This window comes from Ruegeria sp. BHSC029 (assembly GCF_059613085.1).
Genome location: NZ_JBXWRU010000002.1, coordinates 276,776 through 332,421, shown reverse-complemented (window position 1 = coordinate 332,421; position 55,646 = coordinate 276,776). Strand labels below are relative to the sequence as shown.

The window sequence follows — 55,646 nt, the reverse complement described above, 5'->3', positions numbered from 1 at the left end:
TTCTCTTTCAGATTTCTAGGTTTTGTGGATCAGTCGGCCTGTGGGATCAGCGGCGCGTTGTCGCCCTGCGCCGGCGGCAGCAGGTCCTCGGCCGAGGGAACAGCAGGTGTGCTCTCTTCGGTCGCGTCCTGAGCCGGAACGCCAAGTCGGTCGATGACCGAGCTTCCAGCTGATTTTTCCGCGGCAAGAATCGTCAGCGTGATCGAGGTGACGATGAAGCAGGCCGCAAGGATCCAGGTCACCTTTGCCAGTGCCGTCGTTGCCGAACGTCCTGCAATGGCGCCACCACCGCCGCCACCCATGCCCAGGCCACCGCCTTCGGACCGCTGCAGCAGAACAACGGCGATCAGGCCCAAAGCCAAAAGAAGGTGGATGATGAGAACGACGTTTTCCATGGTGTTCCTGTGCGGCGTGGCGTGTATCGCCGGGTACTTAAGCAAGTTTGTGGCCGGGGGCAAGCCACGAGTTGCCATCACCGCCGGGGATTGTGCCGAACTGGCCAAATGGGGCTGGACACCCGGCGGTGCCTGGCTCAGGCTGCGGCCATGCCACATGACGACCACGACCACCCGCACGCGTTGCTGCCCCCGGACCCCGCTTTGCGCGTCAAAGCGCTCGAGACGATCCTGACCCGCAAGGGTTTGATCGATCCGGCCGCTTTGGACGAGATCATCGACACCTATCAGAACCGGATCGGTCCGCAAAACGGTGCGAAGGTTGTCGCCAAAGCTTGGTCGGACCCGGAGTTCAAACGCGCCCTGCTGGACGACGCTACAGCTGTGCTCTCTGAGATGGGGTTTTATGGCCGGCAGGGCGAACATATGGTCGTGGTCGAGAATACTCCCCGGACGCACAACATGGTCGTCTGCACCTTGTGCAGTTGTTACCCATGGCCGCTGTTGGGCATACCCCCGGGCTGGTACAAATCTGACGCATACCGTGCCCGAGCTGTGCGCGAGCCGCGCCGCGTCCTGGCTGAGTTCGGAGTTGAACTGCCCAAGGGTACCGCAGTTCGTGTCTGGGATTCGACCGCCGAAATACGGTATCTGGTCTTGCCCATGCGCCCAGAAGGCACCGATGGTCTGAGCGAAGAGGACCTGGCCGCGCTGGTCACGCGCGACAGCATGATCGGCACGGGTTTGCCGAAGGTGCCGGCATGACCCGTGCCCACGACATGGGCGGGCGGTTCGGCGACGGGCCGGTGCGCCCCGAGCCTGAAGACGTGCCGGTGTTTGCCGAAGACTGGCACGCGCGGGCCCTTGCCGTGACACTGGCTGCGGGCGCGTTGGGCCAATGGAACATCGACACGTCGCGCCATGCGCGGGAAAGGTTGTCCCCCAAGGACTATGCCCGGTTCAGCTATTACGAGAAATGGATTTCGGCCCTGGCCGACCTGTTGGTCGAGACCGGGGTTCTGCAGATCGAGGATCTGCGCGGGCAGGGCGTTGACGGGCCACATCCGCTTGCTCCGCGAAAACTGCCGGCAGATGCGGTGGTCAGAGTTCTGGCCAAAGGTGGACCGGCCGATCGCCCGTCGAACATCCCTGCCGCTTTTGAGGTCGGCCAGACCGTTCGCACGCTGCGCCCTTCTGCCAATCGTCTTTTTGAAGGGGGGCACACGCGGCTGCCCGCATACGGAGCGGGCGCGACCGGACGCATTTTGCGGTTTCACGGCACACATGTCTTGCCGGACTCCAGCGCGCATGGTCTGGGTGAAGCGCCCGAGCCGCTTTATGCCGTTGCTTTTCCCGCGTCGGAACTGTGGGCCAATCCCGAACACCCGGATGACGAGGTGATTCTGGATCTCTGGCAAAGCTATCTGGAACCCGCATGAGCATCTGTCCCGATCACAACGCCCCAAGACCGGTTTTTGAGAACCCCTGGCACGCTCAGGTGTTTGCGGTGACGGTGGCGTTGAACGAGGCCGGCCGGATTTCCTGGACCGATTGGGCCGCCCGGTTCTCCGAGACTTTGCGGCGCCACGGGCTGAACCGCGAGCTGGACGGGGGCGACGACTATTTCATGGCCTGGCTCGAAACGCTCGAGTCGGTTTTGGCCGAGCAGGAAACGGCATTGCCCGAAGAAATCCACGAAATGCGCGCAGCTTGGGAGGAGGCGTATCTGAAGACGCCTCACGGAATGCCGGTGCGCCTGTAGCGCAAGTTGGCTTTCAAGGTGTTGCCCGTTCAGGGCCTTTTCCACGTGTGTTCCCGGCCAGATGAACAACGGCGCGGACTCCGTCCGGTGGCCATGATCCCCGACAAGAGCATTGCGCGTCGGCGCGATTGGTGGCTGCGGCGAATTATCGGTTTCCCTGTTGCCTGCGCCCCGCTATATGGGCCGGGTTTGGTAATTCAGCGCAAAAAGGACCGGATATGGCCAATGTGGTTGTTGTCGGCGCCCAATGGGGTGACGAAGGAAAAGGCAAGATCGTCGACTGGCTCAGCGAGCGGGCAGACGTGATCGCGCGTTTTCAGGGCGGGCACAACGCCGGGCATACGCTGGTCATCGATGGTGAGGTCTACAAGCTGCATGCACTGCCGTCTGGTGTGGTGCGTGGTGGCAAGCTGAGCGTCATCGGCAACGGGGTTGTCCTGGATCCCTGGCATCTGCTGAAAGAGATCGAAACGATCCGCGCGCAAGGCGTCGAGATCACACCTGAAACGCTGATGATTGCGGAAAACACACCCTTGATCCTGCCGATCCACGGCGAGCTGGATCGCGCGCGCGAGGAAGCAGCGAGCAAGGGCACCAAGATTGGCACGACTGGACGCGGGATCGGCCCGGCCTATGAAGACAAGGTTGGTCGCCGCTCGGTGCGTGTGGCCGATCTTGCGGATGAGGCGACTCTCGAGGCTCGGGTCGATAGGGCGTTGCAACACCACGACCCGCTGCGCAAGGGTTTGGGTATCGACGCCGTGGATCGTGACGCGCTGATCGCCCAATTGAAGGAAATCGCGCCGCAGATCCTGCCTTTTGCGGCCCCCGTCTGGAAAGTGCTGAATGAAAAGCGCAAAGCGGGCAAGCGCATCCTGTTCGAAGGCGCTCAGGGTGCACTGCTGGATATCGATTTCGGTACGTATCCGTTTGTGACCTCGTCGAACGTGATTGCAGGGCAAGCGGCGACGGGCGTGGGGATTGGTCCGGGGTCGATCGACTTCGTTCTGGGTATCGTGAAGGCCTACACTACCCGTGTTGGCGAAGGACCGTTCCCGACCGAACTGCACGACGCCGACGGGCAGCGACTGGGGGAGCGCGGACATGAATTCGGCACCACGACAGGCCGCAAGCGGCGCTGCGGCTGGTTTGACGCCTGCCTCGTGCGGCAAACCTGCGCCACAAGCGGCGTCAACGGAATTTCATTGACCAAGCTCGATGTTCTGGACGGGTTCGAGACACTGAAAATCTGTGTCGCTTACGAACTGGACGGCAAGCGTTTGGACTATTTGCCGACGGCTGCGGATCAGCAGGCGCGGTGCACACCGATCTATGAAGAAATGCCGGGCTGGAGCGAGTCCACCGAAGGCGCGCGCAGCTGGGCAGACTTGCCGGCAAACGCCATCAAATATGTCCGCCGGGTGGAAGAACTGATCGAATGCCCGGTGGCGCTGCTGTCTACCAGCCCGGAGCGGGACGACACCATCCTGGTGACCGACCCGTTTGCCGACTGATGGCGGGCGCGGACAAACCCGGCCTCAGCTACAAGGCCCGCAGACGGTGGTCGCTGGTTCTGTTGCTGGTGGGGCTGCCGCTGTATATTGTGGCGGTGGTCACCATCGTGAACTGGCTGGACCGACCATCGATCCTGGTCGAACTGCTGGTCTATGTGGTTTTGGGTGTTCTGTGGGCGCTGCCATTCAAATTTGTGTTTCGTGGCGTTGGCAAAGAAGACCCGGATCAAGATCAGCAATAGACCAGACCATTGTAAGAAACCTGCCGACGTGACAGGCTTGTCCGAAAAACAGTTTCGAAAAGCACACGTCGGCAGGTGGATCCTTGATGAAAAATGCTGTTTTGGTCACATTGACCAGCCTCTCAACCTTGAGTTCGGGTGCCGTTTGGGCTGATGATTGGGAATTCGTCATTGCCCCTTACCTCTGGGGGCCGGATTTCAGAACCTCTCTGGACATTGGGCCGAACCCTCCGGTTGATGGCAGCAAATCCATCTTCGACATTCTAAACAGCGCATTCCTGATCGCCGGCGAGGCCCGGAAAGGGCGTTGGTCGATCGGAGGCGAGTTCAACTATCTGAATTTGGGCGACACCGTTTCCATCGGACCATTCAGCAACGCCGCGAGCTGGGAGCTGGACGGGATCATGACCTCGCTCGCGGGCAGCTACGCGGTGGCAGAGGACAGCCAGTCCCGAATTGAGGTGCTGGGCGGGCTGCGCCATTGGGATCTTGATCTGTCGACAACCGTGGCCGGTTTCCCGGCAAGCACTGACCAAAGCTGGACAGATCCAATCATCGGGGCGCGATACTCTCGTGCGCTGAATGAGCGGTGGAAACTTGCGGCCATGGGCAACATCGGTGGTTTTGGCTATGGGTCGAAATTCCAGTGGGAAGCCCTCGTTCAAGCCAATTGGAGCTGGACCGAGACCATCGATGTTGCAGCCGGCTACCGTCATCTGAGCGTTGATTTTGAGGACGGCCGCAACGTTGTCGATCTTATACTGACCGGCCCGTACGTGGCGTTGGCGTTCAAGTTCTGAGCTTTCACGCAAAATGCAAAAAAGGCCGGAGAGGATCTCCGGCCTGTCTTGGGCAGTTGGGGGGTCTTGTCAGCCCGCGGCGCGCTTGTCGTCGGGGCGGAAGCCGATCTGGTTCGAGGCGGCAAAGCGCCCTCCGCCGGCTTTTTCGATCTTTCCATCGCGCAGAAGCTGGCCGAACGAACGCAAGCTTTCTTCGCGGTTGAACTCATCCTGCTTGAGTGACCGCACCTTGTTCATCAGCTGCGGACGCGAGAACTGCTCCTGACCTTCGATGAAAGACAGGTAGGCCGCCGCCGCCTCCAGCAGGTCGGGCAGGGATTGTGCGCCCTGCTCCTGAGCGAAATGGGCAAAGCCGCCTTCTTCGGATGCGTCGTCGTCTTGTGCTGCGGTCACGCGGCGCGGGGTGACCGGACCGGCGTCCGCGTCCTGCGTATCGATGCGCTGCTCGGCAACCAGCTTGAGCGGCGCGGCCGTATCCGACTCGGGGCGCATGCTGGTGACATGGATTTCGGGACGACGGGGGCTGACGACCGAGGCCAGGTCTCCACGATATTTCTGGTTTTCGTCCTCATCCGCATCGCGGGCCTTGCCGCCTTCAGCTTCGGTGGCTGCTACAGCTGTGCGCAGGTGGGAATAAGTTTCCCGCTTGTCCGAAGTGGCCGGGTCGTCCATTTGGGCGTCGGCCTTCTCCATCAGGCGCAACACGTCCGAGTCCACGTCCTGAGGCTTGTTTGCGTCGCGTTTCGAGCGCGCATCCATTTCCGCTTCGATTTCCGAGATCTCACCCAGGATGCTCTCTTCGTCTTCGGCAGTCAGGACGCCGTCTTCCGCGAGTTCAGAGACTTCCTCATCGGCATCTTCGGGCTGATCACCCAGAATGTTGAGGATGTCGTCAGCCTCGGGCTCCGAGTCGGTGTCCTCTTCAAGATCCGCGAAGAAAATCTCGGACGAGGTTTCTTCATCACTGGCGGCCTTGTCGTCTTCGGACGTTTCTTCCGCCGTGGCTTCCTCAGCCTCTTCCAGATCAGCTTCAACTTCCGTAGCATCCTCGGCGCCTTCATCAGCCTCCGCTTCAACTTCCGGTGCTGCCGGGAATTCTTCTTCCGCTTCGAATTCGACCGCTGCCTGAGGTTCTTCCTCGGCCAGATCAACAAACGGGTCCGTGTGCTGTTGTGTGGCCTCTACCGGAGCATCTTCCTGTATCACCTCTTCAGTTGCATCCAGATCGTCGGGGCTGAGCGCTCCGGCTTCGAATGCGACCGAGATGGCGTCAATCTGGGGCTCGGGCGAGGCTAGAAAACCGCTGTCTTCGTCTTCGCTGTAGGCGGGGGGCGTCTGGTCATTATGCGAGACGACCGCGCGGATGCGCTGCAGCTTGGCGGCGATGCTGTCGGCGCCTTGGGGGGCTGCGGATTCGACCGGCTCCGCATCGGCAAAGAACGCGGCAGCACCAGCCGCCGGTGCCGTGTCGACCACGCTCAGGTCAGGGCTGGCGGGCGCCGGTGTGCTGGCTGCGGGTGCGGTTTGTTGCGGGGCCGCATCATGGGCTTCGTCCGTGGCGCGCAGCAGCAGTCCGGTGTCGTTCTGCTTGGCTTCCACACGGCGCGAAGCGTCACGTTGAGCGATACGGGTCAACATTTCTGCGTCTGGTTGCGGAGGCTCGGAGCCGAAATACCTGTCATCCGCGGCAAGATCGCGGAAGTATTCGGCAATCGCCTTCATCGTCTCAAAGGAATCGTCAAAGCCTTCCAAAGTGCATGAGAAGGTTCCGTAGGAAACGGTCAATACCTTGTTGTTCTGTACCATCAGACGCACGTCCTCTACAAACTACACAGAGCCAACCCGCGCGACGCTGGGCGCGTCTGTCAGCTCGAACCTGTTCTAAAGAACCTATCATTTTGTGGTCTCAATGTGTCCAAAAGCGGGAAAAATGGTCAATCTTGGAAAAAACGGCGAAATTGTTCATTCCAAAAGACCAATTGCCCTGTTCGGAGGAGGGGAAATCGGCCCCGATGACCTGAATCTGGCGCTGAATCGCGTCAACGGCGCTGTTGCTGCGGATGGCGGGGCCGCCGCGTTGATCGATTCGGGGCGCGTTCCGGATGCGGTAATAGGCGACTTCGATTCGTTGGAACGCGCCTATCTTGCACGGATACCAGAGGACCGTTTGTTTCCGATCCGGGAACAGGACAGCACTGATTTCGACAAGGCCTTACGCAATATCCGCGCGCCGCTGGTCTTGGGCGTCGGGTTTCTCGGAGGTCGGCTGGACCACCAACTGGCGGTGCTCAATACGCTGGTTTGCCACCAAGACAGGCCGTGCGTCCTGCTGGGCGCACGCGAAGTGGTCTTTCACGCCCCGCCCAGCATATCACTGTCGCTCACGCCGGGCGACACAGTGTCATTGTTTCCATTTCAGCGGGTAACCGGACGCAGTTCGGGGTTGGAGTGGCCGATCGACGGTCTGGTACTTGAGCCGGACGGACGGGTCGGAACATCGAACCGTGCGCTGGCTCAGGTTACCCTCGAGGTCGACGGACCCGGGTTGCTGGTCATGGTGCCGCGCGACGCTCTTGATGCTGTCATGCGGGCGTTTGCGTCGGCGCAGACCGGGCGCTGGCCCGCTCGCGCAGGATGACATAAAGCCCGGCCGCGATCGTGATGGCGATCCCCAGGGCCGCCGGGCCGTTTGGCAGATCGTGAAAGATGAGCCAGCCGATCAGCGTCGCCACCGGAATCTCCAGATATTGCATCGGCGCCAGCGTTGCCGAAGGCGCGAACCGCAGCGCCCATGTCATCAGCAGATGTGCCACGGTTCCGAGAACACCGATGGCCAACAGCAACCAATGAGCGTTGTCTTGCGGCAGTGTCAGTGCCAGATCCGGAAGACCTGTCAGGGCCCCGATCGCAAGCACTGGAGCCAGGACCGCGGTGGCCAGCAGCCCGGACACGGCCTGCAGGGCAATCGGATCGGTTTCTTTGGCAATCTGCCGGGTCACCAGCATGAACAGGGCAAAGACGACAGCCACGATCAGCGGCAAAAGGGCCGGAGCACCAACCTCGGCAAAGCTGGGCTGGATGACCAGCAACGTGCCAGCAAAGCCGACAATGCAGGCGATCAGACGACGATGCCCGACTTCTTCACCCAGCACAAACTTGCCCAGCAGCAGCATGATGAATGGCATGACAAAGGCGATGGCGACGGCATCGGCCAGCGGCAGATACTGCAGCGCACTGAACATCGCTGCGATTCCGACAATGTGCAGCAGAGTGCGCAGCACGGTCAGCCGCAGCACGCGCCCGCGCATTCGCCAGGTCCGACCCGTCAGCGCCACCAGCGGAATCAGGATGGCCGCCTGCACCGCAAAACGCACCAGCACAAGAACGCCAAGCGGAGTGGTTTCTCCCAACAGCTTGGCCAAGGCATCGCCCAGCGGTGCAAGCACGCAGAAACCAAGCATCAAAACGATGCCGAAGACGGGACGATCCTGTGTCATGGCCGCGACGCTAGACGTTTCCCGAAGAATGGGAAAGGCCCGTCGTCAGCCCTCGGGCAAGGGCTGCACCTTTGTGTAGTCCGGACCGAAGCAAGTGGGCAGCTCGTCACCCAGTTCGAGCCACGTCAGTTTCTCTTCATAGGCGACATGCAGCGTTGGCCGCAGGGCTTCGGGGTTCTCCAGTGTCGCTACATAAAGGTGCAAAACGTCGGACATCGTAGTGGATCGGAACGAGATCGGCGTTCCGCAATGCGGGCAAAAGCTGCGCTCGACACCGGGGGAAGAGTTGAACCGCTTCGGTTCCTCTCCGGTCCAACGCCACTGACCGTCGCGCACCCCAAAATATGTGGTCATCGGCGCGGCACACTGGCGGCGGCAGCTGTCACAATGGCAGGAAACACAAGACAGGACTGGAGGGTCGACCTCGAACCCGATTCTGCCGCACAGGCAATGTCCATGCATTGAGCTGCCCTCCCTGTTTGTTCCCTCAGCAGTTTGGCACGTTGACGGCCAGACCACCCAGCGAGGTTTCCTTGTACTTTTCGTGCATGTCATGGCCGGTCTGGCGCATGGTCTCGATCACCGCATCCAGCGGCACGAAATGCTGCCCGTCTCCGCGCAGGGCCAGCGACGCCGCCGAAACCGCCTTGATCGCGCCCAGCCCGTTGCGCTCGATGCAGGGAACCTGCACCAGCCCGGCGACCGGGTCGCAGGTCATGCCCAGATGATGCTCCAGCGCGATCTCGGCGGCGTTTTCCACTTGTTCCGGTGTGCCGCCCATCACTGCGCAAAGACCAGCCGCGGCCATTGCGGCCGCGCTGCCGACCTCGGCCTGGCAGCCAGCCTCGGCACCCGAGATCGACGCGTTGTACTTCACCAGACCGCCGATGGCGGCGGCGGTCAGCAGGAAATCCTCGATATGGCTTTCCGACGCGCCTGGAACGTGATCGAGGTAGTAGCGCAGCACCGCCGGCAGTACGCCCGCCGCGCCATTGGTTGGGGCGGTGACGACCTGACCGCCGGCGGCGTTTTCCTCATTCACCGCCATCGCATAGACGCTCATCCAGTCGTTGATCGTGTGCGGCGCGTTCAGGTTCATGCCGCGTTCGGCCATCAGCGCATCGTGTATCGCCTTGGCGCGGCGCCGCACCTTGAGGCCGCCGGGCAGTGTGCCGTCGGTGCTCAGCCCGCGCTCGATACAGGCGTTCATCACCTCCCACAGTCGAGCGGTGCCCTTCGCGAAACTGTCGGCGCAGCCGCGCGCGATCTCGTTGGCGCGTTTCATTTCGGCGATGGTCTTGCCGCTGCTGCGCGCCATTTCCAGCATTTCGGCGGCGGTCTTGAACGGGAAAGGCACCGGCGGGCCGTCATTTGTGTCCTTGCCTTCGGCCAGTTCCTCTTCGGTCAGGACAAAGCCGCCGCCGACCGAGTAATAAACCTGCCGCAAGATCACGTCGCCCTGCGCGTCGGTGGCCATCAGGATCATGCCGTTGGCATGGCCGGGTAGGGTGTTGTCGTAGTCGAAGATCAGATCGGCCTTTGGGTCGAACCGCAGGGTCGGCAGACCCTCGGGTGTGACAGTGCCGGTTTCGGCAATTTCGGCCAGTGCCGCTTCGGCACGGCCGTGGTCATAGCTGTCGGGGACAAACCCAGCCAGCCCCAGGATCGTGGCGCGGTCCGTGGCGTGGCCGACGCCGGTGAAGGCCAAAGATCCATGCAGAGACGCGCGCAAGCCAGCGAATTCGAATGGCGAGGCGCGCATCAGATCGAGGAACCGCGCAGCCGCCACCATCGGCCCCATCGTGTGGGACGAGGATGGGCCAACGCCCACTTTGAACATATCGAAGACGGATAGAAACATGTCTGGTCGCTGAGCCTTGTGGCGAGTTGGCGGCCGGGCCGGTTTGAAGCGCCCGAACCGCTAGGAAACTGTATGCGCTTTATTTACACAACCGAGCCGACCACTGAAGATTTGATTGCGACGTTTCCGATGGGAAACGCGTATTCGTGTATCGATTATTGCGCCGGTCCCGCGGATTTTGGGCCTCGCAGTCGGGCAGGGCTTTCCGTATAAGTTCCCCAAAGAACTGAGGGGAAGCCGCAATGACAGCAGAGTTGTCACCCATCGACCGGGCCAAGAGTGTCGCCGCCTATCGCGCGGCCGAGATGGTCGAAGACGGGATGCGCGTGGGTCTGGGTACCGGATCGACCGCGGCATGGTTGGTGCGTCGTCTGGGAGAGCGGGTGCGGGACGAAGGTCTGCGGATAAAAGGCGTTCCGACGTCGACGGCTACGGCGCAGCTTGCGCGCGAGGTCGGGATCGAGGTTGTTTCGCTGGATCAGGCGGGTTGGCTGGACGTGACGATCGATGGCGCCGACGAGTTCGACGGCGAGCTGAACCTGATCAAGGGCGGCGGCGCGGCGTTGCTGCAGGAAAAGATCGTGGCCACGGCCAGCGACCAGATGATCGTGATCGCCGATGCAGGGAAAGAGGTCGAGGCGCTGGGCGCGTTCCCGCTGCCGGTCGAGGTCATTCCCTTTGGCTGGCAGACCACGCGCACGCTGATCGAGGAGTTGCTGGACACGATGGACGTGCTGGGCACGTCGGCGACCCTGCGGATGAACAGCGAGGCGCCGACCGTGACGGATGAGGGCAATCACATACTCGACCTGCACCTGCAACGCATCGGCAACCCGAGGCAACTTGCACTGGTGCTGAACCAGATACCGGGGGTGGTCGAAAACGGGCTGTTCATCGACATCTGCGACAAGGTCGTGATCGGCCACGGCGACAGCCGGGTCGAGCTGCGCGATTTCAACAGCGGAACGATCGAGCTGGATCGGTTGGGCGACGAACACGACAACCTGTTTTCGGACCTGGCCGACTGAGCCAACCGCGCACCCGGCTTCACAGCGGTGTGCGATTTCCGGGCCAAGGGGTTGGCACGATCATTCACGCCCCCAAATACTCAGGGCAATTTCAGGCAGGCTGACAAAAGGAACGCGGCATGAGCTTTGACTATGATCTTTTCGTCATTGGAGGCGGCTCGGGCGGTGTCCGCGCGGCGCGTGTGGCGGCGGGCGAAAACGGCGCCAAGGTCGCGCTGGCCGAAGAGGACCGCTATGGCGGAACCTGCGTGATCCGCGGCTGCGTTCCCAAAAAGCTGATGGTGTTCGCCAGCGAATACGCGGGAATGGTCGAGGACGCTCGTGCCTATGGTTGGGATATTCAGCCGGGCGCTTTCGACTGGCCGCAGTTCCGCGGCAAGCTGCATGCCGAACTCGACCGGCTGGAAGGCATCTATCGCAATATCCTCAAGAACAACGGCGTCGAAACCTTTGACCAGCGCGCGAAACTGCTCGATCCGCATACGGTCGAGCTGGCTGACGGAACTCGAAAGACCGCCAAGCACATTCTGATCGCCACCGGCGGGCGCCCCGTGGTGCCCGAATTCCCCGGCTCAGATCTGGCCATCACCTCGAATGATATCTTCCACCTTGAGAAACTGCCCGAGACCATGCTGATCGTCGGTGGCGGCTATATCGCCTGCGAATTCGCCGGGATCATGAACGGCATGGGCGTCAAGACCACGCAGTTCTATCGCGGCGCGCAAATCCTGCGGGGTTTCGACGACGAGGCGCGCGGGCTGATCTGCGAAGAGATGTGCCAAAACGGGATCGACGTGCATCTGGGCACCAATGTGCTCGAAATGAAAAAGCAGGGCGACAAGATCTGGGTCAAGGCGACCAACGGGTCTGAACAACTTTTCGATGTTGTTATGTATGCCACGGGCCGGGCGCCAAATGCGGATGATCTGGGCCTTGAGGCGCTGGGCGTCGAACGTGGCCGCAAAGGGCAGATTGTCGTGGACGAATACAGCCAGACCGCGGTGCCCTCGATCTATGCCATCGGGGACGTGACCGACCGGGTAAACCTGACGCCGGTCGCCATCCGCGAGGGCATGGCTTTTGTCGAGACCGTATTCAAGGGCAACCCCACCCCGGTGGATCATGAGCTGATCCCGACCGCGATCTTCACCCAGCCCGAGATGGGAACCGTGGGCCTGAGCGAGGAGCAGGCCGCCGAGCAGGAGCCGATCGAGGTCTACGCGACCTCGTTCAAGCCGATGCAGAAGGCGTTCGCGGGCGGCACGCAACGGGTGTTGATGAAGCTGATCGTCAGCCAGGCCACCCGCAAGGTGCTGGGCTGTCACATTGTCGCCCCCGGCGCGGGCGAAATGATCCAGTTGGCGGGCATCGCGGTCAAAATGGGCGCGACAAAGGAAGATTTCGATCGCACGGTTGCGGTTCATCCGGTGATGGCCGAAGAACTGGTAACCATGCGGCAACCCGTGCGCACCGCTTGATTTGCAACCGCGCGCACACAGGTTACAAGTGATCCCGTAAGAACACGGGCCAAAACAAGGGAAATGAAACACATGGCGGGCAACAGCGGAGGCCCCTGGGGGGGCGGAGGCTCATCCGGTGGCGGAGGAAACCGGGGAAACAATGGGGACGGGCGACGCCCGCCCGAAGGCGACGGGCCGCAGATCCCCGAGATCGACGAGTTGATGAAAAAAGGCCAGGAGCAGCTGCGCGTGCTGATGGGCGGGCGCGGCGGCGGGGGCCGAGGCGGCAACGGATCCGGCCAGGGCGGCGGTGGCGGCCCGGCAATTACCAAGGGCACCATCCTGCTGGGCGGGGTTGCCGCCTTGGTTCTGTGGGGCTTTGCCAGCGCCTACACAGTCAAGCCCGAAGAGCAGTCTGTTGAGCTGCTGTTCGGTCGCTTTACCGGAATCGGCACCGAAGGTCTGAACTTTGCCCCGTGGCCTGTTGTCACGGCCGAAGTCATCCCGGTGAAGGTCGAACAGACCGAAACCATCGGATCTGGCGGTCGCGGTTCGGACGCCGGTCTGATGCTGACGGGCGACGAAAATATCGTCGATATCGATTTCCAGGTGGTCTGGAATATCTCGAATCCTGCGGACTACCTGTTCAACCTGCGCGACCCGAAACAAACTATCCAGGCCGTGTCTGAGTCGGCCATGCGCGAGATCATCGCGCAGTCGGACCTCGCGCCGATCCTGAACCGCGACCGTGCTATCATCGCCGAACGGCTTGAGGAACTGATCCAGTCGACTCTGGACAGCTACAACTCGGGTATCAACATCGTCCGTGTGAACTTTGACGGCGCCGACCCACCGGAACCGGTAAAGGATGCCTTCCGCGAGGTTCAGTCGGCTGGACAGGAACGCGACCGGCTGGAGAAGCAGGCCGATGCCTATGCGAACCGGGTTTTGGCCGGCGCGCGTGGTGAAGCCGCGCAGGTGCTGGAAGAGGCCGAAGGCTATCGGGCACAGGTCGTGAACGAAGCTCAGGGTGAGGCCAGCCGGTTTGGCGCGGTTCTCGAAGAATACTCGAAAGCTCCGGATGTGACCCGCAAACGTCTGTACCTTGAACGGATGGAGCAGGTTCTGGGCGACGTGGACAAGATCATCTTGGATGACAGCGCAACAGGCCAGGGGCAGGGCGTCGTGCCTTATCTGCCGCTGAACGAACTGCGCCGCAACTCGGGTGAGGGGAACTAAGACATGCGTAAATCAACCTTTCTCCTACCTGCCATTTTCGTGGTTATTGTGATCGCCCTCTCAGCGATCTTCATCGTGGACGAGCGTGAAAAAGCGCTGGTTCTGCAATTCGGTCGCGTGATCGACGTCAAGGAAGACCCGGGCCTGGCCTTCAAGATTCCGGTCATTCAGGAGGTCGTGCGCTACGATGACCGTATTCTAAGCCGCGAGGTCGGCCCGCTGGAAGTCACGCCGCTGGATGACCGCCGCCTGGTGGTCGACGCCTTCGCGCGCTATCGGATCACCGATGTGCGGCAGTTCCGTGAGGCCGTGGGTGCCGGTGGCATCGACACAGCGGAGCAGCGTCTGGATTCGATCCTGCGCGCCAAAACCCGCGAGGTTCTGGGTTCGGTAAGCTCGAATGACATTCTCAGCTCGGACCGGGCGGCGCTGATGCTGCGCATTCGCAACGGCGCGATCGCCGAGGCCCGCGATCTGGGCCTTGAGGTGATCGACGTTCGCCTGAAACGTACCGACCTGCCGCAGGCCAACCTCGAAGCGACCTTTGCCCGGATGCGCGCCGAGCGGGAACGCGAGGCGGCCGACGAAGTGGCGCGCGGTGAAGAAGCTGCACAGCGGATCCGTGCCCAGGCTGACCGGACCGTGGTCGAACTGGTCTCCGAGGCCCGCCGTGAGGCGGAGATCGTTCGCGGTGAGGCTGATGCCGAACGGAACGCGATCTTTGCGGAAGCTTATGGCAAGGACCCGGAGTTCTTCGAGTTCTACCGCTCGCTTTCGGCCTATGAGAACGCTCTGAAAGGCGGCAACAGCTCGCTGGTGCTCAGCCCGGATTCCGAGTTCTTCAACTACCTCGGATCTCCGCAAGGCCGTTCGGCGCCCGCCGCGCCGGCCTCCCAATAGTGGGTATGATCCTGCTGGCCTTCGGGCTGGTGTTGATTGTCGAGGGGCTGGCCTATGCGCTGGCCCCTTCGCTTGTCGAGCGGATGCTTGAGGCGTTGCGCAGCATCCCCGAACCGGCCCGCAGATTGGTCGGACTTCTGTGTGTGGTCAGTGGCTTCGTCCTGTTGTGGACGGCCAATCGGCTGGGGTTTTGATCGGTGGGAGTAAACTGGCAGTGAATTCCTCAACTTCCCGAGTTGCGGGCGGTCACAAACTGACTACATTGTTTCCCAGCAAGCTGCTCAGGCAGCCACCAACAGAACAATGTCGACAAGGAGAGACCAAGTGCAGGCAGTAGCACGCAGTGTATCCGTCCGCCGGGACGATGTGGTGACGATGGCGCGGCTTTTGTGGCTGGCCTTTGCCGCGGTTTCCCTTTTGTTGCTCCAGACGTTGGCTGCACAGGCCCGTCAGGAAAGCCTGGCGCCGCTGGTCAACCGGATCAGCCCGGCCGTGGTCAACATCACCACGACGACCCTGATCGAGGGGCAGTCGGGCGCGCAGGGGATCGTTCCCGAAGGGTCCCCCTTCGAGGACTTTTTCCGCGAGTTCCAGGACCGCAATGGCGACCAGGACAATCGCCCGCGCCGCAGCAATGCCTTGGGATCGGGGTTCGTGATTTCCGAGGATGGCTACATCGTCACCAACAATCACGTCATCGCAGAGGCGGATGAAATTCTGATCGAGTTCTTCCCCGGCGATGGTCAGCCGGTAAAAGAGCTGCCGGCCAAGGTCATCGGAACGGATGAGAAAACGGACATTGCGTTGCTCAAGGTCGAGGCGTCGGGTCCGCTGAAATACGTCACTTTCGGCGACAGCGACACAGCGCTTGTAGGGGACTGGGTGGTTGCCATGGGCAACCCGCTGGGGCAGGGGTTTTCGGTATCTGCCGGGATCGTGTCGGCGCGCAATCGCGAGCTCAGCGGTTCCTATGACGACTATATCCAGACGGATGCGGCCATCAACCGGGGCAACTCGGGCGGTCCTCTGTTCAACATGGACGGTCAGGTCATCGGTGTGAACACCGCGATCTTGTCGCCGAATGGCGGGTCGATCGGTATCGGGTTCTCGATGGCGTCGAACGTGGTGTCCAAGGTTGTCGATCAGTTGCGGGAATTCGGCGAAACCCGCCGCGGCTGGCTGGGTGTCCGCATTCAGGACGTGACCGAGGATATGGCCGAGGCGATGGGCCTGGACAAGCCGGGCGGCGCGCTGATCAGCGATGTGCCGGACGGCCCTGCCAAAGAAGCGGGTCTGCTCGCAGGGGATGTGATTCTCAGCTTTGATGGTGTCGAAGTGAAGGACACGCGTGGATTGGTGCGGCAGGTCGGTGAGACGCCGGTCGGCAAGTCCGTGCGCGTGGTCGTTCAGCGGGACGGCAGCACTCAGACCGTGCTTGTCACTCTGGGGCGTCGCGAGGATGCCGAGCGTGCGGAAACCGGCGATGATGATGGTGCGGAAGAGGCGCCGCTGGACGAAAATGCCGACATTCTTGGCCTGACGATTTCGCCGCTGACCGACACGTTGCGCGAAGATCTGGGTCTGGACGCGGACGCGGATGGTCTGGTTGTGACGGATGTGGATGAAGCCTCCGAAGCCTACGCCAAGGGCCTGCGGGCAGGCGACCTGATCACCGAGGCTGGTCAGCAGAAAGTGTCGTCGATCTCCGATCTCGAGGATCGGATGGACGAGGCTCGGGAGGCGGGGCGCAAGTCGCTGCTGCTGCTGGTGCGCCGCGGTGGCGATCCGCGCTTCGTCGCGCTGAGCCTAGAAGAGTAGGGCAGCCAGTTTGGTCAACATGATCGGCCGGGGCAGATGCTCCGGCCGATTTTCGTTTTGGCTGCAGAAATCAAAAGAGCCACACGCCGGGGAGGCGCGTGGCTCTGGTGCAGGGAGATGCCAGTGGACAGATATCGGGGATGATACTCTGGCACCCTACGGTAACAATTCATTACCTAATGGAAGCGAATCCCGTTGTATGTGAAGCGGATCACATCCGGGCCATTTTCCGGGCAGCAGGTCAGATCAGATCGGATTCGGCGAGTTGGCGCAGGGCGTCAAAGTCGTGGATCTGCAGCCCACCGCGTGAAGCCTCAACCACGTTCGAGCGTTTCCACGTCGAGATCGTCTTGGATACCGCCTCGCGCGTCGCGCCGACGAATTCCGCTAGCTCGCTCTGCGACAGGGCGATGCGTTCGGACGGCGCGTCCTGCTGGTTGGCCAGAAGCAGAAGCTTTCGCGCAAGTCGCACAGGCATCGGCAGGAACACCTGCTCGTTCAACTGCGCCCCCATCCAGCGCATGCGCAGTCCGGCCAGCCGGATCATGTCCTCGGCCAGTTCGGGGTGCTTGCGGATTTGTTCCATCAGATCCTTGCGGCGCACGCGCAGTACACGCGACGGCTCGGCTGCGGTGATGGTGGCGGTGCGCGGGCCGCTGTCGAAGAGGGCGATTTCACCGAACACTTCGCCCGGGCGCATCAGGCTGAGCGCCAACTTGCGCCCGCTCATGGCCAGGAAGGACACCTCCAAAGCGCCTTCCAGCAAAGCGTAGAGGGCGTCCCCCTCGTCGCCTTGTTCGAACAAGACCTCGCCGCGGTCCAGCGAGACAGAAGTGGCTAGCGCAGAGAGCATATCACGAAGCCGGTCTGAAGCTTCGGACAGGAACCCGCTGTTCGGAAAGGCGGTCATGGAAGACACGGTTCTCCGGATGAGTGGTGTGGGTGGTTTCCCAGCTTTCCACAGCTTTGGAGCTAAGCCAAGGATTTTATCCGGTTTTCCTAAGGTTTCCCCAAGGTCCGCCGGCCCGTGTCAGGGACGCATTACTGCTTGTCCGGATCGTCCATATAGCTTTGCAGGATGCTGAATTGCAGCATCAGGAACCCCATCAAGGCAATCGGAAAGCCAAAGGTTTCGATCTTGACCCACAAATCGGTGGACAGGGTGCGCCAGACCAGTTCATTGGCCACCGCCAGCACTGCGAAACAGGCGCAAAGGCGGCGGGTCAGGATCATCCAGCCCTCGTGGCGCATGGGCAGCATTTCGTCCAGCACATAGGCGAGGTAGGATTTGCCTTGCAGCAGGCCGATGCCCAGCATCAGCGAGAAGAACCCGTAGACCAGCGTGGTTTTCATCTTGAAGAACCGCTCGTCGTTGAACCAGGCGGTCAGGCCGCCGAAGAAGATGACCATGATGGCGGTGAAGATCTGCATCCGGCTGAGTTTGCCGGTCAGATACCACAGGACGCCCATCGCCCCCAGCATCAGCGGAACGAAAATGATGGTGGCCACGATGAAGCCGGAATATTCGGTGCCGCCGATCAGAAAGCTGTCGTCGCGCAGGCGCAGGTAGATGAAGAAGAAGGCCAGCGGTGGTCCCAGTTCCAGCACCTGTTTCAGAAACGGATTGATCTCTTTCTTGTCTGCCATGCCTGTCGTCCTGCTGTTCACCCGCCCATTTCAACTATTACCGCGCCCAATGCAATCAATGCCATCAGGATTATGCGCCGAGGCCCCACGGTCTCTTTCAGGGCCAGCCAGCCGATCAGGGCGGCAAAGACGGTCGAGGTTTCGCGCAGCACCGCGGCTTCGCCGACCTTGTCCAGCCGGGTGGCCAGCATGATCGCTCCGAAAGACATGGGGGCGATCAGCCCGCCTGCAAGCCCCCGCAGCATCAACGGCCCTATTGCCGGACGGTGAACCATCGCCCGCCAGCGCAGGAAGGCGTAGATCGGCATTGTCGCCCCGTCGATCATGAAGAACCAGGCCAGAAAGGTGAACGGATCGGCCGTGGCGCGGATGCCGTAGGCGTCATACGTGGTGTAGAGCGCCACGAAGAGGCCGGTTGCAACCGCAAGGGCCAATGCGATGCCTAAAGTCTCGCGGTTGGTTTCCAGGAAGCGGAAATTGTAGGCGGCCAGCCCGAAGATGCCGGTCAGCAGCACGGCAACGCCCAGCCATTGGGTGGGCGAGAAGGTTTCGTTGAACAGAAGATAGGCGCCGATGACGGTGAACAGCGGGCCGGTGCCACGCACCACCGGGTAAACCACGGTGTAGGACCCCTTGGTATAGGCCATCGCCTGCAGCGTCTTGTAGGCGACATGGATCAGCCAGACCACGGCGAATATCGGCCACATGAAAGGTTCGGGCCAGGGCACGACGAAGAACGCAAAGGGCGCGGCCATCAGGCAGTAGCAGGCGTCGATCGCGCCACGCGACAGCCAGGGATCGTGCCGACCCTTCTGCAGCGCACCGAACACCGCATGCAGAAAGGCCGCCATCAGGGCGAGGCCAAGGGCCAGCCTGTGCCCGGCCTCGGTGCCTTCGAGGGAGATCAGCCAGTCGCTCACGCTGCGGGTCTTTCGCTGGTGGAGAAGCTGGGGGTTTTCCATCCCCAGACCCCCAAGGATATTTGGGGCCAGATGAAGGTCAGTTGGGGTCGAGCCCGGTCAGGGCGGCGGCGAATTCCTCGGGGTCGAAGGGGGCCAGATCGTCGATCTGCTCGCCGACGCCGATGGCGTGGATCGGCAGGCCGAACTTGTCGGCCAGCGCCACAAGCACGCCGCCCTTGGCGGTGCCGTCAAGCTTGGTCATGACAAGGCCCGAGACATCGGCCAGCTTGCGGAAGGTTTCCACCTGGCTGAGCGCGTTCTGGCCGGTGGTGGCGTCGAGCACCAGCAGGGTGTTGTGGGGCGCGGTTTCGTCGATCTTGCGGATGACGCGGACGATCTTGGCCAGTTCCTCCATCAGATCGGCGCGGTTCTGAAGGCGGCCGGCTGTGTCGATCATCAGCAGGTCGGCGCCTTCAGCTTGCGCCTTGGTCAGGGCGTCGAAAGCCAGCGAGGCGGGGTCGGAGCCTTCGGGCGCGGTCAGGACTGGAACTCCGGCGCGGTCGCCCCAGACCTGCAGCTGTTCCACGGCGGCGGCGCGGAAGGTGTCGCCGGCGGCGATGACCACCTTTTTGCCTGCCGCCTTGAACTGGCTGGCCAGCTTTCCGATCGTCGTGGTCTTGCCCGAGCCGTTGACGCCCACCACCAGCACCACCTGCGGGCGCTTGGGGTAGAGGGGCATCGGTTTTGCGACCGGCTCCATTACGCGGGCGATTTCCTGCGCCAGCAGTTGCTTGATTTCCTGGGTCGAGAGTTTGCGGCCATAGCGCCCCTCGGCCATGTTGGCGGTCACGCGCAGAGCGGTGTCGACACCCATGTCCGAGGCGATCAGCAGTTCCTCGAGCTGTTCGAGCATGTCGTCGTCCAGCGCGCGGCGCACCACCGGCCCGGCATCGCCACGACCGAAGAGACGCCCGATCAGGCCCTTGGATTGCGCCTGTTCCGGTAGTTCCGGCGGAGGCGGGGCGGGCGTTGGATCGGCCGGCTCGGGCGACGGTGTCTCGACCGGTTGCGGTGTGGGCGCGGGTTCGGGGATTTCCGGGACCGGTTGCGGCTCGGGCTCGGGCTGGGGGACCACCGGGTCAGGGGCGGTGGTTTCTTCGCCGCCGTCCTCGACGATTGCCTCAAGCCCCTGTTCGAGGCGGGACGAGGATTTGAACAGCCGGTCCTTGAGCTTGGTAAAAAACGCCATCTTGGTCTCCGCAGGTGTTCCCTTCACCTAATGCGGAATGGCGGCAGTTGCAAAGGGTCAGGTGAAGGCCAGGAAAAAGCCGAACTGGGCGCCCCAGTAGAGCGGCCAGACCAGATAGGGGGTCAGCCGCAGGGCCGGGTGGCCGGACGGCAGCAGGAACCTTTCGGTTGCCAGGATCAGGTCCGAGGCGATGAAGGCCATCGCGGCCGGCAGCGCCCATAGCAGCGCTCCGGCCTCGGGCAGGGCCAGAACGGTGATGCCCATGCCCAGAATGATCGGGATATAGGCCAGGACCGGTCCGCGCAGATCACCGGCCCGCTGGGCCAGCAGCGTGGCCATCACGATCCCCAGAATGACCAACGACCAGGCGTATCCGGGTTTGTCCAGGATCAGGGCGGTGTCGCTTGACGGATGGGTCAGGAACAGGGCGATGTATACCAGATGCCCGGCGGCGAATGCCCCGATGCCGGCCATGAAGGTGCCGTCGGTTTCGCGCGACAGAAGGGCGTCGCCCAAGGCGCAGAGAGACAGCGCCAGGATCAGAAGCAGAGGGCCGGACTGCACCGCGGCCTCGACCGCCAACAGGGCGACGCTTGCGGTTTTCAGCGCCGTGCGTAGCAGGCTGGCCGGACGGGCCGTCAGGGCCAGGTAGGCCAGGGCACAGGCCAGCGCTGCGAGTACGAGTATCGTCATGTCCTGCCTTCCGATGGCACCGATGCAATGCAGTGTCGCCGCGAACTGAGTTTACGCTCAACCCATAACGTTGGGGCAGGGCGTTCCAAGATTGGCGCGCGGCCGTGGCATCTGCCAGAATGAAACGATGTGGATACGTTCGTTGATTCTCGGATCTTTGCTGGCCCAGCCGGTCGTCGCGCAGTCTTTGTCAGGGGCAGAATTTGACGCCTATACACGCGGCAAAACCCTGTTCTACGGCTTCGGTGGAACGACCTATGGCGTCGAACGGTACTTGCCCAACCGGCGCGTGGTCTGGTCGTTTTTGGATGGCGACTGCAAGGAGGGCATCTGGTACGAACAGAACGGCCAGATTTGCTTTGTTTACGAAGATCGCCCCGACCCGCAATGCTGGGTCTTTAACCGCTCGTCCCAGGGACTAATCGCGCAGTTCGAGGGCAACCCCGAAGCCACCGAACTGTACGAAGCAGCCGACGTCGACGAAGATATGATCTGTTACGGGCCCGAGGTCGGCGTCTGAACATTGGCCTTCGTCAGAACAGCGACCCTTGATCCGGGGCTGGTGGCTTGGACGGTTTCTTGGCGGTCGGGGTCGTCCCGGACAGCGGTGCGGTCTTCAGTTCTCCATCGGCAAACTCGATGGTCAGTGCAGCGTGCTTGCTGGCTTGCGCCTTTGTGGTGACCACGCCGCTTTCGGAATGCACCACGGCGTAGCCGCGTTGAAGCGTGGCTTTGTAGCTGAGCGTCTCGCGCAACCGGTCAGTCGCATCCAGTTGCTGGCGGAGCCGGTCCACCCGCAGAGTCTGCGCGGCCGTCATGCGCTGGGCCAGTTGGTTGACTCGGTCGCGCTGCTGCTGGATGTCGCGTTGGATCGGGCGGATCGACAGGCGCGAGGACAGGTTGCGCAGCGTGTCGCGCCGCGCGGCCACGAGGTTGCGCAACGTTGACGGGCGCAGGTGCCCCGACAGTTCCACCACCTGCAAGCGGCGGTTCTGAACACCGCGTTGCAACGCCGGGGCCAGACGATCGGCAATAAGGTCCAGTCGCTGGCGCGGCCCGTTTAGCAGGGTCTCGGGGCGCGGCAGGGCGCGCGATAGATCGCGCAGGCGTTGGGCGCGGCGCTGTACCGCTTCGGTGGCCGCGCGGGACAGACGCGCGCCTTGTTCGCCGGTCCAAGCCAGCAGTTCCATCCGTACCGGTACCGCCAGTTCGGCGGCGGCTGTGGGGGTCGGCGCGCGGCGGTCCGAGACATAGTCGACCAGGGTTGTGTCTGTTTCGTGCCCCACAGCCGAGATCAGCGGGATCTCGGACGCGGCGGCCGCGCGGGCCACGATTTCCTCGTTGAAACCCCACAGATCCTCGATCGAGCCACCGCCACGGGCGACGATGATCAGGTCGGGGCGGGGCAGTGCGCCGCCGGGTGTCAGGCGGTTGAAACCCTGGATGGCGTTGGCGACCTCGGCCGCGCAATTGGCGCCCTGCACGGCCACGGGCCAGATCAGCACCTTGCGCGGGAAGCGGTCGCGCAGCCGGTGCAGGATGTCGCGGATCACCGCGCCCGAGGGCGAGGTGACGACGCCGATGATCTGCGGCAGGAAGGGCAGGGGTTTCTTGCGCTCGGGCGCGAACAGGCCCTCGGATTCGAGCTGTTTCTTGCGCTTTTCCAGCAGCGCCATCAGCGCGCCTTGCCCGGCTACGGCCACCTCGTCGACGTTCAGGTTGTATTTCGACTGCGCGCCAAAAGCGGTGAGGCGGCCCGTGACGACGACTTCGAGCCCCTCTTCCGGCACCACCGACAGGCCCGCGATCTGGCCTTTCCAGGTGGTGCAGGCCAGCACGTTCCGATCGTCCTTGATGTCATAGTACAAGTGCCCCGAGCGCGCCTTGAACACACGCCCGACCTCGCCCCGTACGCGGATTCGGCCAAATGTGCCTTCCAGCGTGCGTTTCACCTCGCCCGAGATCTCGGACACGGTGTATTCGGGGGTATTCTGGCCGGGAATCGGATCGTCAAGCAGGTCGGACATTTCAGCGCCTTGTTTCGGTTGCCCGCGCAGCTTAGAACGCCGCGCAGGCAAGGCCAAGCAGATCGGAGACTTTCATGAACATCCTCATTCTCGGCAGCGGCGGGCGCGAACACAGCCTGGCCTGGGCGGTGATGCAGAACCCCAAATGCGACCGCCTGATCGTGGCGCCCGGCAATGCCGGGATCGCGCAGATCGCCGATTGTGCCGCGCTGGATATCGAGAATGGCGGCGCAGTGGTCAGTTTCGCCGAGGAAAACGCGATTGATTTCGTGATCGTCGGCCCCGAGGCGCCCTTGGCCGCCGGGGTGGCCGACCGGCTGCGCGAGGCGGGCATTCTGGTGTTCGGCCCCTCGGCCGAGGCAGCGCGGCTGGAAGCCTCGAAGAGTTTCACCAAGGAAATCTGCGATGCGGCCGGTGCACCGACCGCCGCCTATGCCCGGTTCACCGAGGCCGAGCCGGCCAAGGCCTATATCCGTCAGCAGGGCGCGCCGATCGTGGTCAAGGCCGACGGTCTGGCCGCGGGCAAGGGCGTGATCGTGGCGATGGACGAGGCGACCGCGCTGGAGGCCGTGGACGACATGTTCGGCGGCGCCTTCGGCGGGGCCGGGGCCGAGGTGGTGATCGAGGAGTTCATGGACGGCGAAGAAGCCTCGCTGTTCGTGCTGTGCGACGGCGAGAACATCCTGGCGGTCGGCACCGCGCAGGACCACAAGCGCGTGGGCGAAGGTGATACCGGTCTGAACACCGGGGGCATGGGCGCCTATTCTCCGGCTCCGGTTCTGAGTTCTGAGATTGAGGAGCGGGCGATGGAACAGATCGTGCGCCCGACGATGGCCGAGATGGCCCGGCGCGGCACGCCGTTTCAGGGGGTGCTGTATGCCGGGCTGATGATCAAGGACGGGCAGCCGAGGCTGGTGGAATACAACGTGCGCTTTGGCGACCCGGAATGTCAGGTGCTGATGATGCGGTTGGGGGCGCAGGCGCTGGACCTGATGCATGCTGCGGCCGAGGGACGGTTGGACGAGGCGCGGGTCAACTGGGCCGACGATCACGCCTTGACCGTGGTGATGGCCGCGCAGGGCTATCCCGGGGCATATGAAAAAGGCAGCGTGATCCGGGGGCTGGATGACTTGCCCGAGGACAGCAGCTATATGGTTTTTCACGCAGGCACCAAAGCGCAGGACGGGCAGGTTGTGGCCTCAGGGGGCCGGGTTCTGAACGTGACGGCGCGCGGAGCAACACTGCAGGAGGCGCGTGACAACGCTTATGCGATGGTCGAGGCCATCGATTGGCCGGGCGGCTTCCATCGCCGCGATATCGGGTGGCGGGCGCTTTGACGATTTGAGGGCCCGCTGGTAAATGGGGGCTCGGCCGGCGGCCGCACCTTGGGATTTCTTGACCAGATGAATCCCCGGATCAGCAGTTCAGCGCGCTCATAAGGGCTTGTCGGTTTTTCAACGGGCCAAGATCCTGGGTTTGCCAGCCGCCATCGTAGCGGACGGCATTGATCCGGCGCCAATCGCCGCTGGCGACGATCAATTCAGGTTTGCCGTCGCAGGAGCGAAGCCCGCCTGAAATGAAATCCTCTCCGATCCGGTGGTTGGTCAGGCCGGGGAGCGCGGCGATTTCCGTCAGTTGGCCGTCGGCAAAGCGCCAGATGCGCAGGATTTTTGCCAAGTGGGGGCGATCGACATAGGCGATTTCGACATGTCCGTCGCCGTCGAGGTCGGCGGCTCCGACCGGGGCAAGCCAACGGAAACGGGTGCCGATATGCGGTGTCGCCGCCATGCGGCCCTGTGGGCCGTAGATGGCAAGGCGCGCGCCCTGTCGTGCGTCACTCTCCACCGCGATGACTTCTGGAAGACCGTCGCCCGTGACGTCGATCACGCGGGGCGCGAGGTCTTCGAACACCAGATGATCGGGCAGCGTAAAGCTGCGGCGCTTGCCATTTGAAAGCGTGAGTTCAATCGAACCCCATTCGATCTGGTCACCCAAGACGCCGTGGGGATAGCGGGTGGTCGGATCCGTGTAGCGGGCGGTCGCTATGGTTTCGGCGGCCAAGGCAGGACCCGCCAGCCACAGGCACACAGCCATCAGCGCGCCGCGTACGTGGCACGGCCAAAAGCGCACCGCCGGACGCGGCGCTTTGAAGCCGCAGCGCATGCCGCCGGACGAGCGGGGCATGCGCCGTCGCATCAGATCTGCTTTTCCGGCATCTGGACGACCAGCCCGTCCAGTTCGTCAGTCACCTTGATCTGGCAGGTCAGACGCGAACGGGCCGGGTCGGGCTCGTAGGCGAAATCCAGCATGTCTTCTTCCATGTCGTCCTTGGCAGGCAGTTTCTCGACCCAATCGGGATGGATGTAGACGTGACAGGTCGAGCAGGCGCAGGCGCCGCCGCAATCGGCCTCGATGCCGGGAATGTTGTTGTCACGGGCGCCTTCCATGACGGTCAGGCCGTTGGCGACCTCGACAGTGTGTTCGGTGCCGCCATGCTCGACATAGGTGATCTTTGCCATTGCTCGCGTCTTCCTTCTGCGGTGTTCAGGTTCCTCATTAGTCAAGGGATTTAGGTCTTTCCAGTGCCATTTGCGACCAATCGGGGCGTGATCGGGCAAACGGTCCGTCATTGTCGCCCAAATTCCACGCGTTCGCGCCGCAACCGAATGGTTTGGCCGGTTTGTTCCATCAAAGGTTGAGGCGCGGGTAACGGTTTCGATTGTTGCGTGCATGGATTTGTGTTCTGGTCGTGTGACCGTGATTTGATAAGGGAGTGAGCAGATGCCGTTGACGGTTCAGGACGCAAAGATTGTGGTTGGGATGAACGAGCGGGGCGATGCCGAGCATGACATTGCCGCGTGGTTTGGCGAAAGCCAGGCGAAAATCGTGGAGGTGATCGACGGGATCAGCCATGGTGCATTGGCAGCAGCGAATGACGATGAGCTTCATCCGGTCGGAGCACCGGGCCCCAAGGCTCTGCGGTTGCGCAGTGAGGTTTTGCGGGCGCTGGATGCGTTGGACGGGGATGACCTGGCCAAGGCCAAGGCGGTTCTGCGGGAAGGTTTGGCCACGTTCAACGCGCATGACGCCAAGTGACCCTTGTCTGCGCTGCGGTCGCGCGTAGCGCATGACCTTTCTGGCTGTGGTTTCGGTCCCCTGCATCTGGACATTCAGGGCATTTGTTCTATTTTTGTTCTTATGCGTATCGCATCGACACCACAGCCCAGTTCGGGCCGCCCATGGCCCAGACCACCGGCTTGCCTTCCAGCCGACCGACTGGACGACCCGCCCGAGGGTGCGCGGGTTGCTGTGGCGGGATTGGTGATCCTGCGGCAGCGGCCTGGTACGGCCAAAGGGGTGATCTTCATCACGCTCGAAGACGAGACCGGCATCGTGAACGTGATTGTCTGGCGCAAGATCTATGAGCGGTTCCGCCGAGCGGTGATCTCGGGGCGGTTGCTGCGGGTAACCGGGCGGATGCAGCGGGCCCATGCGGTGACCCATGTGATCGCGGAAGAGATCGAGGACATATCGGGCATGCTGGACCTGCTGGTGCGGGGTGACGGGGCGGATGCCTACCGGCCCCAGCCGACTGCAGAGCACAATGAGTTCGCCAAAACGCGCAATTTCGGCTAGTCTTTTGCATCATGCGGTTGCCGGGGGGCGGGAGCGCAGATGTCAACAAATTCGGCTGGTTTCGTGGGCAATATTCCAAGTCATTACGACGCGGGGTTGGGCCCGAATATCTTCACTGACTACGCAGACAGACTTGCCGCCCGTTGCGCCGAAGAGCCGGTGGCCAAGGCCATTGAACTGGCCGCGGGTACGGGGATCCTGAGCCGCAAGCTGTGCGATGTGCTGCCGAGCGAGGCCCAAGTTCTGATCTCGGACCTGAACGCGCCCATGCTGGAGGTTGCAAAGGCCAAATTCTCGGCGGCGGACAACGTCGAGTTCGCGGTCGTCAACGCGATGGATCTACCGTTCGAAGACGGCGCGTTCGACCTGATTACCTGCCAGTTCGGGGTCATGTTCTTTCCCGACAAACCCGCTTCGTTCCATGAGGCGGCGCGGGTGCTCAGACCGGGTGGGCGCTATGTTTTCAACGTGTGGAGCCCGATGTCCGAAAACCCGTTCTCGCAAGTCGCGCACGATGTGGGGGCGCATTTCTTTCCGCAGGATCCGCCGGGATTCTACAAGGTACCGTTTCACAATGGTGACCCCGAGGCTGTCCGGGCTGATCTGAGGGCCGCAGGCTGGACGGATATCGAACACGAAACGATCCGGTTGACGAAGACCATCGTCAACCCGGAAGCCTTTGCCCACGCTCTGGTTTTTGGAAACCCGTTGGTCGATGAAATACGAGAGCGCGGCGGCGTGGAACCCGCGGACGTGGCGGCGCGGATGTTCTCTGAATTGAAGCGCGTCTTTGGTCCGCAGGGCATGACGATGCCACTGTCAGCGACCACGTTCGTCTGCCGAAAGACCTGACGGTAGGTCGCGCACACTCCGACCCGGGTCAGAAAAAACCCAATGACGATCAGGCCAACAACGCCTGACCGTTCTTGAGGTGACGCGAAATCAGACCGCGCTGCTTGTGACCCTTTGGGATCAGGGCGGCTGGCAGCGGTTCAAAGCCGGGGTCCTCAAGCTCGGGGAACAGGGCCAATATCTCGGCGCGAGCCGCCTCGGGGATGGATTTCAGCGCTTGGGGACCGGCGAAGAGGCTTTCGCTTGGGGTGTCGTTGGCAAAGATGACCTGATGCGCGTCGAAAAGAAGGTGGAAATAGCAAACGGATTCCGTGGCACAGACCCGGTCAATGCCGTCCAGCGGCAGCAGCGACTTGGCCGAAACCAGCACCTCGTTGGTGTTGAACATGCGCTGCGCGATCTTTGACCGCACCAGAATGCGGTGCTGGGGTGAAACGGTCAGGTCCTGCGTTGGCAACCCTGCGCCGAGCGCGCCGGCGGAAATCCGGATCGGAACCAGTTTCGGGTTGGCGGAGAAGTCGACGCTGTCCAGCTCACGGCGCCCGATCCAGCGGATCGGTTCATAGCTGCCGGCGTAGGTCAGAACCAGATCTCTGACCGACAAGTCTTCTATCCTTGTTGTCCCGTCCTTGGTGGTGATCAGTGTGCCGGCGGTAAAGCATGGGACATTCGAAATCGGCGATGCCTGACCATCACTGCTGCCGGCAACCTCATAGGTCGTACCGGGCGTTGGCAGGACGGGGCCGCTGATGCCGACATTCACGCCATCGATGCGAATGACCCAGAACGTGTCGCCGGAGGTTGTCGTAAAACCGAACTCAAGCTCGACCTGATCGCCGGGCTGAAAGGTCTGTCCGTTGATTGTCACCGCCTGGCTCAATACCTGGTCGTTGTTGGCCGTACTGGGCGACGACCCGTCTCCGGGCGTGTCGATGTAACCGTCCGAAAACAGCTGGCTGGCCGTGCCGTCGTCATCCTGAACGTTGATCACGGTCAGTGCGGCACCGGCATTCAAGGAAAAGGTCGTTCCGACAGGATAGCCGACTGTGTTGTTCGTCGATGCGCCGGTCCATTGGTCGAACCCGTAAATCGGAACCGTGAAATTGAATGTCGCCAAACCTTAACTCCTTGTTACCGCTTGTAGTTACAGAACGGCCAACGCGCAATTCAACTGTCGTCAGGGTCTTGATGCAGAAAGAGGTGCGATTCGCACCTAATTGCCTGAAATTTCAGCATTTGGTGAACGCTACCGTTTGAACAAAACGTTCTGCGCGTCTTTGCTGCGATGATCTCCGCGCAGCTCGGCATGCAGGGCACGTCCCGCCTGAACTCCGGGGCGGGCTCCCACGGTTTCCAGCCACCGGGCAAAGTGGGGCTTGTCCTCCAGCGTCTGCTGCTGACCCTCCCACAGGCTCGCCCAGCCCCAAATCGACATATCGGCGATCGAATAGAAGTCGCCGGCAACATACTCGTTGTCGGCAAGGCGCCGGTCCAGAACGCCGTACAGGCGCGCAACCTCGGTGCGATAGCGGTCCTTGGCATAGGGCAGGTCCTGCGGCGGGTCCAACTGGGGCGCATATTTCAGAAAGTGGTGTGCCTGACCGGCCATCGGTCCGACGCCACCCATCTGCCACATCAGCCATTCCTCGACCGCGATCCGGTCACGCTCGGTCGACCCGTAGAACTGGCCGGTCTTGCGGGCAAGGTACATCAGGATCGCGCCGCTTTCGAAAACCGAGATCGGTGCGCCATCCGGGCCGTCTGAGTCGACGATCGCAGGCATCCGGTTGTTGGGTGAGATTTTCAGAAACTCGGGCGCGAACTGATCGCCTTTGCCGATGTTTATGAGGTGGGTCTGGTAGGGCAGCCCCATCTCTTCAAGGGCAATGGATACTTTCCAGCCATTTGGCGTGGGCCAGAAATACAGGTCGATCGGGTGTGTCATGGGGCCTCCGTGTTGTGGGACGATCATGAGCCATTCGCCGCAAAGGGCAAGTGCGCGGTGGATGTCGCGGCTTGACGCCCGCGCGCCCGAGGCGTATGCGCAATCCAGAAACCACGTGGCGATTTGTTACCGGATTGCGGGCCACGCTAAACAACACCGCTAAAAGGTCAGGATGAAAGACCCCTTTCGCTTGACCGCGTCTGGGGTTTTTTTGATTTGCCCTCGGGTTTCGGGGCCGAAAGGTAAAGACATGAGCGAAAGCTGGAACAAACGCACCCAAGCCGTCCACGGCGGTATCCGTCGCAGCCAGTACAACGAAGTCAGCGAGGCGATTTTCCTGACGCAGGGGTTCGTCTACGACACCGCCGAGCAGGCCGAAGCTCGGTTCATCGAGACTGGCCCGGACGAGTTCATCTATGCCCGCTATGGCAACCCGACGGTTGCGATGTTCGAACAGCGCATCGCTGCGCTTGAGGGGGCCGAGGATGGTTTTGCGACGGCGTCCGGTATGGCGGCCGTGAACGGGGCGCTGACCTCGATGCTGAAGGCGGGCGATCACGTGGTTTCTGCCAAGGCCCTGTTCGGGTCGTGCCTGTACATTCTGGAGAATATCCTGACCCGCTATGGTGTCGAGGTGACCTTTGTCGACGGTACGGACATGGACCAATGGAAGGCCGCGATCCGGCCCGACACCAAGGCCGTGTTCTTCGAATCCATGTCGAACCCCACGCTCGAAGTCATCGACATTCGCGCGGTGGCAGAACTGGCCCATGCGGTGGGGGCCACCGTGATCGTCGACAACGTGTTCTCGACCCCGGTGTTCTCGCAAGCGATCGCGCAGGGTGCGGATGTGGTGGTTTACTCGGCCACCAAGCATATCGACGGGCAGGGACGCGCGCTGGGCGGCGTGATCCTGGGCGCCAAGGAGTTCATTCGCGGAACGGTCGAGCCGTACCTCAAACACACGGGCGGCGCACTCAGCCCGTTCAACGCGTGGATCATGCTCAAGGGGCTGGAAACGTTGGCCCTGCGAGTCAATGCCCAGGCCGAGACGGCGCAGAAACTGGCCGACGCGCTGGAAGGCCATGAGACGCTGGAGCGGATCATGTATCCGGGCCTGAAATCTCATGCTCAGAACGCACTGGTGCAGAGCCAACTGGGGGGCAAGGGCGGTACGGTCCTGTCGCTGGACATCAAGGGGGGTAAGGACGCGGCCTTCCGGTTCCTTAACGCGCTGACGATCCCGGTAATTTCGAACAATCTGGGCGATGCCAAGTCCATCGCAACCCATCCGGCAACGACCACGCACCAGCGGTTGAGCGATGCGCAGAAAGACGAATTGGGCATCACGCCCGGTTTGATCCGCTTTTCTGTCGGACTCGAAGATGCCGACGATCTGCTGGAGGATATCCGGCAGGCATTGTCGGCTGCTGCGGTGTGACGGCGCACACGCGCCGTTGAACACATCGGCAACCGCGCAATGTCGCCCGGGTAAAAGGGCGCAATCCGTTCGGAAATGGCGGTTTTGCGATGGTTTTTTCGATCCGGGCTGCTATCTGACCCGTATTGGGTTACACTGCGGTTTCCGCCGCAGTCAGAGATAGCCTGACGACACACCGAGGATACGCAGCCAATGAACATTCATTCGCGCGACATTGACGAAAAACCAGATCGGAACGAGGCCGCTGAGGCTCTCAAGGTTCTGCGGAAATGGGCAAAGGGCGCCAGCGAGGCCGAGATCAGCCAGCTTGATCCAGCCGTGGCCCGCCTGGTGCCCGGGTTGATTCCGGACAACTACCCTTCGATGTCACGTGAATACCCCGAAGACTTCAAAGTCGACGAAGCCTACAAATCTGCGTTGCCCGATCTCCAGAACGGCCCGTCCAGCCTGATCCGCGGTGCGAAACAGCAGATCCAGCATGTGGGCATCTCGAATTTCCGCCTGCCGATCCGATTTCACAGCAAGAACGGTCCGGACCTGACGCTGGAAACCTCGGTTACGGGCACCGTCAGCCTCGAAGCCGAGAAAAAGGGCATCAACATGTCCCGGATCATGCGGTCCTTCTACAAGCATGCCGAGCGTACGTTCAGTTTCGAGGTGATGGAATCTGCGCTGAGCGATTATCTGACCGACCTCGACAGTTTCGATGCAAGGCTTCAGATGCGCTTCTCCTATCCCGATCGGGTCAAAAGCCTGCGTTCGGGTCTTGAGGGATATCAGTATTACGACATCGCGCTTGAACTGGTCGAACAGGGCGGCGTGCGTCAGAAGATCATGCATCTCGACTATGTCTATTCTTCGACCTGCCCATGCTCGCTGGAACTCAGCGAACACGCCCGGTCGGTGCGCGGACAGCTTGCGACGCCGCATTCGCAGCGTTCCGTGGCGCGCATTTCGGTCGTGGTCGATTGTGACGCCGATTGCCTGTGGTTCGAGGATCTGATCGCCCTGTGCCGCCGCGCCGTCCCCACCGAAACCCAGGTGATGGTCAAGCGCGAAGACGAACAGGCCTTTGCTGAGCTGAACGCCGCCAACCCCATCTTTGTCGAAGACGCCGCGCGTCTGTTCTGTGCCGAGCTGCTGGCCGATCATCACGTCGGTGACTTCCGCGTCATCGCCAGCCATCAGGAAAGTCTGCACAGCCACGATGCGGTGTCGATTCTGACCGAGGGGCCGACATTTGCATCCACCAGCTTGGACCCGCGCCTGTTCACGACGCTGTTCCACGTCGGCTGACCCAAAAAACGCCGCGAAAACCGGCGTATATTGGGCGGTAGGCGCCTTTTTGCCGCAATGCAGCGGAAAATGCTGCATGCGCGCGACTATTTGCATACATTGAAGATGAATGCAGCTGTGGCGCGCCATGTCAGTTGTGGCGCACCACCCCGAAAGGAAGCCGGGACGTGTTACGCCTTGGACTGCAATACACCTTCGTCCGTCCGCGCGATCGGAACGGCAAGGGCTTTTCTACCTCGGAAATCGGGCTGCTTCATTGCTACAGGAGAGACTTGGAATGAATCCCATTGCCCAACAGCTTGAGCTGCAGGCCGCCGCCGTGCGTCTGGCCGGCTATGCCGTGACCAGCCAGATGAAAATGATGCAGGCATTTGCTCAAACCGTGTTCCCGATCCCGGTTGCGTCGGTCACCGAACCAACGAAGCCGGCCGTGAAGTCGGCCAAGAAACCGGTGGCGCGAACCACGGCCAAACCCGCCGCGAAGAAGGCGAAACCTGTGGTCCGGGCCAAGGCCAAGACGGTCGCAAAGCCGGCTCCGAAGCCGAAGGCACCCGCAAAAGCCGCACCGAAACCGGTCACGAAGGCCACAGCCAAGCCCAAAACGCCGCCTGCAACGGCTCAAAAACCGCCGCAGCCCGTCGCAACGGCCACTCCTGCACAGCGCGTCACTCCGGTCGCATCGGAGAAACCCGCAACGGCCGTGACGCCCAAGGCCAAGCCCACCGAGGCAAAACCTGCGGCTTCAACCGAAGAAGCCAAGGCCAAAAAGCCCGTAGCGGTTGCAACAACCAAACCCGCCGAGGCACCGAAACCGGCCACGCGCCGCACGCGTGCGCCGTCCAAGCCACCGGCCATGCCGCCCGTGGCTGAAAAAATGGACGACTGATCACAGATCATCTGCTTGACACTTTCGGGCCGGCGCGCCAACGCTGCCCGTCATGATGGATCTTCGCCCGGTCGGATATGTGATTGGCTTGCTGGTCGCCATACTTGGGGCGACCATGCTGTTGCCGATGCTTGCGGACATCATCGAGGGTCGGGGCGAGTGGAACGTTTTCTTTGAAAGCGGTGTCATCACGATCCTGACCGGCGTGGTTCTGGCCATGAGCTGCTCGAACGGTGTGGGCGAGGGGCTGACCATCCGTCAGACCTTTTTGCTGACCACTGGCGTCTGGGTCGCGCTGCCGCTGTTCGGGGCAATCCCCTTCGTGTTCGGTGAGACCGAGCTGCGATTTGTCGATGCCTATTTCGAAGCCATGTCCGGGCTGACCACCACCGGGTCGACCGTAATTTCCGGGTTGGATGATCTGCCGCGTGGCCTGCTTTTGTGGCGCGGTTTGCTGCAATGGCTGGGCGGGATCGGCATCATTGTCGTGGCCATGGTTTTCCTGCCCGAGCTCAAGGTCGGCGGAATGCAAATCTTCCGCTCGGAAGGGTTTGAAACCATGGGGAAAATCCTTCCTCGCGCGCAAGAGATCGCGGGCCAGATTTCGCTGATCTATGTATTCCTGACCGTAGCCTGCGCCCTGGTTTATGCCGGCTTGGGAATGAACTTTTTCGACGCGGTCGTTCATGCGTTCACAACCATGTCCACCGGAGGGTTCTCGAACTATGACGCCTCGTTCGGTACGTTCTCGGGGCCCGCGGAATACGCCGCGTCCATATTCATGATCCTGGCTGCGCTGCCGTTCGTGCGGTATGTGCAATTCGTCAACGGCCGGACAGGCTCGATCCTGGAAGACAGCCAGATTAGGGCCTTTCTGGCCACGATCGCCGTTCTGGTGGTGATCATGGCTGTCTTTCTTACATCGGTCTTTCCGCACCACTGGGAACAGGCGGTGCGCGAGTCGTTGTTCAATATCACCTCGATCATTTCCGGCACCGGCTACGCCAGTGTCGATTACATGACCTGGGGCAGTTTTCCGATCATGATGTTCTTCATGATCGGTCTGATCGGCGGTTGCGCCGGTTCGACGGCCTGTTCCATCAAGATCTTCCGCTATCAGTTGCTGATTGCTTCCATCAAGGCTCAGATCAGTCGGATCCGGTCGCCGCACGGAGTGTTCGTGCCCAAATATGATGGCCGCGCCATCAGCCGCGATGTCCTGACATCGGTCATGAGCTTTTTCATGTTCTTCGCGCTGTCGCTGGGGGCGCTGTCCTGGGCGCTGGCGCTGACTGGTCTGGATTTCATCACAGCGGTATCCGGTGCAGCGACGGCGCTTGCAAATGTCGGCCCCGGTTTGGGTGATCAGATCGGCCCCGCAGGGAATTTTGCCGGGCTGAACGACACGGCCAAGTGGTTGTTGACCTTCGGAATGCTGACCGGCCGGCTGGAGCTGATGGCCGTGTATGTCCTGTTCACCATTCGGTTCTGGAGAGGCTGATGAAAAGACCATTGGGCGCCCAAATCTCGCACATGCTCAAGGATCGGGGGGTCGAAGTCATTTTCGGCATTCCCGGTGTGCACAATCAGGAAATGTACCGTGGAATCGAAGAAGCGGGCATTACTCATGTGCTGGCGCGGCATGAGCAGGGCGCGGGCTTCATGGCTGACGGTTATGCACGGGCGACGGGCAAGCCCGGCGTGGCCTACGTGATCACCGGTCCTGGCCTGTGCAACGTCATGACGCCGATGGGGCAGGGCTATACCGACTCGGTTCCGATGCTGGTTCTGTCCTCCTGTCTGAGCGAAACGCAGGCACAGCGCGGCCAGTTGCACCAGATGAAAGACCAGCGCGCGGCCGCTGAATGCGTGACCGACTGGTCCTGCCAGGCAAACGACGCGCAATCAGCCTATGGCCTGATCGAACGCGCCTTTGAGGAGTTCGCGCTGAAACGTCCGCGCCCCAAGCATATCCAGGTCCCGATCGCGCAGTTGGAGGCCGAGGCCGACCCCGCTCCTTTTCCGAACCAGGACGCGGTGCGGGTCAAGGCTCTGGCGCTGGACATTGCGCCGGTTCTGTCGCTGCTGAACATCGCACGGCGGCCGCTGTTCATATTGGGTGGTGGGTCGAGGTCTAACCTGTGGCGCCAGATTCTGTCTCAGCTCGGTGCGGCCTGTTTCACCACTTATGCGGGGCGTGGGTTGGTCGGCACCGGCTATACCCTGGATTTCGGCGCGACCTTGCCGCGACCCGGCAGTGCCGAGGTGATTGGGTCGGCCGATCTGGTCATCGCGGTCGGTGCCGAATTGGGTGAGGTCGACCTTTGGCGCGACCGGTTGGGCCACAAGGCGACCTTGGTGCGGGTTGACCTCGACCCCGAGGTGCTGGCCGACCGGCACCGGGCGGCGGTCAAGCTGCAGGCCGACGGCGAAAGTTTTGCCCATTCACTGTGGTCCGCGACCCAAGACTGCAAACCGGCCACCGGCTGGTCGCCGGAAGAGGTGGCCGAAGCCCGAGCGCGCTGGCGCGCCGAGGTCGACGCGGAAAGACCGGGTATCGTGCCGGTTGCCGACGCCTTGCGTGCAGCGATGCCCGCCGACACCATGATCTATTCCGACATGACCCAGTTCGCCTATGTCGCGAAAGAAGTCTGGGACATGGCGCGCCCATACCACTGGCACCACCCGACCGGGTTCGGCACTCTGGGCTATGCACTGCCGGCCGGGATCGGCGGCGCGGTTGCGCGGCGCGGAAAGCCAACTGCCGTGATCGCGGGTGACTACGGGTTCCACTATACGATGCAGGAACTGGGTGCGGCGGTCGAGCTGGGGTTGTCGCTGCCCATGATCCTTTGGGACAACGGCAAGCTGAAAGAGATCGAGGACAGCATGGTCGGCAGCCAGATTGCTCCGAACGCGGTTGTCGCGCGCAACCCTGATTTCTGCAAGCTGGCCGAGGCTTTCGGTGCGCGGTCGGCCGCTCCAAACTCGCTACCTGAAATGCAGGCTGCCGTTCGCGCGGCCTTTGACGCGCCCGTGCCGACCCTTGTGCACGTCACGCCCGATATCTTGAAGGGATGAAAAAAGGCGCCGCAATGTCCTGCGGCGCCTTCAAATTCTGTTCGTGACTATGCGGTCAGCCCCAGCAGTTTACCAGCACGGTCATGCCAGTCGCGCGGCGGTTCAACTCGTCAGGCGAAACCTGGCCGGTTTCCTGCGCGGTCTGAGCCGTTGCCCCGGCCTTTGACAGGATCTCGTGAAGGCGATAGGCCGCGGCAGCCAGGCTGACATCGCGGGGCAGGGTGCGCCCCTCGGTCCGCGCAGGCAGCAGCATTCCGACCACGTTGCCGTGATCATCGAATACCGGGCCGCCGGCGTCTCCGGGTTGTGCGGTCAGGCTCAGGCGGGTCACGCCAGCCTCTCCGTTCAGCCCGCGGATATCGGCGATCTTGCCGTAGGTCAGCGTCGGAGCCCCCAAAGCGCCCTCATATGAGTACCCCGCAACGGCCACCTCGGATTGCAGGCGAGGCTGGGCTTCATTCAAGGCCGCAACGGCCATCGGTGCCAGCGTCTTGTTGGGGCGCAGGACCGCCACGCCCAGTTCGGGATCGCTCCACGCGGTTTGCAGTTCCTGACCGTCCTCAAGGGTGACGCGGGTGCAGTTCTGCACCGCCTCGGCCACGGTCAGGACCAGACCGTCGGGATCGGCAAAAAAGCCCGACCGCGACAACCGTGGTTTTCTGAGTTGGAGACCGGACATCAAGTCGATGCTTTGCTCGGCATTGGCACCAGCCGCAGCATCAAGAACACCATCGGTGGTTTCAAAGCTGGCGATCATTGCCGCCAGAACCCGGGCGCGGCGTGCGTCATCGCCTTCGGGCCAGACAAGGGTTAAGCCTTTGATCTTGCCGTCGCTCAGATTGGCCTGTGTATAGGATACGATCCCGTTGCCACGGCCTTCGATGGTAAACCTGTCGCCACGCAGCTCACGCGGGCCGTTCAGCGGCACGATCTCGAGCGATTGCATCGCCTCGAACAGCGCGCGCAAAGTGGTTTTGCTGCCCTCCTGGCTGATCAAAACGACCCGTGCGTCCAGATCACCGCTGGAATTGAAATGCGCGAACGGCGCCTCGTATCGGTCGAAGGCAACTACCCCAAGCGGCAGGTCGACGGAAATCCCAGCGCGATCATCGACGTGACGGGCCATGCCGACGCTGATCAGCGGGGCATTGTAGTCATCCATCAAAGCCTTGCGCTGTGCCGTCGTCAGGACTCCGGTCGGTTCAAAGCCATTGAATCGCTGCCATTCCGCCATCGACCGACGTGTGCCCTGGCCGAATGCCCCGTCGATGGTCGAACTGTAAAACCCGGCAGCCTGCAATGCGGTTTGCAGGTCTTTTCGTTCCTGTCCGCTCAGCTGCCGCTCGGACTGCAGGGCCTGTGATCTCGTCTCGTCCGAAGGTTGGGGCGTCAGACCGGCCTGTGGCTGCTCTGGCTGCGGCTCGGGCTGAACGGGCGCTGTGATTGCCCCGCGGTTCAGGACATTGGCGCCGATTGGCCAGAACTGCTGCCCCAGGGCGCCTGAAAATGTGATGAAACTGTCTGAGGGGATCTGCCGTTCGGCCCGGTAGACGCGCAGCACCTGCTCGGCGTCGGCCCGCAGATAGGGGCCGATCACTATGGCGTACCAGCCGCTGTTCAGGCGGAACCCGTTCACGTCGGGCAGGGCATTGGCATAGACTTGCGCCCGGTCCTGTGCCTCGCGCAGCGATGGCTGCGCTTCGACCTGAACCCAGACGCCTGCGTCAGCCCCCTGTTGAGCATACGCAGCGCGCATGCCGACTGTAATCAGTAAAAGAATTGCAACAAATACGCGTGTCATTTTCTGCCCGTTTTATGCAGTGTTTTGGCTTTGCCTCAACTTACGCGATTCAGGGGTGAAAACGCTATGCCCACGATACGGGGAATTTCTGGTGTGGCGGCACAGTGACAGCAGGCGGGCATTGGCCCGTTGACGCCCCTTTGCCCCTTGCATAGGAAGGGCAAAACCGACCGGAACCGGGCAAATCCGCGCCCAAAGGGAATGTCATGACCGAACCGTCCAGCGCACCACGTTCATTTCAGGAAATCATCCTGCGGCTTCAGAACTACTGGGCCTCGAAGGGCTGTGCCATCCTGCAGCCATACGACATGGAGGTCGGTGCCGGTACGTTCCACCCTGCAACCACCCTGCGGGCTTTGGGGTCCAAACCCTGGGCTGCGGCCTACGTTCAACCGTCGCGCCGTCCGACCGATGGGCGCTATGGCGAGAACCCCAACCGCTTGCAGCATTACTATCAGTACCAGGTGCTGATCAAACCCAGCCCTCCGGACCTGCAAGAGCTGTATCTGGGCAGCCTTCAGGCCATCGGCATCGACATGGACCTGCACGACATCCGTTTCGTCGAGGATGACTGGGAAAGCCCCACCCTGGGCGCATGGGGCCTGGGCTGGGAGGTCTGGTGCGACGGCATGGAAGTCAGCCAGTTTACCTATTTCCAGCAGGTCGGCGGCCATGACTGCGCGCCGGTCTCGGGCGAGCTGACATATGGTCTGGAACGGCTGGCGATGTATGTTCTGGGCATCGACCACGTAATGGACATGCCCTTCAACGACCCGCAATCGCCCAGCCCGCTGACATATGGCGACATCTTCAAGCAAACCGAAGAGGAATACGCCCGTTGGAACTTTGATGTGGCCAACACCGAGGTTTTGCTGCGCCACTTCGAAGAGGCCGAGGAAGAATGCGCCGCGATCCTGAGCCAGGAAAACGTTGACCCCAAAACGGGCAAGCGGATCATCATGGCGCATCCTGCTTATGACCAGTGCATCAAGGCCAGCCATATCTTCAACCTCCTGGACGCGCGCGGCGTGATTTCGGTGACCGAGCGGCAGGCCTATATCGGGCGGGTGCGCGCGCTGGCCAAGCAATGCGCCGATGCTTTCGTGCAGACCGAGGCCGCGGGTTTCGAGGCCTGATGGCTCGTCGCACCCCACAGGAGGATCGCGCATGACCGGGAAAATGCTGGCAATTCTGTTGGTCGCTTGCGCCGTCATTGCTGGCGTCAGCATGTATTACCTGCAGGTCTACGGCTACTACTACGAGGTCGAACCCTCACCCGGTCAGGATGTTGTTCTGACCGAAACCGCGACCGGCCAACCGGTGCCAATTGCCTACAGCGCGTTTCAGGCGATCGACGCCGACAGCTCTCCGATCCGGCATCGGGCTTGTTTCCAGACAGATCTGAAGCCGGAACAACTGGCCGCCCGCTACATGAGCGCCGAAGAGGCCGAGCCGCTGACGGCCCCGGGTTGGTTCGACTGCTATGATGCGGCTACTCTGGCCGAGGCGTTGGCGAACGGATCCGCCCGCGCGTTCGTAGGGGTCAAGAACATCCACTATGGCGTTGATCGGATCGTGGCGGTAACGCAGGACGGTTCGGGTTTTGCCTGGCATGCCCTGAACAACTGCGGCGAAAAGGCCTATGACGGAACGGTTGTCGGTGAAGAGTGCCCGCCCCGACCGGAAAACTGAGTGGGTGGGATGGGGTTCATCGTTGAAATCCCCGGATTTCTGACGGCAACGCTGGGCTTTGCCGTCTATCTGATGGGCGCCGAGATCAACGCCCGCACAGAGGTTTTGCGCCGATTCAACATTCCCGAACCCGTGACCGGCGGTCTGTTGGCCTCGCTGGTGGTTCTGACGCTGTATCTGCTGTTCGGTATGGAACTGGAGTTCGACCTGACCGCGCGGGATTTCCTGCTGGTGCTGTTCTTTGCCGGGATCGGCCTGAACGCCCGGCTGTCCGATTTGATCGCGGGCGGAAAGCCTCTGGTGCTGCTGCTGATCCTGACGTTGCTGACGATCGTGGCGCAGAACCTGATCGGCGCGGCGGGGGCGGCGGCCTTCGGCTATCCGGCGCAGTCCGGCGTTCTGTTCGGCTCGGCTGCCCTGATCGGCGGCCACGGCACCGCCATCGCCTGGGCGCCCGAGGTGGCGCAGGTGACCGGGCTTGAGGGCGCGACCGAGCTGGGCGTTGCGGTTGCGACCCTGGGCCTGGTCCTGGCCGCGCTGGTCGGTGGCCCCATCGCGCGTCTGTTGATCGAAGGGCGCGACCTGTCGCCAAACCGGCCGGACGAAGAACACACGATCGGCGTGCCCGACGAGCCGTCAGACGCGGCAGCGAAGATCGACCACCTGACGGTGATGCGGGTGCTGCTGTACCTGAACATGGCCATTATCGCGGGCTATGCTCTGTCTGAGGTGATCCTGGCCGCGGGTTTGAAACTGCCGCTGTTCGTGCCCTGCCTGATCATGGGTATCGTGATCGGCAACCTGCGCCCGCTGCTGGCCCCGCGCGCCGCGACGGTGTCGCGCACGCCGTCGCTGGCGCTGATCTCGGAATTCGCGCTGGGCGCATTTCTGGCCATGTCTCTGATGAGCCTGCAACTGTGGACCATCGCCGATCTGGGCCTGTCCATCGTGGTGATCATGACGGCGCAAACGTTGTTTGCGGTGGCCTTCGTGATCTGGGTTCTGTTCCCGGTCATGGGCGCCAACTACCGCGCAGCCGTGCTGGCGGCGGGGTTCGGCGGCTTCGCGCTGGGCGCGACACCGACCGCAATTGCCAATATGACCGCCGTAACCAAGCGATACGGGCCTTCGCCTATTGCCTTTATCGTGCTCCCCCTTGTATCCGCATTCTTCGTGGATATCGCCAATGCCATCGTCATCCAGACGATCGTCAATTTCTAAGGATCGAAAATGCCCGACCTGCTGATCGAACTGTTTTCCGAGGAAATCCCCGCGCGCATGCAGACCCGCGCCGGCGAGGATCTGAAAAAACGGATCACCGACGGTCTGGTCGAGGCCGGTCTGACCTATGCCCATGCCCACGCCCTGACCACGCCGCGCCGCCTGACGCTGGCGGTCGAGGGGCTGCTGGCCGAAAGCCCCACCATCCGCGAGGAGCGCAAGGGCCCCAAGGTCGGCGCGCCGGACAAGGCCATCGAGGGCTTCCTGCGTGGCGCGGGGATCAGCCGCGACCAGCTCGAGGAACGGGACACGCCCAAAGGTGCGGTCTATTTCGCCACCATCGAGAAACCGGGCCGCCCGGCGGCCGGGATCGTGGCCGAGGTTTTGGCCGACACGATCCGCAACTTCCCCTGGCCGAAATCCATGCGCTGGGGCAGCTCCTCCCTGCGCTGGGTGCGCCCTCTGCATTCGATCCTGTGCATCCTCAGCGATGAAGCCGGCGCGCAGGTCGTGCCGATGGAGATCGACGGAATCACCGCCGGTGACACCACCGAGGGCCACCGCTTCATGGCGCCCGGCCGGTTCGCCGTGACCGGGTTCGAGGACTACGCCGCCAAGCTGAAACGCGCCTTTGTCGTGCTGTCGCCCGAGGAACGGGCCGAGCATATCTGGAACGACGCACAGAACATGGCCTTTGCCGCCGGTCTGGAAGTGGTCGAGGACAAGGGCTTGCTGGCCGAGGTGGCCGGGCTGGTCGAATGGCCGGTGGTGCTGATGGGGCAGATCGACGATGAATTCCTCGACCTGCCGCCCGAGGTGCTGCAGACCTCGATGAAAGAGCACCAGAAATTCTTCTCGGTCCGCAATCCCAAGACGGGGCGGATCGAGCGGTTCATCACTGTGGCCAACCGCGAGACCACCGACAATGGCGCGACCATTCTGGCCGGCAACCAGAAGGTGCTGTCGGCGCGTCTGGCCGATGCGAAATTCTTCTGGGAGAATGACCTGCGCGTCGCCAAGGCCGACATCACGCAATGGACCCGCGCGCTTGAGAACGTGACCTTCCACAACAAGCTGGGCACCCAGGCGCAGCGGATCGACCGCATTGCCGCCTTGGCCCGCGAACTGGCCCCGGTGACGGGCGCCGACCCGGATCAAGCCGAGAAGGCCGCGCGGCTGGCCAAGGCCGATCTGAGTTCGGAGATGGTCTATGAATTCCCCGAACTTCAGGGGCTTATGGGGCGGTATTACATTGAGGCGGCTGGAGAAGACGCCGCCGTGGCCGCCGTGGCGCAGGAGCACTACTCGCCGCTGGGCCCGTCGGATGACGTGCCAACCGCGCCGCTCTCGGTGACCGTGGCGCTTGCCGACAAGCTGGACACGCTGACCGGGTTCTGGGCGATTGATGAAAAGCCCACCGGCTCAAAAGACCCGTTTGCTTTGCGTCGCGCTGCTTTGGGTATCTCTCGATTGGTTCTCGAAAACGATCTGCGGCTGTCGTTGGATCGCTTCTTTGACAGCCAACTTATTCGAGCAGAAAGCGCAATCAATGAGGCGTTGCCGGAAGCTAACGTTCTTGATCTGTTGGAAGAAATTGCAGAGCGAGGTGTCTTTGGTGCTGCATTCCAAGCGGTCAAGGACAAAATCGGAGGATTGCCTGCCACGGCCTTTCTTGAACTTGAAAAAAAGGTCCCAGACGCATCTGACGATCTCCTCTCCTTTTTCCACGACCGCCTCAAAGTCTTCCTCCGCGACGAGGGCATTCGCCACGACGTCATCGACGCCTGCATCGCGATGGACGGCAATGACGACCTCAACCTGCTGGTCAAGCGCGCCCGCGCGTTGAATGTGGTGATCGCGACCGAAGATGGCGAAAATCTGGTGCAGGGCTTCAAGCGCGCCAACAACATCCTGACCCAGGCCGAGGAGAAGGACGGGGTCGAATACTCGTTCGGTGCCGATCTGAAATTCGCCGAGACCGACAGCGAAAAGGCCCTGTTCGCCGCGCTGGATCAGGCACAGGCCAAGATTGCACCGGCACTCAAGGCCGAGGATTTCCCGGCGGCGATGGCGGCCATGGCCGCGCTGCGCGGGCCGATCGACGCGTTCTTCGAGGACGTCCAGGTCAATTCCGACAATGCCGTGCTGCGCCGCAACCGCCTGAATCTGCTGAGCCAGATCCGCCAGATCTGCTCCAGCGTCGCGGACCTGACCAAGATCGAAGGCTGACCTAGAGGGCGCGCTCTGGCGCGCCCACAAGGCCCTTGCGCGGAAGGCTAGGGCGCTTATGCTGCGGTGAAACCAAAAGGTGCCGCAGTGCAGAATAATCCGCATACCACGCTCATCACTTCTGATGCTCCTGTCGCCGCCGACACGCATGGCGGCCGGGCGAAATGTCTGCAGCGCCTTGTGCGGTTGGACCTTCCCGTACCGCGTACGGTGGCCCTGTCCTTCGATCAGGTGCGTCGGATCGCTGACGGCGATATCCCGGCAATCGAAGCCATACTTGAACAGTTCGACGCATCGGCGTTGCTGTGCGTTCGCCCCAGTTCCGAGGACCCTGACTGGGGTGGCCCCGGCGCGGTTCTAAACATCGGGATGAACGATGCCCGTTTCGTGGAATTGTCCGACAAGATGGGTCCCGAGGCCGCTGCCGCACTGTATCTGCGGTTCGTCCAAAGTTATGCGATCCACGTTGCGCGACTGGACGCGGACGTTTTCGACGACATCGAAGCCGATGGTCGCGAAGGCCTGCGCCAGACCCTGCGCGCCTATGAGGACGAAACGGACGAAGCGTTCCCCCAGGACCGGGGCGAGCAGTTGCTGGCGGTCCTGCGCTCGATGGCGCGGGCGTGGGATGGTACGTCCGCCCGTCTGCTGCGGCAGGCCAAGGGCGCTCCGGCGGATGCCGGACTGGGCCTTGTCATTCAGGAGATGATCCCGGGCGTCGGTCAGGGCGAATGCGGATCGGGTGTGCTGCAGCTGGTGGATACCTCGACCGGCATGCCGCAGATCACAGGCCGCTACCTGAGCCAAAGCCAGGGGCGCGATGCGCTGGGCGAGGGGGTTGCGGCCCTCTACCTTGAAAAGGACCCGCGCGGGCAAGCGCTCGAGGATGTTGCGCCTCAGGCCTTTGCCGACCTCAAGGCCCATGCGGCGTTGATGCGGCGCAAATTGCGCGAAGAGATGCAGGTCGAATTCGTGATCGAAAACGGCAAGGTGCATATTCTGGACGGGGTCCGCGTTCAGCGCAGCGCCCGCGCCGCCATGCGGATCGCTGTTCGATTGGCCGAGGATGGCATCATCACCCCGCAGGAAGCCGTCATGCGGATCGACCCGCATTCTCTGAATGAGTTGCTGCACCGTCAGGTGCATCCCGAGGCCAAGCGTGACGTGCTGACCACGGGTATCGGGGCCAGTCCCGGGGCGGCCACCGGCCGGATCGTGTTCACTTCGGCCGAGGCACAAGCCAGCGCGGCGCGCGGTGAGCCCTGCATTCTGGTGCGCCGTGAAACCTCGCCCGAGGATGTGCGCGGCATGCACGCCGCGGTCGCCGTACTGACCGAAAAGGGTGGCATGACCAGCCATGCGGCCGTGATCGGGCGCGGGCTGGGGCTGCCCTGTATCGTCGGCGCGTCCGAGATGCGGTTCCAGACCAAGAAAAAGCAGCTTACCGTTCCGGACGGCCGCGTTTTCACCACAGGCGACATTCTGACGATTGACGGAAGCTCGGGCCAGGTGTTGGCGGGCGAGCCGGCGATGCTCGAAGCTGCACTGGATGACTGTTTTCAGACCTTGATGAGCTGGGCCGACGCCGAGCGAGACATATCAATTCGTGCCAATGCCGACACTCCTGCCGACGCGCAGGCTGCGCGAAACTTCCAGGCGCAGGGGATTGGGTTGTGCCGAACCGAGCATATGTTTTTCGACCCCGGTCGTCTGATCGTGATGCGCGAGATGATTTTCGCTCAGACTTCATCGGGACGCGCGGCGGTTTTGGAGCGGTTGCTTCCGATGCAACGCGATGATTTTGTGCAGCTTTTCCGGATCATGGAAGGGCAGCCCGTCTGCATCCGACTGTTCGATCCGCCTCTGCACGAGTTTCTGCCGACCACGCGCAGCGGGCAGCGCGAACTGGCCGAAGCGCTGGATCTTCCGGTTTCGGATGTGGAGCGTCGGGTGGACGAAATGAGCGAATACAACCCCATGCTGGGGTTGCGGGGCGTACGCCTTGGTATCACGGTGCCCGAGATCTATGATATGCAAGCCCGCGCGATCTTCGAGGCGACGCTCGAAGCCAGCAAAAATGGCGCGCCGGTGGTGCCCGAGGTCATGATTCCGCTGGTTTCGGCCAAGCGCGAGGTCGAACTGATCAAGGCGCGGGTGGACACGGTTGCCGCAGCCGTTGCGGCCGAGCGTGGTCAGGAGTTCGAATACCGGTTGGGTGTGATGGTCGAAACGCCCCGGGCCTGTTTGCGCGCCGAGGAAATCGCTCCTCATGCCTCGTTCCTGAGTTTCGGCACCAATGACCTGACGCAGATGACCTATGGTCTGTCGCGCGACGACGCGGGACGCTTCATGTCAGCCTATGTTCGGCAGGGGGTGTTCACCGAGGATCCGTTCCATGTTCTGGACGCCGATGGGGTCGGCGAACTGCTCAAGCTGGGCTCGGAGCGGGGGCGTACAGCTCGGCCCGATGTCACGCTTTCGGTCTGTGGTGAACATGGCGGCAACCCCGAATCAATCGCCCTTTGTCGGGATTTGGGGTTCGATTATGTGTCCTGTTCACCCTTCCGAGTCCCGGTCGCTCGGCTGGCTGCCGCTCAGTTGGCGATTTCGTCAAAACTTGGGGGTTGACAGACCGTCAAAGCCCTAGGAATAGTGGTTTCGGGATGGACCTGTGGCTGATTAATTTTGGCCCCGCGGGCAAGATTTTTCTTGCTTTTTCCTCAGAACTGGACCTTTCGCGCCTTCTGCGTTATGACCCCGTCGCGCCCGCCGGGGGAGGGTATGGCGCGTGAAGTGCCTGTGCGAGGTTATCTGATGCTACGATATATACTGGCTGTTGCCATTGCGGCGGCAACCGTGATGCCGAGTGCGTCCGTTGCCGAGAGGGAAGCCACCGAGACTGCCAAGCGCGAACTGGTGTCGCGCAACGAGGTGCCGGGACAAAGCTTTCGCGACTATCTGAAGCTGTTCCAACCTAGGAAAGAGGTCCAACCGGTTGAGATTTCCTACACCAAGGCCTGGCTGGACCAACAGCCCAAAGCCAGCGGTGGCGAAGATCTGAAATGCTTGGCCGAGGCCCTGTATTTCGAAGCGCGCGGAGAGAGCGTGCGCGGCCAATTCGCGGTTGCCGAGGTGATTTTGAACCGGGTGGAAAGCACCCGTTTCCCGAACACCGTCTGCGGCGTGATCCGTCAGGGAACAGGCAAGAAATATCAGTGCCAGTTCACCTATACCTGTGACGGCCGCAAGGAAGTCATTCACGAGAAGAAAGCCTATGAGCGCGTGGCCAAAGTTGCCAAGGCGGCGATCGAGGGGGTCAGCGACCCGCTGACGTCGGGGGCCACGCATTACCACACCAAGGCGGTGCGCCCGTCGTGGTCGCGCGTTTACAAGGAAACTGCGCGCATCGGTGTGCATATCTTCTACCGCCACAACTACCGCACTGCGAGCAACTAGCGCGCATTGACGCACCCGCGCTGGAACGTTGATGGCGCGGGTGAAACCAAGGGCTATATTGCGGTCAAGGAGATCCGCAATGAATCTGAGCCGCCGAAGCCTTTTGAAATCTGCCGCCGCGCTTGCGGTGTTTCCAACGCTGGCGCGCTCCGCGCCGCTGACCCTGACTGCGCGCGAGGGCGCTCAGTTGATTGCCCCTCCGGGGTTTCCGGAAACCGATATCTGGGGCTTTGATGGGTCGGTGCCAGGCAGCCCAATCCATCTGCAGCAAGGCGAGCGGGTTCAGCGCCGCTTGGTGAACGAATTACCGCAAGCCACCTCGGTTCATTGGCATGGTATCCGCATCGACAACGCTATGGATGGCGTGCCGGGTCTTACTCAGGAAGCGGTTCCAAGCGGCGCGACCTTCGACTATGATTTCATCGTGCCGGACGCCGGAACCTATTGGTATCATGCGCATAACAAGTCAGTCGAACAGGTGGCCCGTGGCCTGTATGGCCCTTTGATCGTGCACGAGTCCGAAGCGCCGGATGTGGAGCAGGATCTGGTGCTGATGCTCGATGACTGGCGACTTGATCCGGAAACGGCCCAGATTACCCAAGACTTCGACAACGGTCATGACCTCAGCCATGCTGGTCGGCTGGGAAACCTCATTACCGTCAATGGAGCATTCGACCCATCCTTTCCTGTTCAACAAAACCAACGCCTGCGTCTGAGGTTGGTCAACGCCGCGAATGCGCGTGTCTTCACCGTAGGCTTGGACGGAATGGCCGGTTGGATCGTCGCGCTGGATGGAATGCCTTTGGCCGAGCCGATCCGGATTGTGGACACGTTCCCGCTGGCCCCGGCACAACGTGCGGATTTGTTGGTGGATGTGCTGGCTGCGGATGCGGAAACGGCCAGCCTGTTCAGTCAGGAACGTGACGGCGCCTTTGGTTTGGCCCGATTTTCTGTGGCAGGGCAGGCGGCTTCCACTCCCCGGTCGGGAGTTCGGCCATTGCCGCCGAACCCGCTTCCGGAATTGACGGATATCAACAACGTACCGCGGCATGAGATGAGGCTGCAGGGCGGGGCCATGCGCTGGCTTGAAAGCGCGCGGATTGGCGAGACCGAGCTCTCGGGCCGGGAACTGGCTCAGCTGGGGCGGTTCTGGGCGCTGAATGGCTACGCCGAGCGACCCGATGACCCGTTTCTGGATGCGTACCCGGGAAGCGTTCACCGGATCGCCTTCGTGAACGAAACGGTATTCCCGCACGCGATGCACCTGCATGGTCACCACTTTCGGCTGATCTTGCCGGACGGAAGTCTTGGGCCATGGCGCGATACGGTTCTGGTCGAACGTGGCGAGACTCGCGAGATCGCGCTGGTCACCGATAACCCGGGCAACTGGCTGCTGCATTGCCATATGCTTGGACACGCCGCATCGGGTATGATGAGTTGGTACCGCGTCACCTGACGCCGCATTCGGCGGCTGGAATGGCGTTTGCTTGAATGCTATAGCCGCGCGGAACCACTAAATTGGGCAAACCTGTCCAAGCTGCCCGAAAAGGCCCGTGCCATGAGTACTGAAATCCGCCTTGCCTTTGCGCACCCGTCCGAACGGTCCGAGGCGACTGCGCCACGCGGGCCGCTGGATCGTATCTCGTTGCGCGACCACATTGTCGAGGTCGAGATCGGCGCCTTTCAGGCCGAACGGGGCACCACCCAGCGCATCTGTTTCAACATCGTGGTCGAGGTGCGTCCGCTGACCGAAAACATCGACGATGATGTCGATCGCATCCTGTCCTATGACCGGGTGACCGAGGCCATCGCCTATGAACTCGCGGCCGAGCGTCTGAACTTGCTCGAAACGCTGGCGGATCGAATAGCCGAGCGGATCCTGCTTGAACCTCAGGCGGTAAGAGCTTTTGTACGCATTGAAAAACTGGATCGCGGTCCGGGTGCTTTGGGCGTCGAAATCGTTCGTGGCAAGGATGCCGTCCATCACGATGTCATCGAAGAAGAGCGCCCACATCCCCGGCTGGTCTTTCTGTCGAACGCAGCGATTGAGTCCGAAAATTTGTCGGGCTGGATCGACCAGTTGGAAAACCGGCAGCGACCGCTGATTCTTTGCGTGGGCGCCTCCGATCTGCCGGTGCCGCAGACCGGCCATGCCATGACCCAGCGCCGGATCGACCTGCTAGCGATCGAGCAGAACGCTTGGGTGCTGGCCGCGCGTGATCATCGCTGCGTCGTCGTCTCGACCCGGACCGAACTGGACTGGGCCATGAAGAACGGTCAGATCTGTGTCTGGGCACCGTCCAAGATCGTGCTGGATGCGGTCGATGGGCCTTCGGCGGCGCCGTCCGATGCGGTGGCCTTGGCCGCCTGGTTCGCCGCCACCTTTGAGGCCAGCGAAATGCTGGTCATTGGCGGGGAACTGCCCGAGTCGCCCAAAACGCCGCTTCGGGCGGTTCCGGTGGAGCAGGCGCAACTGTGACCAGCTACTATCGCCCATTGGTGCAACACGGGCCTGTGCGCCCGGACGGGGCCTTGCTGCTGGCGGGGCAGGACCTGTGGTTCACCCATGCCGAATGTCTGCAGCGTGACGCGGCACCCCGGATCGTTGCGGCTGCCGATATCCCTGAAACGTGGCTAGACCGGCTGACGCAACCGCGCGCCGCGATTGCCGGACTGGATATGGCGCAGCCGCAGATCATGGGCATTCTGAACGCCACGCCCGACAGCTTTTCCGACGGTGGCAAGCACAACACCCCCGACGCCGCGTGTGCAGCAGCCCGGGAAATGGTCGCGCACAGTGCGACCATTCTGGACATCGGTGGTGAATCCACTCGCCCCGGTGCGGATTTTGTGCCCGAGGACGAAGAGATCGCCCGCACCCAGCCCTTGATCCGCGCGATCCGGGCTGAGACACCGGCGCTGATCTCGATCGACACGCGCAAATCCGCCGTGGCCAGGGCCGCAGTCGAGGCCGGGGCAGGGCTGATCAACGATGTTTCAGGCTTTACCTTCGATCCCGCGCTTGGGGCTTTCTGCGCTGAAATCAATGCGCCGGTCTGCGTGATGCACATGCAGGGCGACCCGGCCACGATGCAGGACAACCCGACCTATAACGACGTTCTGCTGGACGTCTACGATTTCCTGTCCGGGCAGGTGGCCCGGCTGGAAGGCCTCGGGCTGGATCGGGGCCGGATCATCGTTGATCCAGGCATCGGTTTCGGCAAGACCGAGGACCACAACCTGACCTTGCTGCGCAATCTCAGCCTGTTTCACGGGTTGGGTTGCCCGATCCTGCTGGGTGTGTCACGCAAGGGCTTCATCGGCCGGATCGGCGCGGAACCGCGCAAGGATGCCCGCGCGCCGGGATCAATCGCCGTTGCGTTGGCAGGATTGTCGCAAGGTGTGCAGATCATCCGGGTGCATGACGTGGCCGAGACCGCTCAGGCCTTGCGCCTGTGGGCCGCTGTCCGGTAATCGGGTCGCAGGCAGGACTTTGTGGAGTAGCAGGTATGCGCAAGCTGTTCGGAACCGACGGGGTGCGGGGCACCGCCAACACCTATCCGATGACGGCCGAGATGGCGTTGCGGATCGGCGCGGCGGTGGGGCGGTACTTCCGCCGGGATGGCTCGGGCGTTCACCGGGTGGTGATCGGCAAGGATACGCGCCTGTCGGGCTATATGCTGGAAAACGCGCTGACGGCGGGTCTGACGTCGACCGGCATGAACGTGCTGCTGCTGGGGCCGGTGCCGACACCGGCAGTCGGGCTGATGACCCGGTCGATGCGGGCCGATCTGGGTGTAATGATCTCGGCCAGCCACAACCCGGCCGAGGACAACGGGATCAAGTTCTTCGGCCCCGATGGGTTCAAACTGTCCGATCAGGCCGAACTTGAAATCGAACAGCTGATCGAAGAGGGGGTCAAACCCGCGCAGGCGCAGAATATCGGGCGCGCCCGGCGCGTCGATGACGCGCGGTTCCGCTATGGCGAGCGGGTCAAGTCATCTCTGCCGCGCGAGCTGCGTCTGGATGGCCTCAAGGTGGTGATCGACTGCGCCAACGGCGCCGCGCACCGCACCGCGCCCGAGGTCCTGTGGGAGCTGGGGGCCGAGGTGATCCCGGTGGGAACGGCACCCAACGGCAAGAACATCAACCTGGGTTGCGGCTCGACCCAGCCGCGCGTGGCGGCCGAGGCCGTCGTGGCGCATGGGGCGGATGTGGGCATCTGCCTCGACGGCGATGCCGACCGGGTGGTGATCGTGGATGAGACCGGGCAGGTCGCCGATGGTGATCAACTCATGGCCCTTCTGGCTACCGCTTGGGCCACTTCCGAACGGCTGAAAGGCGGCGCGCTTGTTGCGACCGTCATGTCGAACCTGGGTCTGGAACGGTTTCTGGGCGCGCGCGGGCTGCGGCTGGAACGGACGGCGGTCGGTGACCGCTATGTGGTCGAGCGTATGCGGGAAGGCGGGTTCAACCTTGGCGGCGAGCAATCCGGCCATATCGTCATGAGCGACTATGCCACCACGGGTGATGGCCTGATGGCGGGGCTGCATTTCCTGGCCGAGATGGTGAATTCGGGGCGCAAAGCCTCGGATCTGGCGCAACAGTTCGAGACGGTGCCGCAACTGCTGAAGAACGTACGATACGGCGAAGGTCAGGCCCCGCTGGAAGCGGAGACGGTCAAGGCCGCGATCGCCGATGCCGAGGCGCGGCTGAACGGGCAGGGGCGGCTGCTGATCCGCAAGTCGGGGACCGAGCCCCTGATCCGTGTGATGGCGGAATGCGAGGACGACGCCCTTTTGGCACAGGTCGTCGATGGGATCGTGGCCGAGGTCGAAGCCGCCGCGCGTCAGTAGCCCAACAGCATCCTGCGCAAACTGAACCATTGGCTAATCGCCATTCCGGTCAGGATCAGCGCCAGCGCGATGTAGAACCGCAGCGGCAGCGCCTCGGACAGGATCCATGCGCCGAAGATCATCGACCAGACCGGCACCTGATAGTTCACCAGCGTCATGAAGACCGACCCGGCGCTGCGAATGATCGACACCCGCAGCAACGTCGCAAAGGCCGTTGGCACAAGCCCCAGCACGATCAAGGCAAGCGTGGGGCGCAGACCCCGCGGGGTGGGCACGCTTTCGGTCGCCATCATGATCGGCAGCAGGATCACCGCGCCCACCACCAATGTCAGTGCGGCCAGAACCACCGGGTCGATCGGCGGGCAGCGCCGGGTCAGGATCGACGCCACCGAATAGCAGAACGCCGCCCCGATGCAGGCCAGTTGGGCCAGCGGCTCGGCCCCGCTGCCCAGTTGCGCCAGTCCCGGGCCGATAAGCACCAGCGCTCCGGTGAAACCCAGGGATACCCCGACGAAACGACGTGCGTTCAGGGGTTCGTCCGAGAAGAAATGCGCCAGCGGAAGAACCATCAGCGGAATTGCGGCCATGGACAGTCCGGCAAAGGCCGAGGGTACATATTGCTGCCCCCAGCTGAGCAGCACGAAAGGCAGCGCGGTGGACAGGATGCCGATCAGGATCACCGACCACGCCAGACTTGGTGTCAGGCTGGGGATACGCCGCCCGGTCAGCCCCATCAAGGCCAACAGCATCACCGCGCCCAGCGTCGTCCGCGCAGTGGCCACCGTGATCGGGCCATAGTCTTCCAACGCCATCGCGACGACCATGAAGGTGCCGCCCCAGATCAGGCCCAGGGCAATGACGCCGCTCCAGTCGCGTATGTCGGGTTGAGGCACCATCGCTGCCTGTTCATCCGTTCTGCATGAAAAGGGCGGCCTCCGGGGCCGCCCTTGGGTTCAAGCCGTTCAGGGCTCAGTTCTTTTCCTGATCGACCAGCTTGCCGGCCGAAATCCAGGGCATCATGCCCCGCAGCTTTTTGCCGACTTCTTCGATCTGGTGTTCGTCGTTGGCCCGGCGCGAAGCCTTGATCGTGGGCTGACCGACCTGGTTTTCCAGCATGAAGTCGCGCACGAACTTGCCTTGCTGGATGTCGTTCAGAACCTCTTTCATCGCCTTTTTGGTCTGCTCATAGGGCAGGATGCGCGGGCCGGTCACGTATTGACCGTATTCCGCGGTGTTCGAGATCGAGTAGTCCATGTTGGCGATGCCGCCTTCATAGATCAGGTCCACGATCAGCTTCACCTCGTGCAGACACTCGAAATAGGCCATCTCGGGCGCATAGCCGGCCTCGACCAGGGTTTCAAAGCCGCAGCGGATCAGTTCGACCAGACCGCCGCAAAGAACGGCCTGCTCGCCGAACAGGTCGGTTTCGCATTCCTCGCGGAAATTGGTCTCGATGATGCCCGAACGGCCGCCGCCGATGGCCGAGCAGTAGGACAGGCCGATTTCCAGCGCCTTGCCGGTCGCGTCGGTGTGAACGGCCACCAGGCACGGCACGCCGCCGCCTTTGACATATTCGCCGCGTACGGTGTGGCCGGGGCCTTTGGGGGCCATCATGATGACGTCCACGCCCTCTTTCGGCTCGATCAGGCCGAAATGCACGTTCAGGCCGTGGGCAAAGGCGATTGCCGCGCCGGGCTTGATGTTGTCATGCACGTATTTCTTGTAGGTCTCGGCCTGAAGCTCGTCGGGCATGGTGAACATGATGACGTCGCACCAGGCCGCGGCCTCGGCGATGCCCATCACCTGCAGGCCTTCGGCTTCGGCTTTCTTGGCCGAGCGCGAGCCTTCGCGCAGGGCGACGACCAGGTTCTTGGCGCCCGAGTCGCGCAGGTTCAGCGCGTGGGCGTGGCCTTGAGAGCCATAGCCCAGAATGGCCACTTTCTTGTCCTTGATCAGGTTGATGTCGCAATCGCGATCGTAATAGACGCGCATTTTGCCGGTCCTTTCTGTTTCGATTGCTGCGGTTCTATCTGCAGTGATTGCTATTGGCGAGAGCGATGGCATTGGATATTGACGACAGAAGCGAAGAATAATTCTTAGAAACCGGAAAACTTGAAAAAGTCATGCTTGACGACATCGACCGCCGTATCCTGCGCCATTTTCAGGCTGACCCAAGCCTGAGCACCGCCGAGCTGGCCGAGCGGTGCCGGATCAGCAATGGCGTGTGCTGGCGCCGGATCGAGAAGATGCAGGCCGCCGGGATCATTCAGGGACAGGAGGCCGTGATCGACTGGTCCGCCATGGGCTATGCGGTCGAGGTGTCGCTGCGGGTGACGCTGGACAAAACCCAGCCGCGCGCATTCGACGAATTCACCGAAGCCGCCCGCAAAGTGCCCGAGGTGATCGAGATCCAGACCTTTCTGGGGCGGGTGGATGTCCGCCTGTCCGTCATCGCGCGGGACATGGCGCATTATCAGCAGGTCTATCGCGATCGTATCCTGACCCTGCCGCATATCGCCGATATCGAGGCCCTGATGCACATCGCGCGGGTCAAGCGGGACGAGGTGCTGCCGGTATGATCGAACTGGATGAACTGGACTGCAAACTGCTGCGCGCTTTGGCTCAGGACGCGACGCAGAGTGCAGGTGCGCTGGGGCGGCGTTTCGGTCTGTCGCAGCCTGCCACCTGGCGCCGGATCCGGCGGCTGGAGCAGGCGGGCATCATCAAGGGGCGCAGGCTGCGCTTGAACGCCGAGGCACTGGGGTTCGGTGTCACAGTATTTCTGGGCGTCAAGCTGGCGCGCAAAGGCCAGGTCAGCCTCGAGGATTTCGAACGCGCCGTTAGCGCCATTCCCGAAGTCCAAACCGTGGAACACGTACTGGGCCTGTATGACTACCGACTGCGGGTGGTGGCACGCGATCTGGCAGATTTCGAGCGTGTTCTGCGGCGTCGTATCATGACCCTGCCGGGGGCCGGGGATGTCGAAGCAAATGTACTGCTGAGCGAAGAACGCCTGCCCGGGCCGATTGGCTAGCGGTCAGTAACGGGTACGGATGCAATAGCCCGGATGGTGGGTCAGGCGGGCAAACGAAACCGGCTGTCCGTCTTTCCAGGTCGTGCGCTCAAGCTGAATCATCGCGGCCCCGGTCGTCGTTCCCATATAATCTGCCAAGTGGCTGTCGGCGGAAATGGCGTAGAGTGCAAGCTCGGCGTCAATGAAGGGGTTCGCATTCAACAGCCATTCATGCGGCCCGACTTCTTCCAGATTGGCATCTTCAACCTCGGGGACGGCCGAAATGTTGATCCAGCGTTCTTCGTGCTGAAACGGGCGGTTGTCGGCATAGTGCATGCACACCAGATGCAGGATCTGCGATTGCGGCGGCAGACCCAGTTGCGAGCTGAGCCAGCCCGGGCTCTTGTCGATGCTGCGCTCGACCAGGGCATAGCGGTAGGTCTGGTTCTGGTCTTCGACGATCTGACGGGCCAGCGACAGTTCCAGCTTGGCCTGTTTGCTGGGTGATTTCTTGACCCGCGTTCCGCTCTTGCGCTTGCGCTCGACGAACCCTTGCTCTGCCAGTTCGCGCAGCGCACGGTTGACGGTTGCACGCGCGCAGTTGAACTCTTCGGCAAGCTGGGTTTCGGTCGGCAGCAAGGAACCTTGGGGCCAGACCCTTGTCTCGATCCGCCGCTTCACTTCGTCCCGAACGAATTGGAAACTGATCCGCTTTTGAACGTTCACGGTCTAAAATATCCTTTCAAGCTCAAGATGTGCGTATCTGTTCAGAAACACGTCAAGGTGTAAAGAGAGAGGTGACACTAATTGGCGTCAATTCGGCCTATCAGGCTGCTGAGACGGGTGTGCAGCCGAGCTTCTGACCGTTGACTTAGGGGGAGCGCATGAGGGTCAATGAGCACTTTACCAACAGATGCAAAGCCTTCAGAAAGTGAGCAACCCAGAAAAGGAGACAGCATGCCTGCATTGTTGAATACAGTCGATCCGGACGGGCTCGAAGAATTCTCGGTCGTGTTCACCGACCGCTCGCTCAACCACATGTCGCAGGCGTTCCAGCAGGTGATGCGCGACATCTCAGGGATGCTGCGCAAGGTCTATGGCGCGGACGGCGTGGCCGTGGTGCCGGGTGGCGGAACCTATGCGATGGAGGCCGTGGCCCGACAGTTCGCCCGCGGCGCCAACGTGCTGGTGGTACGCAACGGCTGGT

Annotated in this window: 55 protein-coding genes and 1 riboswitch (1 of these 56 cut by a window edge); of the genes, 36 read left to right on the top strand and 19 right to left on the bottom strand. The window is 62.1% G+C overall.

Translation table 11 applies throughout. The features are described 5' to 3' along the window. Window positions 1-29: 29 nt before the first annotated feature. Window positions 30-395 (bottom strand): preprotein translocase subunit SecG, encoded by a 366-nt coding sequence (gene secG / locus AC2FML_RS05285; RefSeq protein ID WP_093962537.1) that lies wholly within the window; start codon window positions 393-395, stop codon window positions 30-32. 150 nt (window positions 396-545) lie between these two features. Between secG and nthA the strand changes: the two genes are divergently transcribed. The 6 genes from nthA to AC2FML_RS05255 all read left to right on the top strand — a co-directional run bounded on the left by nthA (window position 546) and on the right by AC2FML_RS05255 (window position 4,713). Continuing rightward, the gene (gene nthA / locus AC2FML_RS05280) at window positions 546-1,160 is read left to right on the top strand and encodes a nitrile hydratase subunit alpha (protein ID WP_496782282.1); all 615 of its coding nucleotides are present in this window, start codon (window positions 546-548) and stop codon (window positions 1,158-1,160) included. After that, entirely contained in the window at window positions 1,157-1,834 is a 678-nt protein-coding gene (gene nthB, locus AC2FML_RS05275; RefSeq protein WP_496782280.1) for a nitrile hydratase subunit beta, read from the top strand. The genes nthA and nthB overlap by 4 nt, the downstream gene beginning before the upstream one ends. Next, window positions 1,831-2,157: a nitrile hydratase accessory protein gene (locus AC2FML_RS05270; RefSeq protein WP_170338314.1), complete on the top strand. Its 327-nt coding sequence runs from the start codon at window positions 1,831-1,833 to the stop codon at window positions 2,155-2,157. The genes nthB and AC2FML_RS05270 overlap by 4 nt, the downstream gene beginning before the upstream one ends. A gap of 218 nt (window positions 2,158-2,375) precedes the next feature. Then, complete coding sequence (locus AC2FML_RS05265) at window positions 2,376-3,671, top strand: adenylosuccinate synthase (RefSeq protein WP_170337852.1); 1,296 nt, start codon at window positions 2,376-2,378, stop codon at window positions 3,669-3,671. Then, the gene (locus AC2FML_RS05260; protein WP_093962533.1) at window positions 3,671-3,913 is read left to right on the top strand and encodes a DUF2842 domain-containing protein; all 243 of its coding nucleotides are present in this window, start codon (window positions 3,671-3,673) and stop codon (window positions 3,911-3,913) included. The genes AC2FML_RS05265 and AC2FML_RS05260 overlap by 1 nt, the downstream gene beginning before the upstream one ends. Before the next feature lie 86 nt (window positions 3,914-3,999). After that, on the top strand, window positions 4,000-4,713 hold the full coding sequence (locus AC2FML_RS05255; protein WP_496782278.1) for a porin family protein: 714 nt from the start codon (window positions 4,000-4,002) through the stop codon (window positions 4,711-4,713). Between the two features lie 69 nt (window positions 4,714-4,782). Here the strand turns inward: AC2FML_RS05255 and AC2FML_RS05250 are convergent, their stop codons facing one another. Then, window positions 4,783-6,519: a hypothetical protein gene (locus AC2FML_RS05250; RefSeq protein ID WP_496782277.1), complete on the bottom strand. Its 1,737-nt coding sequence runs from the start codon at window positions 6,517-6,519 to the stop codon at window positions 4,783-4,785. A gap of 124 nt (window positions 6,520-6,643) precedes the next feature. Here AC2FML_RS05250 and AC2FML_RS05245 point away from each other — a divergent pair, with 124 nt between their 5' ends. Beyond that, entirely contained in the window at window positions 6,644-7,351 is a 708-nt protein-coding gene (locus AC2FML_RS05245) for a thiamine diphosphokinase (RefSeq protein ID WP_170418038.1), read from the top strand. Here AC2FML_RS05245 and AC2FML_RS05240 read toward each other — a convergent pair. From AC2FML_RS05240 to AC2FML_RS05230, 3 genes are read right to left on the bottom strand one after another with little or no spacing between them, the layout of a single operon-like run. Continuing rightward, window positions 7,296-8,210 (bottom strand): DMT family transporter, encoded by a 915-nt coding sequence (locus AC2FML_RS05240; RefSeq protein WP_170435007.1) that lies wholly within the window; start codon window positions 8,208-8,210, stop codon window positions 7,296-7,298. The two genes, AC2FML_RS05245 and AC2FML_RS05240, sit on opposite strands and share 56 nt — an antisense overlap. A gap of 45 nt (window positions 8,211-8,255) precedes the next feature. Then, complete coding sequence (locus AC2FML_RS05235; RefSeq protein ID WP_496782275.1) at window positions 8,256-8,672, bottom strand: GFA family protein; 417 nt, start codon at window positions 8,670-8,672, stop codon at window positions 8,256-8,258. A gap of 25 nt (window positions 8,673-8,697) precedes the next feature. Next, the gene (locus AC2FML_RS05230) at window positions 8,698-10,071 is read right to left on the bottom strand and encodes an L-serine ammonia-lyase (protein WP_496782273.1); all 1,374 of its coding nucleotides are present in this window, start codon (window positions 10,069-10,071) and stop codon (window positions 8,698-8,700) included. Window positions 10,072-10,313: 242 nt separating this feature from the next. Here AC2FML_RS05230 and rpiA point away from each other — a divergent pair, with 242 nt between their 5' ends. The 6 genes from rpiA (at window position 10,314) to AC2FML_RS05200 (ending at window position 16,516) form a co-directional block, all read left to right on the top strand. Next, complete coding sequence (gene rpiA / locus AC2FML_RS05225) at window positions 10,314-11,099, top strand: ribose-5-phosphate isomerase RpiA (protein WP_170358547.1); 786 nt, start codon at window positions 10,314-10,316, stop codon at window positions 11,097-11,099. A gap of 119 nt (window positions 11,100-11,218) precedes the next feature. Beyond that, window positions 11,219-12,577 carry a glutathione-disulfide reductase gene (gor, locus tag AC2FML_RS05220; protein ID WP_480635525.1) on the top strand — a complete coding sequence of 453 codons (1,359 nt, stop codon included), beginning with the start codon at window positions 11,219-11,221 and terminating at the stop codon, window positions 12,575-12,577. 72 nt (window positions 12,578-12,649) lie between these two features. Further along, on the top strand, window positions 12,650-13,798 hold the full coding sequence (hflK, locus tag AC2FML_RS05215; RefSeq protein WP_170338334.1) for an FtsH protease activity modulator HflK: 1,149 nt from the start codon (window positions 12,650-12,652) through the stop codon (window positions 13,796-13,798). A gap of 3 nt (window positions 13,799-13,801) precedes the next feature. Beyond that, entirely contained in the window at window positions 13,802-14,698 is an 897-nt protein-coding gene (hflC, locus tag AC2FML_RS05210; protein ID WP_170338336.1) for a protease modulator HflC, read from the top strand. Then, entirely contained in the window at window positions 14,698-14,892 is a 195-nt protein-coding gene (locus AC2FML_RS05205) for a DUF2065 domain-containing protein (protein ID WP_093962522.1), read from the top strand. Before hflC ends, AC2FML_RS05205 begins: the two co-directional genes overlap by 1 nt. A 130-nt stretch (window positions 14,893-15,022) precedes the next feature. After that, a complete protein-coding gene (locus AC2FML_RS05200) occupies window positions 15,023-16,516 on the top strand; it encodes a Do family serine endopeptidase (RefSeq protein ID WP_390895962.1) in 1,494 nt (497 codons plus the stop codon). A gap of 241 nt (window positions 16,517-16,757) precedes the next feature. Here AC2FML_RS05200 and AC2FML_RS05195 read toward each other — a convergent pair whose 3' ends face one another. The 5 genes from AC2FML_RS05195 to AC2FML_RS05175 form a co-directional block, all read right to left on the bottom strand. Continuing rightward, a complete protein-coding gene (locus AC2FML_RS05195; RefSeq protein WP_170337872.1) occupies window positions 16,758-17,426 on the bottom strand; it encodes a Crp/Fnr family transcriptional regulator in 669 nt (222 codons plus the stop codon). Between the two features lie 131 nt (window positions 17,427-17,557). Next, the gene (locus AC2FML_RS05190) at window positions 17,558-18,163 is read right to left on the bottom strand and encodes an inner membrane-spanning protein YciB (RefSeq protein ID WP_170338344.1); all 606 of its coding nucleotides are present in this window, start codon (window positions 18,161-18,163) and stop codon (window positions 17,558-17,560) included. A 17-nt stretch (window positions 18,164-18,180) separates the two neighbouring features. Further along, complete coding sequence (locus AC2FML_RS05185) at window positions 18,181-19,083, bottom strand: EamA family transporter (RefSeq protein ID WP_093963009.1); 903 nt, start codon at window positions 19,081-19,083, stop codon at window positions 18,181-18,183. Window positions 19,084-19,162: 79 nt separating this feature from the next. Next, window positions 19,163-20,314, bottom strand: coding sequence for a signal recognition particle-docking protein FtsY (gene ftsY / locus AC2FML_RS05180; protein ID WP_496782270.1), 1,152 nt, complete (start codon window positions 20,312-20,314; stop codon window positions 19,163-19,165). A gap of 57 nt (window positions 20,315-20,371) precedes the next feature. Then, window positions 20,372-21,007: a lysoplasmalogenase gene (locus tag AC2FML_RS05175; protein ID WP_496782268.1), complete on the bottom strand. Its 636-nt coding sequence runs from the start codon at window positions 21,005-21,007 to the stop codon at window positions 20,372-20,374. Between the two features lie 127 nt (window positions 21,008-21,134). On the opposite strand from AC2FML_RS05175, the gene AC2FML_RS05170 reads away from it, so the two are divergent. After that, on the top strand, window positions 21,135-21,527 hold the full coding sequence (locus AC2FML_RS05170) for a hypothetical protein (RefSeq protein WP_170402237.1): 393 nt from the start codon (window positions 21,135-21,137) through the stop codon (window positions 21,525-21,527). 13 nt (window positions 21,528-21,540) lie between these two features. Here the strand turns inward: AC2FML_RS05170 and xseA are convergent, their stop codons facing one another. Then, a complete protein-coding gene (gene xseA, locus AC2FML_RS05165) occupies window positions 21,541-23,034 on the bottom strand; it encodes an exodeoxyribonuclease VII large subunit (RefSeq protein ID WP_496782266.1) in 1,494 nt (497 codons plus the stop codon). 74 nt (window positions 23,035-23,108) lie between these two features. On the opposite strand from xseA, the gene purD reads away from it, so the two are divergent. Next, the gene (gene purD / locus AC2FML_RS05160; protein WP_496782264.1) at window positions 23,109-24,371 is read left to right on the top strand and encodes a phosphoribosylamine--glycine ligase; all 1,263 of its coding nucleotides are present in this window, start codon (window positions 23,109-23,111) and stop codon (window positions 24,369-24,371) included. A gap of 79 nt (window positions 24,372-24,450) precedes the next feature. Here the strand turns inward: purD and AC2FML_RS05155 are convergent, their stop codons facing one another. Together AC2FML_RS05155 and AC2FML_RS05150 are read right to left on the bottom strand one after the other, a co-directional pair. After that, window positions 24,451-25,197 (bottom strand): FG-GAP repeat domain-containing protein, encoded by a 747-nt coding sequence (locus AC2FML_RS05155; protein WP_496782542.1) that lies wholly within the window; start codon window positions 25,195-25,197, stop codon window positions 24,451-24,453. 32 nt (window positions 25,198-25,229) lie between these two features. Further along, complete coding sequence (locus AC2FML_RS05150; protein WP_093962514.1) at window positions 25,230-25,553, bottom strand: 2Fe-2S iron-sulfur cluster-binding protein; 324 nt, start codon at window positions 25,551-25,553, stop codon at window positions 25,230-25,232. Window positions 25,554-25,815: 262 nt separating this feature from the next. Here AC2FML_RS05150 and AC2FML_RS05145 point away from each other — a divergent pair, with 262 nt between their 5' ends. The 3 genes from AC2FML_RS05145 (at window position 25,816) to AC2FML_RS05135 (ending at window position 27,522) form a co-directional block, all read left to right on the top strand. Beyond that, a complete protein-coding gene (locus AC2FML_RS05145; RefSeq protein WP_496782262.1) occupies window positions 25,816-26,130 on the top strand; it encodes a hypothetical protein in 315 nt (104 codons plus the stop codon). Window positions 26,131-26,232: 102 nt separating this feature from the next. Then, window positions 26,233-26,670 carry an OB-fold nucleic acid binding domain-containing protein gene (locus tag AC2FML_RS05140; protein WP_170358563.1) on the top strand — a complete coding sequence of 146 codons (438 nt, stop codon included), beginning with the start codon at window positions 26,233-26,235 and terminating at the stop codon, window positions 26,668-26,670. Window positions 26,671-26,709: 39 nt separating this feature from the next. Then, window positions 26,710-27,522 carry a class I SAM-dependent methyltransferase gene (locus tag AC2FML_RS05135; protein WP_496782261.1) on the top strand — a complete coding sequence of 271 codons (813 nt, stop codon included), beginning with the start codon at window positions 26,710-26,712 and terminating at the stop codon, window positions 27,520-27,522. A gap of 49 nt (window positions 27,523-27,571) precedes the next feature. Here the strand turns inward: AC2FML_RS05135 and AC2FML_RS05130 are convergent, their stop codons facing one another. After that, window positions 27,572-28,639 (bottom strand): Hint domain-containing protein, encoded by a 1,068-nt coding sequence (locus tag AC2FML_RS05130; protein ID WP_496782259.1) that lies wholly within the window; start codon window positions 28,637-28,639, stop codon window positions 27,572-27,574. A 129-nt stretch (window positions 28,640-28,768) separates the two neighbouring features. Further along, window positions 28,769-29,467, bottom strand: a complete 699-nt coding sequence (locus AC2FML_RS05125) for a glutathione S-transferase N-terminal domain-containing protein (RefSeq protein ID WP_496782257.1) — start codon at window positions 29,465-29,467, stop codon at window positions 28,769-28,771. A 105-nt stretch (window positions 29,468-29,572) separates the two neighbouring features. Beyond that, a riboswitch (SAM riboswitch) is annotated at window positions 29,573-29,650 on the top strand. Window positions 29,651-29,717: 67 nt separating this feature from the next. On the opposite strand from AC2FML_RS05125, the gene metZ reads away from it, so the two are divergent. The 5 genes from metZ to AC2FML_RS05100 all read left to right on the top strand — a co-directional run bounded on the left by metZ (window position 29,718) and on the right by AC2FML_RS05100 (window position 36,171). Beyond that, window positions 29,718-30,908, top strand: coding sequence for an O-succinylhomoserine sulfhydrylase (gene metZ / locus AC2FML_RS05120; RefSeq protein WP_170446629.1), 1,191 nt, complete (start codon window positions 29,718-29,720; stop codon window positions 30,906-30,908). Window positions 30,909-31,100: 192 nt separating this feature from the next. Beyond that, window positions 31,101-32,204 carry a GTP cyclohydrolase FolE2 gene (gene folE2, locus AC2FML_RS05115; RefSeq protein ID WP_170363134.1) on the top strand — a complete coding sequence of 368 codons (1,104 nt, stop codon included), beginning with the start codon at window positions 31,101-31,103 and terminating at the stop codon, window positions 32,202-32,204. A gap of 277 nt (window positions 32,205-32,481) precedes the next feature. Then, window positions 32,482-33,090 (top strand): hypothetical protein, encoded by a 609-nt coding sequence (locus AC2FML_RS05110; RefSeq protein ID WP_496782256.1) that lies wholly within the window; start codon window positions 32,482-32,484, stop codon window positions 33,088-33,090. 52 nt (window positions 33,091-33,142) lie between these two features. Continuing rightward, entirely contained in the window at window positions 33,143-34,591 is a 1,449-nt protein-coding gene (locus tag AC2FML_RS05105; protein WP_170443191.1) for a TrkH family potassium uptake protein, read from the top strand. Further along, window positions 34,591-36,171: a thiamine pyrophosphate-binding protein gene (locus AC2FML_RS05100; RefSeq protein WP_496782254.1), complete on the top strand. Its 1,581-nt coding sequence runs from the start codon at window positions 34,591-34,593 to the stop codon at window positions 36,169-36,171. Before AC2FML_RS05105 ends, AC2FML_RS05100 begins: the two co-directional genes overlap by 1 nt. 55 nt (window positions 36,172-36,226) lie before the next feature. On the opposite strand, the gene AC2FML_RS05095 is transcribed toward AC2FML_RS05100, so the two are convergent. Beyond that, window positions 36,227-37,972, bottom strand: a complete 1,746-nt coding sequence (locus AC2FML_RS05095; RefSeq protein ID WP_496782252.1) for a serine protease — start codon at window positions 37,970-37,972, stop codon at window positions 36,227-36,229. 206 nt (window positions 37,973-38,178) lie between these two features. Between AC2FML_RS05095 and AC2FML_RS05090 the strand changes: the two genes are divergently transcribed. The 10 genes from AC2FML_RS05090 (at window position 38,179) to glmM (ending at window position 51,426) form a co-directional block, all read left to right on the top strand. After that, the gene (locus AC2FML_RS05090; protein ID WP_093962505.1) at window positions 38,179-39,108 is read left to right on the top strand and encodes a glycine--tRNA ligase subunit alpha; all 930 of its coding nucleotides are present in this window, start codon (window positions 38,179-38,181) and stop codon (window positions 39,106-39,108) included. Between the two features lie 31 nt (window positions 39,109-39,139). Beyond that, window positions 39,140-39,664 (top strand): DUF6446 family protein, encoded by a 525-nt coding sequence (locus tag AC2FML_RS05085; protein WP_496782250.1) that lies wholly within the window; start codon window positions 39,140-39,142, stop codon window positions 39,662-39,664. A 9-nt stretch (window positions 39,665-39,673) separates the two neighbouring features. Then, window positions 39,674-40,885, top strand: coding sequence for a sodium/glutamate symporter (gltS, locus tag AC2FML_RS05080; RefSeq protein WP_496782248.1), 1,212 nt, complete (start codon window positions 39,674-39,676; stop codon window positions 40,883-40,885). A 9-nt stretch (window positions 40,886-40,894) separates the two neighbouring features. Continuing rightward, window positions 40,895-43,114 (top strand): glycine--tRNA ligase subunit beta, encoded by a 2,220-nt coding sequence (glyS, locus tag AC2FML_RS05075; protein ID WP_496782247.1) that lies wholly within the window; start codon window positions 40,895-40,897, stop codon window positions 43,112-43,114. Window positions 43,115-43,180: 66 nt separating this feature from the next. Next, window positions 43,181-45,742 (top strand): putative PEP-binding protein, encoded by a 2,562-nt coding sequence (locus AC2FML_RS05070; RefSeq protein WP_496735930.1) that lies wholly within the window; start codon window positions 43,181-43,183, stop codon window positions 45,740-45,742. Window positions 45,743-45,928: 186 nt separating this feature from the next. Beyond that, window positions 45,929-46,570, top strand: a complete 642-nt coding sequence (locus tag AC2FML_RS05065) for a cell wall hydrolase (protein ID WP_170337909.1) — start codon at window positions 45,929-45,931, stop codon at window positions 46,568-46,570. A 79-nt stretch (window positions 46,571-46,649) separates the two neighbouring features. After that, window positions 46,650-48,026, top strand: coding sequence for a multicopper oxidase family protein (locus tag AC2FML_RS05060; protein WP_496782245.1), 1,377 nt, complete (start codon window positions 46,650-46,652; stop codon window positions 48,024-48,026). Between the two features lie 102 nt (window positions 48,027-48,128). After that, window positions 48,129-49,049: a dihydroneopterin aldolase gene (locus tag AC2FML_RS05055; RefSeq protein ID WP_170370719.1), complete on the top strand. Its 921-nt coding sequence runs from the start codon at window positions 48,129-48,131 to the stop codon at window positions 49,047-49,049. Then, entirely contained in the window at window positions 49,046-50,044 is a 999-nt protein-coding gene (gene folP / locus AC2FML_RS05050) for a dihydropteroate synthase (protein ID WP_496782243.1), read from the top strand. Before AC2FML_RS05055 ends, folP begins: the two co-directional genes overlap by 4 nt. A gap of 35 nt (window positions 50,045-50,079) precedes the next feature. Then, the gene (gene glmM, locus AC2FML_RS05045) at window positions 50,080-51,426 is read left to right on the top strand and encodes a phosphoglucosamine mutase (RefSeq protein WP_170337916.1); all 1,347 of its coding nucleotides are present in this window, start codon (window positions 50,080-50,082) and stop codon (window positions 51,424-51,426) included. Here glmM and AC2FML_RS05040 read toward each other — a convergent pair. Together AC2FML_RS05040 and ilvC are read right to left on the bottom strand one after the other, a co-directional pair. Further along, on the bottom strand, window positions 51,420-52,322 hold the full coding sequence (locus AC2FML_RS05040) for a DMT family transporter (protein ID WP_496782241.1): 903 nt from the start codon (window positions 52,320-52,322) through the stop codon (window positions 51,420-51,422). The two genes, glmM and AC2FML_RS05040, sit on opposite strands and share 7 nt — an antisense overlap. A 73-nt stretch (window positions 52,323-52,395) precedes the next feature. After that, window positions 52,396-53,418 (bottom strand): ketol-acid reductoisomerase, encoded by a 1,023-nt coding sequence (ilvC, locus tag AC2FML_RS05035; protein ID WP_170390472.1) that lies wholly within the window; start codon window positions 53,416-53,418, stop codon window positions 52,396-52,398. A gap of 131 nt (window positions 53,419-53,549) precedes the next feature. Here ilvC and AC2FML_RS05030 point away from each other — a divergent pair, with 131 nt between their 5' ends. After that, window positions 53,550-54,005: an Lrp/AsnC family transcriptional regulator gene (locus AC2FML_RS05030; protein WP_170366436.1), complete on the top strand. Its 456-nt coding sequence runs from the start codon at window positions 53,550-53,552 to the stop codon at window positions 54,003-54,005. Continuing rightward, entirely contained in the window at window positions 54,002-54,460 is a 459-nt protein-coding gene (locus tag AC2FML_RS05025) for an Lrp/AsnC family transcriptional regulator (RefSeq protein WP_496782239.1), read from the top strand. Before AC2FML_RS05030 ends, AC2FML_RS05025 begins: the two co-directional genes overlap by 4 nt. Window positions 54,461-54,463: 3 nt before the next feature. On the opposite strand, the gene hutC is transcribed toward AC2FML_RS05025, so the two are convergent. After that, window positions 54,464-55,165: a histidine utilization transcriptional repressor HutC gene (gene hutC / locus AC2FML_RS05020; protein ID WP_170363152.1), complete on the bottom strand. Its 702-nt coding sequence runs from the start codon at window positions 55,163-55,165 to the stop codon at window positions 54,464-54,466. Window positions 55,166-55,396: 231 nt separating this feature from the next. On the opposite strand from hutC, the gene AC2FML_RS05015 reads away from it, so the two are divergent. After that, window positions 55,397-55,646, top strand: the start of a protein-coding gene (locus tag AC2FML_RS05015) for an aminotransferase class V-fold PLP-dependent enzyme (protein WP_496782238.1). It continues 878 nt past the right edge of the window; 250 of the gene's 1,128 nt are visible here — the first part of the coding sequence; its start codon is at window positions 55,397-55,399; its stop codon lies off the right edge, out of view.

What these genes read in the sequence shown, in the direction of transcription:
- secG (WP_093962537.1), bottom strand. Translation starts at nt 395, where the DNA reads ATGGAAAACGTCGTTCTCATCATCCACCTTCTTTTGGCTTTGGGCCTG.
- nthA (WP_496782282.1), top strand. Translation starts at nt 546, where the DNA reads ATGCCACATGACGACCACGACCACCCGCACGCGTTGCTGCCCCCGGAC.
- nthB (WP_496782280.1), top strand. Translation starts at nt 1,157, where the DNA reads ATGACCCGTGCCCACGACATGGGCGGGCGGTTCGGCGACGGGCCGGTG.
- AC2FML_RS05270 (WP_170338314.1), top strand. Translation starts at nt 1,831, where the DNA reads ATGAGCATCTGTCCCGATCACAACGCCCCAAGACCGGTTTTTGAGAAC.
- AC2FML_RS05265 (WP_170337852.1), top strand. Translation starts at nt 2,376, where the DNA reads ATGGCCAATGTGGTTGTTGTCGGCGCCCAATGGGGTGACGAAGGAAAA.
- AC2FML_RS05260 (WP_093962533.1), top strand. Translation starts at nt 3,671, where the DNA reads ATGGCGGGCGCGGACAAACCCGGCCTCAGCTACAAGGCCCGCAGACGG.
- AC2FML_RS05255 (WP_496782278.1), top strand. Translation starts at nt 4,000, where the DNA reads ATGAAAAATGCTGTTTTGGTCACATTGACCAGCCTCTCAACCTTGAGT.
- AC2FML_RS05250 (WP_496782277.1), bottom strand. Translation starts at nt 6,519, where the DNA reads ATGGTACAGAACAACAAGGTATTGACCGTTTCCTACGGAACCTTCTCA.
- AC2FML_RS05245 (WP_170418038.1), top strand. Translation starts at nt 6,644, where the DNA reads ATGGTCAATCTTGGAAAAAACGGCGAAATTGTTCATTCCAAAAGACCA.
- AC2FML_RS05240 (WP_170435007.1), bottom strand. Translation starts at nt 8,210, where the DNA reads ATGACACAGGATCGTCCCGTCTTCGGCATCGTTTTGATGCTTGGTTTC.
- AC2FML_RS05235 (WP_496782275.1), bottom strand. Translation starts at nt 8,672, where the DNA reads ATGCATGGACATTGCCTGTGCGGCAGAATCGGGTTCGAGGTCGACCCT.
- AC2FML_RS05230 (WP_496782273.1), bottom strand. Translation starts at nt 10,071, where the DNA reads ATGTTTCTATCCGTCTTCGATATGTTCAAAGTGGGCGTTGGCCCATCC.
- rpiA (WP_170358547.1), top strand. Translation starts at nt 10,314, where the DNA reads ATGACAGCAGAGTTGTCACCCATCGACCGGGCCAAGAGTGTCGCCGCC.
- gor (WP_480635525.1), top strand. Translation starts at nt 11,219, where the DNA reads ATGAGCTTTGACTATGATCTTTTCGTCATTGGAGGCGGCTCGGGCGGT.
- hflK (WP_170338334.1), top strand. Translation starts at nt 12,650, where the DNA reads ATGGCGGGCAACAGCGGAGGCCCCTGGGGGGGCGGAGGCTCATCCGGT.
- hflC (WP_170338336.1), top strand. Translation starts at nt 13,802, where the DNA reads ATGCGTAAATCAACCTTTCTCCTACCTGCCATTTTCGTGGTTATTGTG.
- AC2FML_RS05195 (WP_170337872.1), bottom strand. Translation starts at nt 17,426, where the DNA reads ATGACCGCCTTTCCGAACAGCGGGTTCCTGTCCGAAGCTTCAGACCGG.
- AC2FML_RS05190 (WP_170338344.1), bottom strand. Translation starts at nt 18,163, where the DNA reads ATGGCAGACAAGAAAGAGATCAATCCGTTTCTGAAACAGGTGCTGGAA.
- ftsY (WP_496782270.1), bottom strand. Translation starts at nt 20,314, where the DNA reads ATGGCGTTTTTTACCAAGCTCAAGGACCGGCTGTTCAAATCCTCGTCC.
- AC2FML_RS05175 (WP_496782268.1), bottom strand. Translation starts at nt 21,007, where the DNA reads ATGACGATACTCGTACTCGCAGCGCTGGCCTGTGCCCTGGCCTACCTG.
- AC2FML_RS05170 (WP_170402237.1), top strand. Translation starts at nt 21,135, where the DNA reads ATGTGGATACGTTCGTTGATTCTCGGATCTTTGCTGGCCCAGCCGGTC.
- xseA (WP_496782266.1), bottom strand. Translation starts at nt 23,034, where the DNA reads ATGTCCGACCTGCTTGACGATCCGATTCCCGGCCAGAATACCCCCGAA.
- purD (WP_496782264.1), top strand. Translation starts at nt 23,109, where the DNA reads ATGAACATCCTCATTCTCGGCAGCGGCGGGCGCGAACACAGCCTGGCC.
- AC2FML_RS05155 (WP_496782542.1), bottom strand. Translation starts at nt 25,197, where the DNA reads ATGCGCTGCGGCTTCAAAGCGCCGCGTCCGGCGGTGCGCTTTTGGCCG.
- AC2FML_RS05150 (WP_093962514.1), bottom strand. Translation starts at nt 25,553, where the DNA reads ATGGCAAAGATCACCTATGTCGAGCATGGCGGCACCGAACACACTGTC.
- AC2FML_RS05145 (WP_496782262.1), top strand. Translation starts at nt 25,816, where the DNA reads ATGCCGTTGACGGTTCAGGACGCAAAGATTGTGGTTGGGATGAACGAG.
- AC2FML_RS05140 (WP_170358563.1), top strand. Translation starts at nt 26,233, where the DNA reads ATGCGTATCGCATCGACACCACAGCCCAGTTCGGGCCGCCCATGGCCC.
- AC2FML_RS05135 (WP_496782261.1), top strand. Translation starts at nt 26,710, where the DNA reads ATGTCAACAAATTCGGCTGGTTTCGTGGGCAATATTCCAAGTCATTAC.
- AC2FML_RS05125 (WP_496782257.1), bottom strand. Translation starts at nt 29,467, where the DNA reads ATGACACACCCGATCGACCTGTATTTCTGGCCCACGCCAAATGGCTGG.
- metZ (WP_170446629.1), top strand. Translation starts at nt 29,718, where the DNA reads ATGAGCGAAAGCTGGAACAAACGCACCCAAGCCGTCCACGGCGGTATC.
- folE2 (WP_170363134.1), top strand. Translation starts at nt 31,101, where the DNA reads ATGAACATTCATTCGCGCGACATTGACGAAAAACCAGATCGGAACGAG.
- AC2FML_RS05110 (WP_496782256.1), top strand. Translation starts at nt 32,482, where the DNA reads ATGAATCCCATTGCCCAACAGCTTGAGCTGCAGGCCGCCGCCGTGCGT.
- AC2FML_RS05105 (WP_170443191.1), top strand. Translation starts at nt 33,143, where the DNA reads ATGATGGATCTTCGCCCGGTCGGATATGTGATTGGCTTGCTGGTCGCC.
- AC2FML_RS05100 (WP_496782254.1), top strand. Translation starts at nt 34,591, where the DNA reads ATGAAAAGACCATTGGGCGCCCAAATCTCGCACATGCTCAAGGATCGG.
- AC2FML_RS05095 (WP_496782252.1), bottom strand. Translation starts at nt 37,972, where the DNA reads ATGACACGCGTATTTGTTGCAATTCTTTTACTGATTACAGTCGGCATG.
- AC2FML_RS05090 (WP_093962505.1), top strand. Translation starts at nt 38,179, where the DNA reads ATGACCGAACCGTCCAGCGCACCACGTTCATTTCAGGAAATCATCCTG.
- AC2FML_RS05085 (WP_496782250.1), top strand. Translation starts at nt 39,140, where the DNA reads ATGACCGGGAAAATGCTGGCAATTCTGTTGGTCGCTTGCGCCGTCATT.
- gltS (WP_496782248.1), top strand. Translation starts at nt 39,674, where the DNA reads ATGGGGTTCATCGTTGAAATCCCCGGATTTCTGACGGCAACGCTGGGC.
- glyS (WP_496782247.1), top strand. Translation starts at nt 40,895, where the DNA reads ATGCCCGACCTGCTGATCGAACTGTTTTCCGAGGAAATCCCCGCGCGC.
- AC2FML_RS05065 (WP_170337909.1), top strand. Translation starts at nt 45,929, where the DNA reads ATGCTACGATATATACTGGCTGTTGCCATTGCGGCGGCAACCGTGATG.
- AC2FML_RS05060 (WP_496782245.1), top strand. Translation starts at nt 46,650, where the DNA reads ATGAATCTGAGCCGCCGAAGCCTTTTGAAATCTGCCGCCGCGCTTGCG.
- AC2FML_RS05055 (WP_170370719.1), top strand. Translation starts at nt 48,129, where the DNA reads ATGAGTACTGAAATCCGCCTTGCCTTTGCGCACCCGTCCGAACGGTCC.
- glmM (WP_170337916.1), top strand. Translation starts at nt 50,080, where the DNA reads ATGCGCAAGCTGTTCGGAACCGACGGGGTGCGGGGCACCGCCAACACC.
- AC2FML_RS05040 (WP_496782241.1), bottom strand. Translation starts at nt 52,322, where the DNA reads ATGGTGCCTCAACCCGACATACGCGACTGGAGCGGCGTCATTGCCCTG.
- ilvC (WP_170390472.1), bottom strand. Translation starts at nt 53,418, where the DNA reads ATGCGCGTCTATTACGATCGCGATTGCGACATCAACCTGATCAAGGAC.
- AC2FML_RS05030 (WP_170366436.1), top strand. Translation starts at nt 53,550, where the DNA reads ATGCTTGACGACATCGACCGCCGTATCCTGCGCCATTTTCAGGCTGAC.
- AC2FML_RS05025 (WP_496782239.1), top strand. Translation starts at nt 54,002, where the DNA reads ATGATCGAACTGGATGAACTGGACTGCAAACTGCTGCGCGCTTTGGCT.